The organism is Micromonospora sp. NPDC049051 (assembly GCF_043197575.1).
GTDB lineage: Bacteria > Actinomycetota > Actinomycetes > Mycobacteriales > Micromonosporaceae > Micromonospora.
In genome coordinates this window covers 392,958-449,452 of the sequence record NZ_JBICTL010000004.1, presented here as the reverse complement: position 1 = coordinate 449,452, position 56,495 = coordinate 392,958, and the positions used below count along the sequence as shown (strand labels likewise).

54 protein-coding genes (2 of these 54 cut by a window edge) are annotated in these 56,495 nt (G+C 73.8%); 21 read left to right on the top strand and 33 right to left on the bottom strand.

What is annotated here, in order from left to right; genetic code table 11:
• Positions 1 to 382, top strand: the 3' portion of a protein-coding gene (locus ACGFIR_RS18885; RefSeq protein WP_334607541.1) for a DUF5319 domain-containing protein. The gene continues 29 nt to the left of window position 1, outside the view; 382 of the gene's 411 nt are visible here — the last part of the coding sequence; its start codon lies off the left edge, out of view; the stop codon is at positions 380 to 382.
• 236 nt (positions 383 to 618) lie between these two features.
• Here ACGFIR_RS18885 and ACGFIR_RS18880 read toward each other — a convergent pair whose 3' ends face one another.
• Positions 619 to 876, bottom strand: coding sequence for a hypothetical protein (locus ACGFIR_RS18880; RefSeq protein ID WP_393146234.1), 258 nt, complete (start codon positions 874 to 876; stop codon positions 619 to 621).
• 208 nt (positions 877 to 1,084) lie between these two features.
• Complete coding sequence (locus ACGFIR_RS18875; RefSeq protein ID WP_392998548.1) at positions 1,085 to 1,903, bottom strand: LuxR C-terminal-related transcriptional regulator; 819 nt, start codon at positions 1,901 to 1,903, stop codon at positions 1,085 to 1,087.
• 252 nt (positions 1,904 to 2,155) lie between these two features.
• On the opposite strand from ACGFIR_RS18875, the gene ACGFIR_RS18870 reads away from it, so the two are divergent.
• Entirely contained in the window at positions 2,156 to 2,539 is a 384-nt protein-coding gene (locus tag ACGFIR_RS18870; protein ID WP_089003203.1) for a WhiB family transcriptional regulator, read from the top strand.
• Between the two features lie 295 nt (positions 2,540 to 2,834).
• On the opposite strand, the gene groL is transcribed toward ACGFIR_RS18870, so the two are convergent.
• Together groL and groES are read right to left on the bottom strand one after the other, a co-directional pair.
• Positions 2,835 to 4,481, bottom strand: coding sequence for a chaperonin GroEL (groL, locus tag ACGFIR_RS18865; RefSeq protein WP_392998546.1), 1,647 nt, complete (start codon positions 4,479 to 4,481; stop codon positions 2,835 to 2,837).
• Between the two features lie 70 nt (positions 4,482 to 4,551).
• A complete protein-coding gene (gene groES, locus ACGFIR_RS18860; protein ID WP_088998427.1) occupies positions 4,552 to 4,866 on the bottom strand; it encodes a co-chaperone GroES in 315 nt (104 codons plus the stop codon).
• A gap of 249 nt (positions 4,867 to 5,115) precedes the next feature.
• On the opposite strand from groES, the gene ACGFIR_RS18855 reads away from it, so the two are divergent.
• From ACGFIR_RS18855 to ACGFIR_RS18825, 7 genes are all read left to right on the top strand, one after another.
• A complete protein-coding gene (locus ACGFIR_RS18855) occupies positions 5,116 to 6,324 on the top strand; it encodes a methyltransferase domain-containing protein (RefSeq protein ID WP_393146232.1) in 1,209 nt (402 codons plus the stop codon).
• A gap of 49 nt (positions 6,325 to 6,373) precedes the next feature.
• Positions 6,374 to 6,853 carry a Cys-tRNA(Pro) deacylase gene (gene ybaK / locus ACGFIR_RS18850; protein WP_392998542.1) on the top strand — a complete coding sequence of 160 codons (480 nt, stop codon included), beginning with the start codon at positions 6,374 to 6,376 and terminating at the stop codon, positions 6,851 to 6,853.
• 194 nt (positions 6,854 to 7,047) lie between these two features.
• A complete protein-coding gene (locus tag ACGFIR_RS18845) occupies positions 7,048 to 8,145 on the top strand; it encodes a sugar ABC transporter substrate-binding protein (RefSeq protein ID WP_393146230.1) in 1,098 nt (365 codons plus the stop codon).
• A gap of 104 nt (positions 8,146 to 8,249) precedes the next feature.
• Complete coding sequence (locus ACGFIR_RS18840; RefSeq protein WP_393146228.1) at positions 8,250 to 9,074, top strand: ATP-binding cassette domain-containing protein; 825 nt, start codon at positions 8,250 to 8,252, stop codon at positions 9,072 to 9,074.
• Positions 9,071 to 10,330 (top strand): sugar ABC transporter permease, encoded by a 1,260-nt coding sequence (locus tag ACGFIR_RS18835; protein WP_393146226.1) that lies wholly within the window; start codon positions 9,071 to 9,073, stop codon positions 10,328 to 10,330. Before ACGFIR_RS18840 ends, ACGFIR_RS18835 begins: the two co-directional genes overlap by 4 nt.
• Before the next feature lie 28 nt (positions 10,331 to 10,358).
• Positions 10,359 to 11,540, top strand: a complete 1,182-nt coding sequence (locus ACGFIR_RS18830; protein ID WP_393146224.1) for an ROK family protein — start codon at positions 10,359 to 10,361, stop codon at positions 11,538 to 11,540.
• A 287-nt stretch (positions 11,541 to 11,827) separates the two neighbouring features.
• Positions 11,828 to 12,565: a DUF4142 domain-containing protein gene (locus ACGFIR_RS18825; protein WP_393146222.1), complete on the top strand. Its 738-nt coding sequence runs from the start codon at positions 11,828 to 11,830 to the stop codon at positions 12,563 to 12,565.
• Positions 12,566 to 13,030: 465 nt separating this feature from the next.
• Here the strand turns inward: ACGFIR_RS18825 and ACGFIR_RS18820 are convergent, their stop codons facing one another.
• From ACGFIR_RS18820 to ung, 9 genes are all read right to left on the bottom strand, one after another.
• Positions 13,031 to 14,608, bottom strand: a complete 1,578-nt coding sequence (locus ACGFIR_RS18820) for a Na+/H+ antiporter (RefSeq protein WP_392998530.1) — start codon at positions 14,606 to 14,608, stop codon at positions 13,031 to 13,033.
• A gap of 174 nt (positions 14,609 to 14,782) precedes the next feature.
• Complete coding sequence (locus ACGFIR_RS18815; protein ID WP_393146220.1) at positions 14,783 to 16,585, bottom strand: ABC transporter ATP-binding protein; 1,803 nt, start codon at positions 16,583 to 16,585, stop codon at positions 14,783 to 14,785.
• Positions 16,585 to 18,285 carry an ABC transporter transmembrane domain-containing protein gene (locus ACGFIR_RS18810; RefSeq protein WP_392998526.1) on the bottom strand — a complete coding sequence of 567 codons (1,701 nt, stop codon included), beginning with the start codon at positions 18,283 to 18,285 and terminating at the stop codon, positions 16,585 to 16,587. Before ACGFIR_RS18810 ends, ACGFIR_RS18815 begins: the two co-directional genes overlap by 1 nt.
• A gap of 104 nt (positions 18,286 to 18,389) precedes the next feature.
• Positions 18,390 to 18,644, bottom strand: coding sequence for a hypothetical protein (locus tag ACGFIR_RS18805; RefSeq protein ID WP_392998524.1), 255 nt, complete (start codon positions 18,642 to 18,644; stop codon positions 18,390 to 18,392).
• 18 nt (positions 18,645 to 18,662) lie between these two features.
• Complete coding sequence (gene tsaD / locus ACGFIR_RS18800) at positions 18,663 to 19,709, bottom strand: tRNA (adenosine(37)-N6)-threonylcarbamoyltransferase complex transferase subunit TsaD (protein WP_392998522.1); 1,047 nt, start codon at positions 19,707 to 19,709, stop codon at positions 18,663 to 18,665.
• Entirely contained in the window at positions 19,702 to 20,163 is a 462-nt protein-coding gene (gene rimI, locus ACGFIR_RS18795; RefSeq protein WP_393146218.1) for a ribosomal protein S18-alanine N-acetyltransferase, read from the bottom strand. Before rimI ends, tsaD begins: the two co-directional genes overlap by 8 nt.
• 114 nt (positions 20,164 to 20,277) lie before the next feature.
• Entirely contained in the window at positions 20,278 to 20,955 is a 678-nt protein-coding gene (gene tsaB, locus ACGFIR_RS18790) for a tRNA (adenosine(37)-N6)-threonylcarbamoyltransferase complex dimerization subunit type 1 TsaB (protein WP_393146216.1), read from the bottom strand.
• A gap of 70 nt (positions 20,956 to 21,025) precedes the next feature.
• Complete coding sequence (locus tag ACGFIR_RS18785) at positions 21,026 to 21,919, bottom strand: hypothetical protein (RefSeq protein WP_393146214.1); 894 nt, start codon at positions 21,917 to 21,919, stop codon at positions 21,026 to 21,028.
• Between the two features lie 86 nt (positions 21,920 to 22,005).
• The gene (gene ung / locus ACGFIR_RS18780) at positions 22,006 to 22,707 is read right to left on the bottom strand and encodes a uracil-DNA glycosylase (protein ID WP_393146598.1); all 702 of its coding nucleotides are present in this window, start codon (positions 22,705 to 22,707) and stop codon (positions 22,006 to 22,008) included.
• Between the two features lie 317 nt (positions 22,708 to 23,024).
• Here ung and ACGFIR_RS18775 point away from each other — a divergent pair, with 317 nt between their 5' ends.
• Positions 23,025 to 24,425: a lipase family protein gene (locus tag ACGFIR_RS18775; RefSeq protein ID WP_392998514.1), complete on the top strand. Its 1,401-nt coding sequence runs from the start codon at positions 23,025 to 23,027 to the stop codon at positions 24,423 to 24,425.
• Between the two features lie 52 nt (positions 24,426 to 24,477).
• Here the strand turns inward: ACGFIR_RS18775 and tsaE are convergent, their stop codons facing one another.
• The 5 genes from tsaE to ACGFIR_RS18750 all read right to left on the bottom strand — a co-directional run bounded on the left by tsaE (position 24,478) and on the right by ACGFIR_RS18750 (position 29,212).
• Complete coding sequence (gene tsaE, locus ACGFIR_RS18770) at positions 24,478 to 24,960, bottom strand: tRNA (adenosine(37)-N6)-threonylcarbamoyltransferase complex ATPase subunit type 1 TsaE (RefSeq protein ID WP_393146212.1); 483 nt, start codon at positions 24,958 to 24,960, stop codon at positions 24,478 to 24,480.
• 21 nt (positions 24,961 to 24,981) lie between these two features.
• A complete protein-coding gene (locus ACGFIR_RS18765) occupies positions 24,982 to 26,073 on the bottom strand; it encodes an alpha/beta fold hydrolase (protein WP_393146209.1) in 1,092 nt (363 codons plus the stop codon).
• Positions 26,070 to 27,188, bottom strand: a complete 1,119-nt coding sequence (alr, locus tag ACGFIR_RS18760; RefSeq protein ID WP_392998508.1) for an alanine racemase — start codon at positions 27,186 to 27,188, stop codon at positions 26,070 to 26,072. The genes ACGFIR_RS18765 and alr overlap by 4 nt, the downstream gene beginning before the upstream one ends.
• A gap of 134 nt (positions 27,189 to 27,322) precedes the next feature.
• On the bottom strand, positions 27,323 to 28,792 hold the full coding sequence (locus ACGFIR_RS18755; RefSeq protein WP_393146207.1) for an NAD(P)H-hydrate dehydratase: 1,470 nt from the start codon (positions 28,790 to 28,792) through the stop codon (positions 27,323 to 27,325).
• A gap of 51 nt (positions 28,793 to 28,843) precedes the next feature.
• Entirely contained in the window at positions 28,844 to 29,212 is a 369-nt protein-coding gene (locus ACGFIR_RS18750; RefSeq protein WP_088998407.1) for a holo-ACP synthase, read from the bottom strand.
• Positions 29,213 to 29,387: 175 nt separating this feature from the next.
• On the opposite strand from ACGFIR_RS18750, the gene ACGFIR_RS18745 reads away from it, so the two are divergent.
• Positions 29,388 to 29,684, top strand: coding sequence for a type VII secretion target (locus ACGFIR_RS18745; RefSeq protein ID WP_393146205.1), 297 nt, complete (start codon positions 29,388 to 29,390; stop codon positions 29,682 to 29,684).
• Complete coding sequence (locus tag ACGFIR_RS18740) at positions 29,681 to 31,516, top strand: alpha/beta hydrolase (RefSeq protein ID WP_393146203.1); 1,836 nt, start codon at positions 29,681 to 29,683, stop codon at positions 31,514 to 31,516. Before ACGFIR_RS18745 ends, ACGFIR_RS18740 begins: the two co-directional genes overlap by 4 nt.
• A gap of 68 nt (positions 31,517 to 31,584) precedes the next feature.
• On the opposite strand, the gene glmS is transcribed toward ACGFIR_RS18740, so the two are convergent.
• Complete coding sequence (gene glmS / locus ACGFIR_RS18735; protein WP_393146201.1) at positions 31,585 to 33,498, bottom strand: glutamine--fructose-6-phosphate transaminase (isomerizing); 1,914 nt, start codon at positions 33,496 to 33,498, stop codon at positions 31,585 to 31,587.
• 226 nt (positions 33,499 to 33,724) lie between these two features.
• Here glmS and ACGFIR_RS18730 point away from each other — a divergent pair, with 226 nt between their 5' ends.
• The gene (locus ACGFIR_RS18730) at positions 33,725 to 34,171 is read left to right on the top strand and encodes an MmpS family transport accessory protein (RefSeq protein WP_393146199.1); all 447 of its coding nucleotides are present in this window, start codon (positions 33,725 to 33,727) and stop codon (positions 34,169 to 34,171) included.
• A 72-nt stretch (positions 34,172 to 34,243) separates the two neighbouring features.
• Positions 34,244 to 35,437, top strand: a complete 1,194-nt coding sequence (locus ACGFIR_RS18725; protein WP_393146197.1) for a pyridoxal phosphate-dependent aminotransferase — start codon at positions 34,244 to 34,246, stop codon at positions 35,435 to 35,437.
• Between the two features lie 56 nt (positions 35,438 to 35,493).
• Here ACGFIR_RS18725 and ACGFIR_RS18720 read toward each other — a convergent pair whose 3' ends face one another.
• The 9 genes from ACGFIR_RS18720 to ACGFIR_RS18680 form a co-directional block, all read right to left on the bottom strand.
• On the bottom strand, positions 35,494 to 37,008 hold the full coding sequence (locus tag ACGFIR_RS18720) for a WD40 repeat domain-containing protein (RefSeq protein WP_393146195.1): 1,515 nt from the start codon (positions 37,006 to 37,008) through the stop codon (positions 35,494 to 35,496).
• Between the two features lie 3 nt (positions 37,009 to 37,011).
• Positions 37,012 to 39,972 (bottom strand): DUF4407 domain-containing protein, encoded by a 2,961-nt coding sequence (locus ACGFIR_RS18715; protein WP_393146193.1) that lies wholly within the window; start codon positions 39,970 to 39,972, stop codon positions 37,012 to 37,014.
• A gap of 34 nt (positions 39,973 to 40,006) precedes the next feature.
• On the bottom strand, positions 40,007 to 40,582 hold the full coding sequence (locus tag ACGFIR_RS18710; RefSeq protein ID WP_392998491.1) for a hypothetical protein: 576 nt from the start codon (positions 40,580 to 40,582) through the stop codon (positions 40,007 to 40,009).
• Between the two features lie 234 nt (positions 40,583 to 40,816).
• The gene (glmM, locus tag ACGFIR_RS18705; RefSeq protein WP_392998489.1) at positions 40,817 to 42,169 is read right to left on the bottom strand and encodes a phosphoglucosamine mutase; all 1,353 of its coding nucleotides are present in this window, start codon (positions 42,167 to 42,169) and stop codon (positions 40,817 to 40,819) included.
• A gap of 109 nt (positions 42,170 to 42,278) precedes the next feature.
• Positions 42,279 to 42,743: a 30S ribosomal protein S9 gene (gene rpsI / locus ACGFIR_RS18700; RefSeq protein WP_088647409.1), complete on the bottom strand. Its 465-nt coding sequence runs from the start codon at positions 42,741 to 42,743 to the stop codon at positions 42,279 to 42,281.
• A gap of 20 nt (positions 42,744 to 42,763) precedes the next feature.
• Complete coding sequence (gene rplM, locus ACGFIR_RS18695) at positions 42,764 to 43,207, bottom strand: 50S ribosomal protein L13 (RefSeq protein WP_154941857.1); 444 nt, start codon at positions 43,205 to 43,207, stop codon at positions 42,764 to 42,766.
• A 192-nt stretch (positions 43,208 to 43,399) separates the two neighbouring features.
• Entirely contained in the window at positions 43,400 to 44,785 is a 1,386-nt protein-coding gene (locus tag ACGFIR_RS18690; protein ID WP_393146191.1) for an MFS transporter, read from the bottom strand.
• A gap of 125 nt (positions 44,786 to 44,910) precedes the next feature.
• Entirely contained in the window at positions 44,911 to 45,204 is a 294-nt protein-coding gene (locus ACGFIR_RS18685; RefSeq protein ID WP_392998485.1) for a hypothetical protein, read from the bottom strand.
• Entirely contained in the window at positions 45,194 to 45,451 is a 258-nt protein-coding gene (locus ACGFIR_RS18680; protein WP_088998395.1) for a DUF6364 family protein, read from the bottom strand. Before ACGFIR_RS18680 ends, ACGFIR_RS18685 begins: the two co-directional genes overlap by 11 nt.
• Positions 45,452 to 45,682: 231 nt before the next feature.
• Between ACGFIR_RS18680 and ACGFIR_RS18675 the strand changes: the two genes are divergently transcribed.
• On the top strand, positions 45,683 to 46,117 hold the full coding sequence (locus tag ACGFIR_RS18675) for a helix-turn-helix domain-containing protein (RefSeq protein WP_392998483.1): 435 nt from the start codon (positions 45,683 to 45,685) through the stop codon (positions 46,115 to 46,117).
• A gap of 36 nt (positions 46,118 to 46,153) precedes the next feature.
• Positions 46,154 to 46,447 (top strand): hypothetical protein, encoded by a 294-nt coding sequence (locus tag ACGFIR_RS18670; protein ID WP_392998481.1) that lies wholly within the window; start codon positions 46,154 to 46,156, stop codon positions 46,445 to 46,447.
• A 58-nt stretch (positions 46,448 to 46,505) separates the two neighbouring features.
• Here the strand turns inward: ACGFIR_RS18670 and ACGFIR_RS18665 are convergent, their stop codons facing one another.
• Positions 46,506 to 47,201, bottom strand: a complete 696-nt coding sequence (locus tag ACGFIR_RS18665; protein WP_393146189.1) for a class I SAM-dependent methyltransferase — start codon at positions 47,199 to 47,201, stop codon at positions 46,506 to 46,508.
• 146 nt (positions 47,202 to 47,347) lie between these two features.
• Between ACGFIR_RS18665 and ACGFIR_RS18660 the strand changes: the two genes are divergently transcribed.
• From ACGFIR_RS18660 to ACGFIR_RS18640, 5 genes are all read left to right on the top strand, one after another.
• Entirely contained in the window at positions 47,348 to 49,465 is a 2,118-nt protein-coding gene (locus ACGFIR_RS18660; RefSeq protein WP_393146187.1) for a molybdopterin oxidoreductase family protein, read from the top strand.
• On the top strand, positions 49,462 to 50,898 hold the full coding sequence (locus ACGFIR_RS18655; protein WP_393146185.1) for an FAD-dependent oxidoreductase: 1,437 nt from the start codon (positions 49,462 to 49,464) through the stop codon (positions 50,896 to 50,898). Before ACGFIR_RS18660 ends, ACGFIR_RS18655 begins: the two co-directional genes overlap by 4 nt.
• Positions 50,899 to 50,965: 67 nt before the next feature.
• Complete coding sequence (gene nirB / locus ACGFIR_RS18650; protein ID WP_393146183.1) at positions 50,966 to 53,512, top strand: nitrite reductase large subunit NirB; 2,547 nt, start codon at positions 50,966 to 50,968, stop codon at positions 53,510 to 53,512.
• An 11-nt stretch (positions 53,513 to 53,523) separates the two neighbouring features.
• Positions 53,524 to 53,868 carry a nitrite reductase small subunit NirD gene (nirD, locus tag ACGFIR_RS18645; protein ID WP_392999398.1) on the top strand — a complete coding sequence of 115 codons (345 nt, stop codon included), beginning with the start codon at positions 53,524 to 53,526 and terminating at the stop codon, positions 53,866 to 53,868.
• A complete protein-coding gene (locus tag ACGFIR_RS18640) occupies positions 53,869 to 54,957 on the top strand; it encodes a uroporphyrinogen-III synthase (RefSeq protein ID WP_392998471.1) in 1,089 nt (362 codons plus the stop codon).
• Positions 54,958 to 54,987: 30 nt separating this feature from the next.
• Here ACGFIR_RS18640 and ACGFIR_RS18635 read toward each other — a convergent pair whose 3' ends face one another.
• From ACGFIR_RS18635 to ACGFIR_RS18620, 4 genes are all read right to left on the bottom strand, one after another.
• Complete coding sequence (locus ACGFIR_RS18635) at positions 54,988 to 55,611, bottom strand: ATP/GTP-binding protein (protein WP_334607644.1); 624 nt, start codon at positions 55,609 to 55,611, stop codon at positions 54,988 to 54,990.
• On the bottom strand, positions 55,592 to 55,957 hold the full coding sequence (locus ACGFIR_RS18630; RefSeq protein WP_088998388.1) for a DUF742 domain-containing protein: 366 nt from the start codon (positions 55,955 to 55,957) through the stop codon (positions 55,592 to 55,594). Before ACGFIR_RS18630 ends, ACGFIR_RS18635 begins: the two co-directional genes overlap by 20 nt.
• 91 nt (positions 55,958 to 56,048) lie before the next feature.
• The gene (locus ACGFIR_RS18625) at positions 56,049 to 56,456 is read right to left on the bottom strand and encodes a roadblock/LC7 domain-containing protein (protein WP_392998469.1); all 408 of its coding nucleotides are present in this window, start codon (positions 56,454 to 56,456) and stop codon (positions 56,049 to 56,051) included.
• Positions 56,453 to 56,495 carry the 3' portion of a nitrate- and nitrite sensing domain-containing protein gene (locus ACGFIR_RS18620; protein ID WP_393146181.1) on the bottom strand. 3,080 nt of this gene lie beyond the right edge of the window, so the window shows 43 of its 3,123 coding nt (coding positions 3,081-3,123); its start codon lies off the right edge, out of view; it ends in the stop codon at positions 56,453 to 56,455. The genes ACGFIR_RS18625 and ACGFIR_RS18620 overlap by 4 nt, the downstream gene beginning before the upstream one ends.

Genomic DNA, 56,495 nt, shown 5'->3' with positions numbered 1-56,495 from the left:
CGGCGACCCGGCCGATCCGGCCGCCGGCCTGCATGACCCGGGCGACGACGCCCCGCTCGACCCGCTGACCGACGTCGAGCGGCAGGACGTGCTGGAGGACCTGGCCGACCTGGAGATCTACCAGGCGCTGCTGGCGCCGATCGGGGTACGCGGGCTCGTCATAGAGTGCGAGGACTGCCGGGAGCCGCACTACTTCGACTGGGACCTGCTGCGGGGCAACCTGCGGCACCTGCTCAGCTCGGGGCGCCCCCGGGTGCACGAGCCGGCCTACGACCCCGACCCGGACCACTACGTCACGTGGGACTACGCCCGTGGCTACGCCGACGGGGTGCACGACACGCTGACCGAGGGCACCGACGAGGAGCCCGAGCCCGGACGCTGAGCGGGCGGCGGGCCAGCACCCGTCAACATCACCGAACGCCTCGTCCTCGATCTCGTCGTTCCGGAGGACGGGCTGGATCTTCAGGGCCGGGTAGGAGGCTGGGGTTACACGTTCGGCGAAGGAACCGCGTTCACCAATGCCCGCTCGTACGACTACCCGGTGATCGGCTACAACAGGCCCGACTCCGACTACACGGAGGGCGAATACAGATGTTCTGCGAGGGGAACATCGTCGAGCTAGTCCTTCGTGATCACCGGCACTGGGGCAGACAGCTCGGCGTCCTCGATGCGTTCCGGCGTCCAGACCTCGCGGATGTCATGCGGAGAATCATCCACCTTGTGCACGCTGACCCCTCCCCCGGCGCCCGGATAGGCTCCGGCGACAGCGATTCCGGCAGTCAGCAGCCCCGCGACAGCGATCGATGCTCCCACGAGTTTCTTCGTGCGCGAGACCTTTCCACGTCCGCTATCATCCAAAAAGCTGCGGCCAGCCATTCGCACTCTGCTTCTGCAAGAGGTGGGGCGCCTCCGCGGCATTTCTCGACGGCCCACCATACCCCGGGCGCCGTTTGCGAAGAGGCGCCTCGGCTCGGCGTGTAAATGATGGCCTTGAATTGCTCGTCGCCTAGGCAGGTACGCGCCGTCACCGCTGAGACCCGAGGATCCTGTCCGCGGGCGGCTCGCCGCACCGTCAAGGGCGCGACTAGGCCACCAGGCCGGCGCGGAAACCGGCCGCCACCGCGTGCGCGCGGTCCCGGGCGCCCAACTTGCGGAACAGCCGGCGGGCGTGGGTCTTCACGGTGTCCTCCGAGACGAACAGCTCCCGGCCGATCTCGGCGTTGCTCTTGCCCTCCGCCATGCCCAGCAGCACCTGGAGCTCGCGTTCGGTCAGGCCGACCTGGGACCGGCCGCCGCGCGGGCCGGACCCGTTCCGCCGCCCGGCGGGCACGGCGTCGGCCGGCTCGTCGGTCGGCTCGGCCGGGTCGTCGCCGCGCTGCGACGGTACGACCGTCGGGGCCGCGCCGTCCGGGGACGTTCCCGACCAGGTGGGGCCGGGCTCGGCGGGCACCCGGCCGGCCGGACCGGTACGGGCGGGACCGCCGACGGCGGCGGTGTCCCGGGCCGGATCGGTGGCCGGGCGGCGGGCGGCCCGGCCGGGCGCGGAGAGCAGCAGCAGGGCCTTCGCCACCGCGCTGGTCAGGTCGTGGTCGACGCCCTGGATGAGCCCTCGGGCACCCGCGCTGATGGTGGCCGCCGCCGCCTCCGACTCCTCGGTGCCGAGCAGCAGCACGGAGGCCTGCGGCGCGCGGGCGAGCACCCGCCGCACGAAGCCCGCGCTGTCCGGCCGGGTGAGGGCCGTGTCGGCCAGCACCACGTCGGCCGGGCGCTCGGCCAGCCGCAGCATCACCTCGGGATCGGAGACGGCCGTCCGCACCGCGGCGGACAAGCCGAGTCGTGCCGCCGCCGACGCGAGATGCTGCGCCGCGAGCGGTGTCCGAACGCACACGAGAACCGTACGCACAGTGGTCTCCTCTCCGCCCAAGAGCAGACCATGACGGGGTCGGGTCGCGAGGGGGTTCCGGCAATCCTCCGAACTTTTCCGACAAGTGGGGCATATGCCACCGCTTGCCGGAAGTTTTCGATCACAGGCGTGTGAGCCGGCGGCCGCCCGGGTACCAAGCCCCCAGGCCGGAAACGGCGCGCCTGCGCGGACCGTCGCCCGGACGCCGATTCACCAGGATCTGCGCGGTGCCGCGCGGGAGGAGGGGTGCTGATGTCGAACGTACGCAGACTGCCCGGACCCATCGTCGACCTCTGGGACTGGCAGCGGCTCGGTGCCTGCCGGGGCCGGGACAGCGCACAGTTCTTCCACCCGGACGGCGAGCGCGGCTCGTCCCGCCTGCGTCGGGAGTCCGGCGCCAAGGCCGTCTGCCGCGCCTGCCCCGTCCGGGCCGAGTGCGCCGCCCACGCCCTCGCCGTCCGCGAGCCGTACGGCGTGTGGGGCGGCTTCAGCGAGTCGGAGCGGCTGCGGCTGCTCGCCGTCGGCTGGGAGGACCTGGCCGACCGCCGCCAGAGCCGCGTCGACGTCGCCCGGCTGGAGGCCCGCCTGGGCCAGCCGCACCGGTCGACCGTCCCCGCCCAGCGCAAGATCGCCTGAACCGGCCGCCCGCGAAGACCACCCGACGCCGCGTCCCACCCGGGGACGCGGCGTCACGGCGTTCCCGGCTGTCAACGGACCACCGTTCCCGACGCGCGCGTGCCCGGCCGTCACGTCGCGGGCGGATGGTCGCGCAGACGGGCGGCGGTCACGCCAACGGGCTGGTCGCACCGGTGGGCGGTGGTCACACCAGCGGGCAGTCGCATCGGCCGGCGGTGGTCACGTCGCGCGGGTGGAAAGGCGTCGGGGCGCACCGTCACACGGACGGTGCGCCCCGACTAGGCGTACGGCTGGGTCAGAAGCCCGGGCCGTGCTGGTGGCCGTGGCCGTGGCTGTGGCCGTGACCGCCGGCGGCGGCCGGCTCGGCCTTCTCCGGCTTCTCCACCACGAGGCTCTCCGTGGTGAGCAGCAGACCGGCGATCGACGCGGCGTTGGTGACCGCGTTGCGGGTCACCTTCACCGGGTCGACGATGCCGGACTTCGCCAGGTCGACGTACTCGCCGGTGGCGGCGTCGAGGCCGTGGCCCCAGTCCTTGCCGGCGACCTTCTGCACCACGACGTAGCCGTCGTGGCCGGCGTTCTGGGCGATCCAGCGCAGCGGCTCGACCAGCGCCTTGCGCACGATCGAGACACCGACCTTCTCGTCACCGGTGAAGCCGAGGTCGTCGTCGAGCGCCGGCAGGATCTGCACCAGGGCGGCGCCACCGCCGGGGACGGTGCCCTCCTCGACCGCGGCCTTGGTGGCGGCGATCGCGTCCTCGATGCGGTGCTTGCGCTCCTTCATCTCGACCTCGGTCGCGGCGCCGACCTTGATGACCGCGATGCCGCCGGACAGCTTGGCCAGCCGCTCGGCGAGCTTCTCCCGGTCCCAGTCGGAGTCCGAGGCCTCGATCTCCTTGCGGATCTGCGCGACCCGGTCGGCGACCTCGCTCGCCTTGCCGCCGCCGTCGACGACCGTGGTGTTCTCCTTGTCGACCACCACGCGCCGGGCGGTGCCGAGCACCTCCAGGCCCACCTGGTCGAGCTTGTAGCCCAGCTCGGGGGCGACCAGCTCGGCGCCGGTGAGGATCGCCATGTCCTGGAGCATCGCCTTGCGCCGGTCGCCGAAGCCGGGGGCCTTCACCGCGCAGACCTTGAGGGTCTTGCGGATCGAGTTGACCACCAGCGTCGACAGCGCCTGGCCGTCGACGTCCTCGGCGATGATCAGCAGCGGCTTGCTGTTCTGGAGGACCTTCTCCAGCAGCGGCAGCAGCTCCTCGATCGCCGAGATCTTCTGGGTCGTGATCAGGATGTACGGGTCCTCCAGGACCGACTCCTGCGACTCCATGTCGGTGACGAAGTTCGGCGAGATGAAGCCCTTGTCGAACTGGAGACCCTCGGTCACGTCCAGCTCGGTGTGCAGGGCGGAGCCCTCCTCGACGGTGATGACGCCGTCGCGGCCGACCCGCTCCATCGCCTCGGCGATCAGCTCGCCGATCGTCGCGTCCTGCGCGGAGATCGTCGCGACGTGCGCGATCGACTCCTTGTCGGCGACGTCGACCGCGCGGCCGAGCAGCGCCTCGGAGACCTTGGCGGCCGCCGCGTCGATGCCCCGCTTGAGGCCGGCCGGGTTGGCGCCGGCCGTGACGTTGCGCAGGCCCTCGCGGACCATCGCCTGGGCCAGCACGGTGGCGGTCGTGGTCCCGTCGCCGGCGACGTCGTTGGTCTTGGTCGCCACCTCCTTGACCAGCTGCGCACCGAGGTTCTCGTAGGGGTTGGTGAGCTCGATCTCCTTGGCGATGGTCACGCCGTCGTTGGTGATCGTGGGCACACCGAATTTCTTGTCCAGGACGACGTTGCGCCCGCGCGGGCCGAGGGTGACCTTGACCGCGTCCGCGAGGGCGTTGACACCGTGCTCGAGCAGGTGCCGGGCGTCGTCCGAGAAGCTCAGGATCTTCGCCATGAATGTCCCTTCGAAGCGTCGTCGCCCCGGCCCGGCGAGCCGGACCGGGGCGACGACACTGATCGGTTGCTTACTTCTCGATGACCGCGAGGACGTCGCGGGCGGAGAGCACCAGGTACTCCTCGCCGGCGTACTTGACCTCGGTGCCGCCGTACTTCGAGTAGAGGACGGTGTCGCCGACCTTCACGTCGACCGGCACGCGGTTGCCCTTGTCGTCGATCCGGCCCGGGCCGACAGCGAGGACGGTGCCCTCCTGCGGCTTCTCCTTGGCGGTGTCGGGGATCACGATGCCGGAGGCGGTGGTGGTCTCGGCCTCGTTCGCCTGGACCACGATGCGGTCCTCGAGCGGCTTGATCGCAACCTTGGTCGCGGTAGTCACGGGCATACCCTCCCGGGTACTTGGTTTCGTTACCGGCCGGCATGCCGACCAGCGTCAATCTGCCACATGCCACCGGGCGGGGCCGTCGTCGCGGGTGCCGGTCCGCCTGGCGTTCAGCGCCCGGGTCACGGGACCCGGAAGCTGGCACCCTCGGGGTGAGAGTGCTAATCGCAGGTTATTCCTCGGCTAGCACTCCGTCAAGGAGAGTGCCAACCCGCCGGCCGGCGCGTCGCGTCCGCCGACCACAATGAGCGGGTGGACCTCGACCAGTTCGCCGCTCTGCGTACGCCCGTGGGGTCGGCCGCGCTCGACGCCGCCGCGCGGGTGGCCGGCGGCGATCCGCTGACCGCGGCGGCCGCGCTCCGCTCGGCCGGACTGCCGGCCGGGCTGGCGGCGGCCGCGCTCACCCAGGCCGAGCTGCGCCGCCGGGCGGTCGGCAAGTTCGGGCCGACGGCGGCCGGGATGTTCCTCACCCGCGCCGGTCTGGAGCAGGCCACCCGCGGTGTCGTCGCGGCGCGGCGGGCCGCCCGGCTGCGGGCCGCCGGGGTGCGCACCCTGGCCGACCTCGGCTGCGGCCTCGGCGCGGACGCGCTCGCCGCCGCCCGCGCCGGCATCCGGGTGTACGGCGTGGAGGCCGACCCGGTGACCGCCGCGATGGCCGCCGCGAACGCCGAGGCGGCCGGGCTGGCCGGGTTGTTCACGGTGGAGTGCGGCGACGCCACGGCGTTCGACGTGGGCCGCGTCGACGGGGTGTTCTGCGACCCGGCGCGCCGGAAGGCGGGCACCGGGCGGCGGATCTTCGACCCGAACGCGTACTCCCCGGCCTGGGACTTCGTGGTCGGGCTGGCCGAGCGGGTGCCGTACACCGTCGTGAAGGTGGCGCCCGGCATCGACCACGCGCTGATCCCGCCGGGCGCGGAGGCGGAGTGGGTCAGCGTCGACGGAGACCTGGTCGAGGCGGCGCTGTGGTGCGGCCGGCTCGCCGAGACCCCTCGCCGAGCCACCCTGCTGCGGGGCAGGGAAGGATCCTCTGTCGACGCTGCCGGCAACCGTCAGTTGACCGGCACCGGCGACGTCGAGGCCACCGTCGGCCCGGCGCGCCGCTTCCTGTACGACCCGGATCCGGCGGTGGTCCGCGCGCACCTGGTCGCGGAGCTGGCGGACACGCTGAGCGCGACGCTGGCCGACCCGAGCATCGCCTACCTCTACGCGGACGCGCCGACGCCGACGCCGTTCGCCCGCTGCCTGGAGGTCACCGACGTGCTGCCGTTCTCGCTCAAGCGGCTGCGGGCGCTGCTGCGGGAGCGCCGGGTCGGGCGGGTGGAGATCCTCAAGCGCGGGTCCGCACTTGAGCCGGAGAAGCTGCGGCGGGACCTGCGGCTGGCCGGGGGCGAGGCGGCCAGCCTGGTGCTGACCCGGGTGGCCGGCGCGCCGACGGTGCTGGTCTGCCGGCCGGTCGGGTGACGCGCATTTCGGCTCGCGGGTCGCGCCGCCCGGGGTTAGCTTGTCGGTCATGGCGGGACAGGGCACTCCGGCGACCGCGCTGCTGACGAAGCGGAAGATCGCCCACACCACCCATCCGTACGACGTCTCCCCCGCCGCGCCGAACTACGGCGCGCTGGTCGCGGCGGCGTTGGGGGTGGCCCCGGAGCGGGTGTTCAAGTCGCTGGTCGCCGAGGTCGACGGCGCGCTGACCGTGGCGGTCGTGCCGGTGACCGGGGAGCTGGACCTCAAGGCGCTCGCCGCGGCGGTCGGCGGCAAGCGGGCCGCCATGGCCGACCGCGCGACCGCCGAGCGGGCCACCGGCTACGTGCGCGGCGGCATCAGCCCGCTCGGCCAGCGCCGACGCCTGCCCACGGTGCTCGACTCGTCGGCGCTCGACCATCCCACCGTGTACGTCTCGGCGGGCCGGCGCGGCCTCCAACTCCAGCTCGCCCCGCAGGATCTGGTGGCGCTCACCGGCGCGGCCACGGCGCCGCTGTCCACCCGCTGAGCTGCGCCACCGCCGCCGTTCCCCGGGAGCGCTCCCGGGTCCGGCGACGGCCGGGTGTCAGGGACGTTGCTGAATTGTTACTGCCGACAACAAACTCGTCACCTCGGCACTCTTGTGCCCACAGCGTGACGCGGAATACGTTGCCGGACACAACAAACCAACATCATCCCCCACCCCCCGAAAGGACCCTGCAGATGCGCAAGGGCTTCCTCACCTTCGCCGCCGTGGGCCTGCTGGCCGCCGGCAGCCTGGCCGCGTGCGGCGACGACTCCGGTTCCGACGCTGGCGGCTCCACCGAGAAGAAGCCGAAGATCGGCGTGATCCTGCCGGACAGCAAGTCCTCCGCCCGCTGGGAGGGCGCGGACCGCAAGTTCCTGGAGGAGGCGTTCAAGGCCGCCGGCGTCGACTACACCATCCAGAACGCGCAGGGCGACAAGACCGCGTTCCAGACCATCGCCGACCAGATGATCACCAGCGGCGTCACCGCCCTGATGATCGTCAACCTGGACTCCGGCACCGGCAAGGCGGTACTCGACAAGGCCAAGTCGCAGGGCGTCGCGACGATCGACTACGACCGGCTCACGCTGGGCGGCTCGGCCACCTACTACGTCAGCTTCGACAACGAGGTCGTCGGCAAGCTCCAGGGCGAGGGCCTGAGCAAGTGCCTGACCGACAAGGGCGCCAAGAACCCCGTCGTGGCCTACCTCAACGGCTCGCCGACCGACAACAACGCCACCCTGTTCAAGAACGGGTACGACTCGGTGCTCAAGCCGAAGTTCGACTCGAAGGAGTACACCAAGGGCCCGGACCAGAACGTCCCGGAGTGGGACAACGCCCAGGCCGCCACCATCTTCGAGCAGATGCTCACCCAGACCGGCGGCAAGATCGACGGTGTGCTCGCCGCCAACGACGGCCTCGGCAACGCGGCCATCTCGGTGCTGAAGAAGAACAAGCTCAACGGCAAGGTCCCGGTCACCGGCCAGGACGCCACCCCGCAGGGCCTGCAGAACATCCTCGCAGGCGACCAGTGCATGACCGTCTACAAGGCGATCCGGGACGAGGCGAAGGCCGCCTCGGACCTGGCCATCGCGGTGGCCAAGGGTGACAAGAAGGAGACCGGCCAGGTCGTCAAGGACCCGGAGGGTGGCCGGGACGTCCCGGCGGTCCTGCTGACCCCGAAGCTGATCTTCAAGGAGAACGTCAAGGACGTCATCGCCGACGGCTTCGTCACCAAGGACGAGGTCTGCGCCGGGGCGTACGCCAAGCTCTGCGCCGACGCCGGCATCAGCTGACCCGTACCCGATCCACGCGCACGCCGCCCGGCACGGACCCTGTGCCGGGCGGCGGTTCGCGCCGGACGGGATCCGAGACCTCCCGCCACCTGAAGGAGACCCCCGTGTCCGCAACCCCCCTGCTGGAACTACGCGGGATCGACAAGAGCTTCGGTCCCGTCCAGGTCCTGCGCGACGTCGCCTTCACCGCCCACCCGGGTGAGGTGACCGCGCTGGTCGGCGACAACGGCGCCGGCAAGTCGACCCTCGTCAAGTGCATCAGCGGCATCCACCCCACCGACGCCGGTGAGTTCCACTTCGACGGCCGGCCGGTGACCATCAACAGCCCCCGCGACGCCGCCGCGCTCGGCATCGAGGTCGTCTACCAGGACCTCGCGCTCTGCGACAACCTCGACATCGTGCAGAACATGTTCCTCGGCCGGGAGAAGCGCAGCGGCATCGTGCTCGACGAGCCGACCATGGAGCAGATGGCCGCCGACACCCTCGCCGGGCTGAGCGTACGGACCGTGAAGTCGCTGCGGCAGCACGTCTCCAGCCTCTCCGGGGGCCAGCGGCAGACCGTGGCGATCGCCAAGGCCGTGCTCTGGAACAGCAGGCTCGTCATCCTCGACGAGCCGACCGCCGCGCTCGGCGTCGCGCAGACCGCCCAGGTGCTGGAACTGGTCCGCCGGCTCGCCGACAACGGGCTGGCCGTGGTGCTCATCTCGCACAACATGAACGACGTCTTCGCCGTCTCCGACCGGATCGCCGCGCTCTACCTCGGCCAGATGGTCGCCCAGGTGAAGACCACCGACATCACCCACTCGCAGGTGGTCGAGCTGATCACCGCCGGCCGTTCCGGCGGGCTCGGGCTCGCCGCCGAGCCGGGCAACGGCGGCAACGGGCACGGCGCGGAGCCGGCCGGCAGCAACCCAGGAGGCGTCCGATGAGCACCAGCGTCGTACGGAAGGAGGGCCCGGCGGCCGTCACACCGCCGCCCACCCTCGGCGGCCACGTCCGCAACTACGTCAGCCGGGTCCGGGGCGGCGACATCGGCGCGCTGCCCGCCGTCCTCGGCCTGGTCGCGCTCTGCACGATGTTCTCGATCATGCGGCCGTCGTTCCTCACCGCCGGCAACTTCGCCAACCTCTTCACCCAGGGCGCCGCGGTCACGCTGATCGCGATGGGGCTGGTCTTCGTCCTGCTGCTCGGCGAGATCGACCTCTCCGCCGGCTTCGCCAGCGGGGTCTGCGCCGCCATCCTCGCCAACGTCGTCACCGTGCTCGGCTACCCGTGGTACGTGGCCGTGCTCGCCGCGATCGTCACCGGCGTGGCCATCGGCACCGCCCTCGGCTTCCTGGTGGCGAAGATCGGCATCCCGTCCTTCGTGGTGACCCTCGCCGGGTTCCTCGCCTTCCAGGGCATCGTGCTGATGCTCATGGAGGAGGGCACCAACATCTCGGTCCGCGACGAGGTGCTGGTAGCCATCGCCAACCGCAACCTCCCGCCCGTACTCGGGTGGATCCTGGCCGCCGTGGCGGTCGCCGGCTACGCGGCCGTGCAACTGCTCCGGCACCGTACGCGGGCCGCCCGCGGGCTGACGACCGACCCGGTAGCGGTCGTGTTCGCCCGGATCGGCGGGCTGGCGCTCATCCTCGGCGCGGCGGTCTTCATCCTCAACCTGGAGCGCAGCCGCAACGTCGTGATCAGCTCGCTCAAGGGCGTGCCGATCGTGGTGCCGATCATCGCGCTGCTGCTGGTCTTCTGGACCTTCGTGCTCCAGCGCACCAGCTACGGCCGGCACGTCTACGCGGTGGGCGGCAACAAGGAGGCGGCGCGCCGGGCGGGCATCAACGTGGACCGGATCCGGATCTCGGTCTTCGTGATCTGCTCCTCGATGGCGGCCGTCGGCGGCATCGTGGCCGCCAGCCGGGCCAACTCGGTGGACCCCAACACGGGTGGCAGTAACGTACTGCTCTACGCGGTCGGCGCGGCGGTCATCGGAGGCACCAGCCTCTTCGGCGGCAAGGGCCGGGTGCTCGACGCCGTACTCGGCGGCGCGGTCGTCGCAGTCATCGACAACGGGATGGGCCTGATGGGATACAGCTCGGGGGTGAAGTACGTGGTCACCGGCGTGGTGCTGCTGCTCGCCGCGAGCGTGGACGCGTTCTCCCGCCGGCGCTCCGCCGCCACCGGCAACCGCTGAACAGCCGACACCGGAAGTGACGACGGCGATGCGCGCGGGACCCAGCCAGGACGAGATCCGCCGGCAGAACCTGGGCGCGTTGCTGCGGTACGTGCACGTGCACGGAGCCACCACCCGTGCCGAGCTCACCACCACCCTGGGGCTCAACCGCAGCACCATCGGCGCGCTGACCGCCGACCTGGCCGGCGCCGGGCTGGTCAGCGAGGCGACGCCGAAGGAGACCGGCCGGGCCGGGCGACCGTCGCTGGTCGTCCGGCCCGAGTCGGACCGGGTGCACGCGTACGCGTACAGCATCGAGGTCGACCGGCTGCGGGCCGCGCGGGTCGGTCTCGGCGGCGCGGTGCTCGACCGCCGGGAGCTGGACCGCCCCCGGGGCCTGACCGCCGCGGAGGCCGCCCCGCTGCTGGCGGGGGCCGTCAAGGAGATGCGGCAGAGCGCGCCGGCCGACGCCGTCTGCGTCGGCGCCGGCGTCGCGGTCTGCGGGATGGTCCGCCGCGACGACGGGCTGGTCCGGTTGGGCCCGACCACCGGCTGGGTGGACGAGCCGATCGGTGCGGCGCTCGGCGCCGAGCTGGGCTGCGACGTGCCGGTCACGGTCGGCAACGTGGCCGACGTGGCGGCCTTCGCCGAGCACGCCCGGGGCGCGGCGGCCGGCTGCGACAACGTCATCTACCTGTACGGGGACGTCGGCGTCGGCGCCGGCATCATCGCCGGCGGGCGGCGGCTGACCGGGCACGGCGGTTACGGCGGCGAGGTCGGCCACATGGTGGTCGTCCGCGACGGCGCGCCCTGCGAGTGCGGCTCCCGGGGCTGCTGGGAGACCGAGATCGGCGAGTACGCGCTGCTGCGCGCCGCCGGCCGCTCCGATGCCCGGGGCCGCGACGCGCTGCTGGCCGTCTTCGACGCCGCCGACCGGGGCGACCTGCGGGCACAGACGGCGGTACGCCAGGCTGGCGACTGGCTCGGCTTCGGGGTGGCCAACCTGGTCAACATCTTCAACCCGGAGATGGTCATCTTCGGCGGCAGCATGCGCGACCTCTACCTCGCGTCGGCCGCCCAGGTACGCAGCCGGCTCAACTCGGTCGCCCTGCCGGCCTGCCTGGAGCACGTCCGGCTACGCACCCCGAAACTCGGCGACGACGCGGCGCTGATCGGCGCCGCCGAGCTGGCCTTCGAACGCCTGCTCGCCGACCCCCTCGACGCCGGCTGACCGCCCCCCTGCGATGCCCGCGACCGGCGAGCCCTCGACGCGACTCGGCGGCGAGCCGGCGACCGCCCCGGCCCGCCCCGGCCCACCCGGCCCGCCTCGGCCCGGCGCACCGGAACAGCGGAGTGCCACCGGCGAGAGCGGCCGGGCCGGGCGCGGCGCGGGCGGCGGCGGCAGCGGGCCGGTGAACCGAACGCTCGGCCTGTCCGTACCAGAGCGCGGGCGGGCGAGGGCGCAGGCGCTGCCCGCCCCGGACCCGTTCGCCACCGGACCGAGGAGGCACCACGGACATGGCACCGCTCAGATCCGCCCGTCGCCCACGGGGACACCGCGGTCCCCGCCTGGCGGTGCTGCTCGTCGCCGTCGCCGCCGGGCTCGGAACACTGCCCGGCGTGGCCGCCGCCGCGCCGGGCGGCCAGCAGCTCAACGCGGCCGACGCCGCACTGCTCAACGGGGTGCGCCTGGCCGGACTCTGGGAGATGCCGGCCGGGCAGATGGCCGCCGAGAAGGGCCAGAGCGCGAAGGTGCGCGAGATCGGCGCCGGCATCGCCACCGAACACGAGGAGTTGGACCGGCTCACGGTCGCGGCGGCCAACAAGCTCGGGGCGAGCATCCCCAGCGAGCCGACGGCCGAGCAGAAGGGCTGGCTGACGGAGATGCAGAACGCCTCCGGCGCCCGCTTCGACCAGGTCTTCGTCACCCGGCTCCGGGTCGCCCACGGCAAGATCTTCCCGGTCATCGGGGCGGTCCGCGCCAGCACCCGCGACCCGGTGATCCGCAAGCTCGCCGACGACGCCAACCGGTTCGTCCTGCACCACATGCAGATGCTGGAGAGCACAGGCCTCGTACGCTGGCCGGAGCTGCCGCCGGCCGCCCTGCCCGCGCCCGGCGACGACAGCCTGCTCGCCGCCGCCTCCGCCAACTCCGGCCCGCCGATCGGGGTCAGCAGCACGGTGGTGTGGTTGGTCTTCCTCGCCGCCCTCGGCACGGGCGGCATCGCCACGTACCGCATCCTGCGCCGCACCTGACCGCCGCCGTCCTTCGGCGGGCCGGTCCCGCTGCTGTCTCGGCGGCCCTGCTGGTGCCGGCGCTGCTCGCTGCCCTGGCGACTCACGGCGGGCAACCTGACCACTGACATGACTTCAAGTAGTCATCGCGGGCGTTTCCGCGTCGCCGCCGGCCACCTGCCTCGCCCCCTTTGCTCTGCAGCCATCCACGCACCGGCTACAGCCGGTGGCTGGTGCGTCGGCGGCTGCAGAGCAAAGGGGGCGCGGGGTGAGTCGACCCGCCCGACGGCTCCGCGAAGAAACCGCTGGTCAGGAGGCACGGTGCCGAAAACGGCGTCGCTCGCGCTCCAGGGTCCGGCGAAAGTGACTACCGTGCGTGAGAACAAGGCCCTCTCCTCGGCCTCGTTGCGGTGAGTAATCACCCGGGCCGCCCGTCCGGGGCGGCGACCACCACCACCGTTCCGGCCCCGCTCGGCGGTCGCACCGCTAGTCGTTGGCCTCCGGGCCCAGCAGGCGGATCTCCTCGACGTCGAGGACCGCCTGCAACTCGCGCAGGACGATGTCGTCGATCTCGTTGGTGTCCCGCAGCCTGGTGATCTCGCGCCGCTTGTGTTCGAGCACGGCGAGCCGCAGCCGCCGGTCGAGTTCCCGGGCCCGCTCGGCCGAATGGTCGTCGTCGGTGGAGCGGGCGTCGTCGAGGTGCTGCTCGTAGTCCGCCCGGAGCCGGTCCACCGCCTCCGGTCCCGCGCCGATCCGGTCGGCGACCTCGGGCAGCACCGCCAGCGCGGCCTCGGCGGCCCGCCTCCGGGCCAGCCGCAGCTCACCGAGCCGGCGGGTGTCGCCGACCAGCCCCGCCCACCCGACGACTGCGGGCAGCGTGGTGCCCTGGACCAGCATCGTCAGCAGGATGACCACCGCGGTGGTGAAGATGATCAGGTCACGCCCGTGCACGGGCGTGCCGGTGGGCGTGGTCACCGGCACCGCGAGGGCGGCCGCGAGGGAGACCGCGCCCCGGAACCCGGCCCACCCGGCCGCCGTACGCACCCGCCAGTTGACCCGCTCGTCCTGCTGCGCCGCCCGGCGGTCGACGACGAGGAAGGCGAAGGCCGCCAGGTGGATCCACAGCATCCGGGTCAGCACGACCACGCCGGTCACCACCACCGCGATGGTCAGGGCCCGCGTCACCGACAGGCCGGTCACACTGCGCAGGGCGCGCGGGATCTGCATCCCGAGGAGTACGAAGAGCCCACCGTTGATCAGGAACGTGGTGAGGTCCCAGAAGCCGAGCGCCAGCACCCGGGATCGGGCCCGGATGACCCGGGGAGCGGCGTACGACAGCATGAGGCCCGCGACCACCACCGCCAGGACGCCGCTGGCCTGCACGAACTCGGCGAGGAGGAACGCGACGAACGGCGTGAGCACGCTCAGCGCGCCCTCACGCAGCGGGTCGTCGAGGCGCCGCCGGAGCAGGATCACCAGCCCACCGACCAGCAGGCCCGCGGCGACGCCACCGACCGACGCGAGGACGAACCGCTCGGTCAGCCCGAGCAGCCCCGGCTCGGTGCCGCCCACGATCAGGCCCAGCCCGACGGAGAAGAGCACCAGGGCCGTACCGTCGTTGATCAGGCTCTCGGCGTGCAGGGTGGTCAGGATCCGGCGCGGCATCCGCTTGGCCAGGCCGGCGACCGCCGCCGCGTCGGTCGGCGCGAGCACCGCGCCCAGCACCCAGGCGGCGGCCGGGTCGACGCCGAACCGCTGCGACACGAGCGACACCGCGACCATCGTCGCCACGACCAGCCCCACGGCGAGCAACGTGATCGCGAGGAGGTTCGTGCGGATCTCGCGGAGGCTGGTGGTGATGCTCTCCTTGTAGAGGATCGCCGGCAGGAACAGCAGCAGCACCACGTCGGGCTCCAGCACCACGTGCGACAGCGGCGGCAGGAGCGCGAGCAACGCGCCCATCGTGATGAGCAGGACCGGAGGCGCGACGCTGTACCGCCCGCCGAGGGTCGTGCCGACCAGCACCGTGACGCCCAGCACCACGATCAGTTCGAGACCACCCACGTCGCACCCCCGTCACCGGCCGACGCCGTGGTGACGGGAGCGCGCCGGTCGCCTGCCGCTTCACCATCGTGGTACGGCGGTCCGGCGCGGCACCCTCGAACCCGGAAACAGGCACCCCGTCCGCCGGCAGCAACCGCGACGGCCCGGACACGACGCGCCGCGCCGCGCCGCGCGTCAGGAGGCGGTGCCGTGCCAGGAACGCCAGAGGGCCGCGTAGGAGCCGTCGGCCGCGACCAGCTCGTCGTGCGAGCCGATCTCGGCGATCCGGCCGTCCTCCACCACCGCGACCCGGTCGGCGTCGTGCGCCGAGAAGAGGCGGTGCGCGATGGCCACGACCGTACGGCCCGCGAGGACGGCCGCGAGGGAACGCTCCAGGTGACGGGCGGCACGGGGGTCGATCAACGAGGTGGCCTCGTCCAGCACCAGGGTGTGCGGGTCGGCCAGCACCAGCCGGGCCAGCGCCAACTGCTGCGCCTGCGCGGGCGACAGCGGATGACCGCCGGCGCCCACCGTCGTGTCCAGCCCGTCGGGCAGCCCGTCGGCCCAGTCGAGCGCGTCGACGGCGGCCAGTGCCGACCTCACGGCCGCCTCGTCGGCACCCGGTCGCACCATCGCCACGTTCTCCCTGAGCGTGCCGATGAAGACGTGGTGTTCCTGGGTGACCAGGGCGACGTGCGTACGCAGTTCGGCCAGGGGCAACTCGTCGAGCCGCCGACCGGCCACGGTGACCGAGCCGGTACGGGGCGCGTGCACCCCGGCGAGCAGCCGCCCGAGGGTGGACTTGCCGGCGCCCGAGGGACCCACCATGGCCAGCTTCTCCCCCGGCTCCGGCACCAGGGTCACGCCGTGCAGCACGTCCCGGCCCTCCCGGTACGCGTACCGGACGTCCCGGGCGGCGAGGCGCCGGTCCCCCGCTGGCGGAGGACCGGCCGGGCCCGGGGAACCACCAGCGGGCGGGGCCGGTGCGCCGACAGGCGGGGCCGGTGCCCCGGGCGGCGGGTCGGCGTCGGCCACCCCGAGCAGGCGGGCCATCGAGGCGCCGCCGACCTGCAACTCGTCCAGCCAGGAGAGCAGCCGGTCGACCGGGTCGATCAGTTGCTGCACGTAGAGCGTGGCGGCGGTGACCTCGCCGAGGCTCACCCAGCCCTTCAGGTAGAACCAGCCGCCGATGATCAGCGTGGCCACCACCGGCAGCACATAGCCGATCTCGGCGATCGGGAAGAACACCGTACGCAGCCGCAGGGTGTAGCGCTCGGCCGCGTACGACCGACGGATGTCGGCGTCGGTGCGGGCCCGGCGGCGCGCCTGCTGCCGCAGCGCCTCCGTGGTCCGCGAACCCTCGAACGTCTCGCTGATGCCGTCGGTGATGTCGGAGTAGGCGGCGTTCTCCCGCAGGTAGCCGTCCGGGGCGCGGCGCAGGTACCAGCGGGTGCCGGCCCACAGCAGCGGCACCGCGAGCAGGCAGGGCAGCGCGAACAGCGGATCGACCAGGAGCAGCGCGCCGACGATGAAGCAGCCGGTGACGACCGCGATCAGCGTCTCCGGCACCGCCAGCCGGACCGTCCTCGACAGGGCGGAGACGTCCCGGGACGTCCGGGTGAGCAGGTCGCCCGTGCCGGCCCGTTCCACGGTGGCCAGCGGCAGCGTCAGGATCCGGTCGACGAACTCCTCGCGCAGCTCGGCCAGCACCCGCTCGCCGAGCCGGGCCGACGCCAGGTGGGCGAAGCGGACCAGCACCGACTGCACCAGCACGAAGCCGGCGATCAGCAGGGCGACCCGGTCGACGGTGACGCCCGACGTGCCCCGGGAGATCCCCTCGACCAGGTCGCCGAGCAGCCACGGCGCGACCAGGCCGGCCGCGGCGGCCAGTGCGTGCAGGCCGAGCGCGACCCCGAGCGCCCTCGGGTGCCGGCGGACGAGCGTGTGGGCGTAGCGGCGCACCTGGCGCGCGTCGGCGACGGGCAGCTCGGCGGCCATCAGTCCTCCCCCCGGCTGACCGTCGCCCGGTAGCGCGGCTCGCCGTCGAGCAGTGCGGAGTGCGGGCCCTCGGCCACCACCTTGCCGTCCTCCACGAAGATCACGTGGTCGGCGCGGTGCAGCACGAGCGGGCTGGTGGTGCAGACCAGGGTGGTCCGGCCCGCCCGGGCCGCGCCGAGCCGGTCGGCGATGCGGGCCTCGGTGTGCGCGTCCACGGCGCTCGTGGGCTCCACCAGCAGCAGGGTCTCCGGGTCGGCGACCAGCGCCCGGGCCAGCCGCAGCCGCTGCTGCTGGCCGCCGGAGAACTCCCGGCCGCGCTCGGCGACCGCGCTGTCCAGCCCGTCGGGCAGCGCCTCGACGATGTCGGTCGCGCTCGCCGCCGCCAGCGCCGCCGCGATCGCCGCGTCGTCGGCCCGGTCCCGCGGGTCCAGCTCCGCGCGGAGCGGGCCGGTGAACAGGTGCGCGTCGTTGTCGGCCACCAGGATCCGCTCCCGCACCGTCGCCAGCGCCACCTCCCGCAGCGGTACGCCGTGCAGCGTCGCGTCCGAGTCGGCGTACCGGCCGAGGCGGTCCACGATCGCCACCGCGTCCTCGGGTGCACTCGCGGCGAGCGCGGTGAACCGGCCCGGTCGTACGGTCACGCCGGAGGCCACGTCGACCAGCTCGCCTGGGCCGTCCGGCAGGGTGGCCGGGTCGGTCGGGTCGGTCAGCTCCGGGGTGAGTCGCAGCAGCCGCACCACCCGCCGGGCGGCGACGTGCCCCCGGGTCAGCTTGTCCACCGCCTCGGTGAGCTGCCGCAGCGGGCTGACCAGGAACGCGGTGTAGCCGTAGAACGCCACGAGCTGACCGGCGCTGATGTCGCCGCGCAGCGCGAACCGGGCGCCGAGCCAGGTCACCAGCACCAGGAACGCCCCCGGGAGCAGCACCTGGGCGGCCTCCAGCAGCGACTCGATGCGGGCCACCCGCAGGCCGTCGGCGCGCAGCGCCTGCGACCGTGCCCGGTAGCGGCCGGAGAGCACCGGCTCGCCGCCGACGCCGCGCAGCACGCGCAGCCCGGAGACGATGTCGCCGGCCCGGGCGGTCAGCGCCCCCTCCGAGTCCCGGTACGCCTGCTGCTGCCGGTGCAGCGGGCGGATGAGCAGTCCGACGACCGCCATCAGCAGCGGCACCCCGAGCACCACGACCAGCCCGAGCGGCACGGAGGCGCTGAGCAGGATCACCCCCACGGTGACGATGGCCACGATCGCGCCGGTGCCCCGGGCGGTGATGTCGATGGCCGAACCGATCTGGCTGATGTCGGCCGTACCGATGCTCACCACCTCGCCGGCGGAGACCCGGCGGGGCAGCGCGGCACCGAGCCGGTTCGCCGCGTCCACGGTCAACTGCACCGTCCGGTACGCCCCGGCGAGGAAGTTGTACACCGCGCAGCGGTGTCGCAGGATCCCCGCGACCGTCTGGAGCGCGCCCAGCCCGAGCAGCACCAGTCCCCAGGTGAGCAGCACGCCCTCGTCCCGGCGGGTGAGCCCGTCGACGGCCCGGCCGATGGCCGCCGGCACCAGCGCCTGGGCGACCATCCAGACGACGCCCAGCAGGATCCCGACGGTGAGCAGCACCTTGTGCCGCCCGGCCAGCCACCAGAGGTAGCGGGTCGCCGAGCGGATGTCGGGTACGCCGGGGTCCCCGGCCGGTGAGGAGCGCATGGGCCACCGACGCTAGGTGCCGGGCCGACCGTCCCGCCAACCATTTACCGCGTACGCCGTGCCGTGGCTCACGTTCCGGTCTCGTCCCGCCCGGCCGGACCGATTCAGCGGTCGACCTGGGTGAAGTCCCACGAGTGCGCCGGGCGGGCCAGCAACGTCGGCGGCGGCTCCGGCAGCGGGCGCGGGTTGCTGCGCCACTTGGAGATCACCACCACGCGGTGGTCGGTGGAGGAGAACACCTCGCTGGACAGGTGCATCGGGTCGTGCTCGAACTCCGGCAGCGCGGTGTCGCAGACCCAGGTGATCAGGTCCGCGACGCCGTACGGCTCCGCCCGCGCCTCCCACATCCGCACGATCACGTCAGCCGTCCTCGGGGTTCACACGCTGACCGTGGTCAGCGGCATGGCGGAATCGGCGGGCAGGTCCAGTCGGCTCGGCGCGACACCCGCGGCGACCAGGTGCGAGCCGAGGGCGGCGACCATCGCGCCGTTGTCGGTGCAGAGCCCGGGTCGGGGCACCCGGACCCGGATGCCGTCCCTGGCGGCGCGGTGCTCGGCCATCGCCCGCAGCCGGGAGTTGGCCGCCACGCCCCCGCCGATCACCAGCGTCTCGACGCCGTTGGCCCGGCAGGCATCCAACGCCTTGCGCACCAGCACGTCGCAGACCGCCTCCTGGAACGACGCGGCCACGTCGGCGACCGGCACCGGCTCGCCGGCCCGCTGCCGCGCCTCGACCCAGCGGGCCACCGCCGTCTTCAAGCCCGAGAAGGAGAAGTCGTAGCGGTGGGCGGCCAGATCCTTGGCGGCCGTCAGGCCGCGCGGGAAGCCGATGGCGGCCGGGTCGCCGGCCCGGGCCTCCCGGTCGATGTACGGGCCGCCGGGGAACGGCAGCCCGAGCAGCCGGGCCACCTTGTCGAACGCCTCGCCGGCCGCGTCGTCGATGGTGGCGCCGAGCGGGGTGACGCCCCGGGCCAGGTCGTCGACGAGCAGCAGGGAGGAGTGCCCACCGGAGACCAGCAGGGCGATCGCCGGCTCGGGCAGCGGGCCGTGTTCCAGGGTGTCCACGGCGACGTGCGCGGCGAGATGGTTGACGCCGTAGACCGGCTTCTCGGCGGCGATCGCGTAGCCCTTCGCGGCGGCCACCCCGACCAGCAGCGCGCCGGCCAGCCCCGGCCCGGAGGTGACCGCGATCGCGTCGATGTCGGCGAGGGTCACCCCCGCCTCCTTCAACGCCCGGTCCATGGTCGGCACGATGGCCTCCAGGTGGGCCCGGCTGGCCACCTCCGGCACGACGCCGCCGAAGCGGGCGTGCTGCTCGACGCTGGAGGCGAGCGCGTCGGCCAGCAGGGTGTGCCCGCGTACGATGCCGACCCCGGTCTCGTCGCAGGAGGTCTCGATGCCGAGGATCAGGGGTTCGTCAGTCATCGCTCACATCCTGCCGGCGCTGCATGACCAGCGCGTCGGTGTTGCTCGGTTGGTAGTAGCCGCGCCGTACGCCGATGGGCTCGAAGCCGTACGTCGCGTAGAGCTTCTGGGCGGGGGCGTTGTCCGCCGCGACCTCCAGCAGGACGCTGCGGACGCCGAGCCGGGCGGCCTCGGCGAGCAGCGCCTCCAGCAGGAGCCGGCCGACACCGCGCCGCTGGGCGTCCCGGCGCACCGCGATGTTCTGCACCCACGCCTCCTCGGGCGGGGTCGCGGTCAGCCCGGCGTAGCCGAGCACGGTGCCGTCGTCGCCCGTGGCGACCAGGTAGAAGTGCCCGTTGGCCAGCTCGTTCCAGAACATCGCCGCCGACCACTGCTCGGCGCCGAACAGGTCCGCCTCCATCGGCAGCACGTCGTTGACGTGCCACCACCGGAACCGCTCCAACCGGACCGTCACGGCAGGCCCTCGGCCCGCGACTGCGGGGCTCGCAAAACCCGCTCACTCCTCGCGCTCACGGCGCCACCTCGGCCCGCGACTGCGGGGCTCGCAAAACCCGCTCACTCCTCGCGCTCACGGTAGGACGGGCTTTCGGGCCGTCGCCGCCACCGCGTCCGGACGGCGCAGGTAGAGCGGGGTGAGCGCTTCGGAGGGGGCGCCGGCCCGGATGCGCTCGGCGGCCAGGGTCGCCAGCACGTCGGCGTCCGGGTAGCGGGGCTCGTCCCGCACGGGCAGGCCGAGCGTGTCCGCGTACCGGTGCGCGCCGTCACCCACCGCGACCGTCACGGCCAGGTCGCGGGCGCGCTCGGCGGCGACCGTCGGCGTGGAGACCTCCGGCCCGACGATCCGCTGGCCGGCGCCGTCGTAGACCGCCCAGTAGATCTCCCGGCGGCGCGCGTCGCTCGCCGCCAGCACCGGCTCGCCGGCGGCTGCCGGGTGGCCGATGGCGTCCAGCGAGCAGACGCCGTACGTCGGGACGCCCAGCACCTGGCCGATGGTGGCGGCGGTGACCAGTCCCACCCGCAGCCCGGTGAACGGGCCGGGGCCGAGCCCGGCGACGATCGCGCCCAGGTCGGCGGGGCGGGCGCCGGCCTCGGCGAGCACGGCGTCGACCTGCGGCGCGAGCAGTTCACCGTGGGCGCGGGCGTCGACCGTGCGACGGTGCGCACGGGTCGCCACGCCCTCCGCCGTGACCTCCGCCAGCGCCGCGGTCACCGCGGGGGTCGAGCTGTCCACCACCAGTACGAGCACGGTGAGCCAGCCTAGTCGCCCCCGTCGTCCCCCCCGGTCACGCCCCGGCCGGCGGGGCGGGCCGGCGGAGTCAGCTCGGGGTGCGGAACTTGCGCAGGAAACCTGGCAGCAGCCAGGGACGCCGGCCGCTGACGCGTACCTTGCCGGTGAGCACCGCCCGGGCTCGGCTGACCCGGCCGAACATCATCAGGTTGAGCGTGCCGGGGTCGTGGTCGATCCGGGCGTCCGCCGGGGCGTCGGGGTCGGCGAACGTCATCCGCCCCCGGTGCAGCATGAGCCGGACCGGGTCCGCGTACGCCGAACGGAACTCGACCACGACCGGGCGCTCGCTCGGCGGCGCACCGCCGTCGATGAGCCGCCCGTAGCCGTGCCGGACCACCCCGGCCAGGAACAGCTCCATGAACAGCGCGGCGTCCCGGCCGGGCAGCGACCACGGCCGCCGGGCGACGCGAGCCACGTCGTGACCGTGGATGAGCAGCTCGTTGACCAGGTGCGCGCAGAGGCCGGCCAGGGGTACCCGGGCGCCACCGAGCCAGGGCACCGTCTCGTCGGGGCGCCGGTGGTCGCAGGCGGCGAGGAGCTGCCCGACGTCGGCCCGCAGCCGGTCGGCCAGAGCCTGCGGCTCGCGCTCGGTGAGGTGCCGCAGCAGCACGTCGTTGAAGTCCGCCACCGTGTCGACGGTGATGTCGGGCAACTGCCGGTGCAGGCCCGGCACCGGCAGGGGCGGATGCCCGGGGTCCACCAGGCAGACGTAGTACCAGGCGAGGGAGCCCACGTGGGCCAGCGTGTCGGTCACCGACCAGTGGGCGGTGGCCATCGCCTGCGGCGGGGTGGCGCGGACCAGGTCGAGGAAGCGGTCCGTCTGCTCCGCCAACGCCGTCCGCGCCACCCGCCACCGCTGTTCGCTGACCGTCGCCGCCATCGCCGCCTCCCGGCTCGCGTCGCTGCTCGGCGAGGTCGGCACCGCCACGGCGTACGCGCCGACCGACCGCTCGCAGCACAGGCTACAACGGACGGTCAGCGCGCCGTCACCGCGAAAGTGCCCTGTTGTCAGCCGGCGGAACGCTCCCAGTCGACCGTGGGCAGGCCGGCGTCGGCGAGCGCCTTGTTGGCCGCGCTGAACGGGCGGCTGCCCAGGAAGCCGCGCGGGTTCATCGGGCTGGGGTGCCCGGCCTCCAGCACCACGTGCTGCGGGTTGGTGACCAGGGCGGCCTTCTTGCGCGCGTAGCCGCCCCAGAGCAGGAAGACCACGCGGGAGTCCATGGCGTCGAGCGCCCGGATGGTGGCGTCGGTGAACTCCTCCCAGCCACGGTTGGCGTGCGAGCCGGGCGTCGCCTCGCGGACGGTGAGCACGGAGTTGAGCAGCAGCACGCCCTGCGCCGCCCAGCCACTGAGGTTGCCGCCGCGCGGCTTCGGCACGCCGAGGTCCTCGCCCAGTTCCTTGAAGACGTTGCGCAGCGAGGGCGGCACGCTCACGCCCTCGCGCACGCTGAAGCTGAGCCCGTGCGCCTGCCCCGCCTTGTGGTAGGGATCCTGCCCGAGGATCAGCACCCGGCAGTCGGCCGGCGCGCAGAGCCGGTAGGCCGAGAAGAGGTCCTCGACCGGCGGAAAGACGGTGCGGGTCGCGTACTCCCCCGCGACGAACGCGGCCAACTCGGCGGTGCGGGCCGAGCCGAGGTGCGGGGTGAGCACGGCACGCCAGTCCTCCGGCAGCAGCGCCAGCAGGTCCAGGGTGGGGGCGGCGTCGGGCATCGGCAACCTTTCGTAGTCGATCGCCACCTTCATACCAGTGGCAACCGACATCCCTTGACACCGCGCGGTCAGGCGCTGGGCCGGATCGTCCGCACGCGTGGGCCACCCGGGCCGCAACGCGGTCGGCGGGCGGGGGCGGCACGGTCGGCAGGCGATGGCGACGCGGTCGGCGGGCGGGGGCGGCGCGTCGCTTGGCGGGCGTCGACGCGGGATCGACCCGCAATAGTTACCGTAGCGTAACTTACTGGCGGGTCACCTGCGGCTCGGGGCGCTGCTAGCTTGCATCCACCTCCATCCATGCTCATGAGGAGCGATCTGTGAGCCGCAGGATCCCCCGTCCCTGTTCCACCCCCGACCCCACGCACCCCACGGCCCCCGGCACCCGACTGCGGGCGACCAGCATGCGCACCCTGGCCGTCGCGGCGGCAACGGCAGTCTGCCTGGGCGTCTCCGGCGTACCGGCCGCCGCCGACGCGTCGGCACCCGTGGTCTCCCGCGGCGTGACGATCCCCGTCTTCTACAACCCGCCCGCCGAACTGCCCGCCACCAACGGCGCACTGATCCGCAGCGAGCCGCTGCCGCTCGGCCTGAGCATCCCCGGCCTGGACGGTCGCCCGATGCCGGGCACGGCGACCCGACTGATGTACCGGTCCACCGACTCCAACGGCCAGGCTGTCGGCGTGACCGGTGCCTACATCGAACCGTGGGCGTCGTGGCGGGGCACCGGCCCGCGCCCGCTCGTGGCCGTCGCCTCCGGCACCGTGGGGCAGGGCGACCAGTGCGCGCCCTCGATGGCGTTGCAGTACCCGCTGACCCTGCGCGGCGACACCGTGTCGGTCGGCTACGAGGCCCTGGCCATCTACCGCCTCCTCTCGACCGGCGCGGCGGTCGTCGTCACCGACTACGTCGGTCTGGGCGCCACCGACCGGCTGCACACCTACGTCAACCGCCTCGACCAGGGGCACGCCCTGCTGGATGCGGCCCGCGCCGCACGTGCCGTGCCGGGGGCATCGGTCACCCGTGACTCACGCGTCGGCCTGTACGGCTACAGCCAGGGGGGCGGCGCCAGCGCGGCGGCCGCGGAACTGCAGCCCACGTACGCACCGGACGTGCCGCTGGCCGGCACCTACGTCGGCGCCCCGCCCGCCGACCTGACCGCGGTCCTCAAGGGCATCGACGGCAGCGCCCTCGCCGGTGCGCTGGGCTGGTCGATGAACGGCTTCGCCCAGTCCGACCCGGCCCTGCGCGACGTCGTCGAGGCGAACATCAACACCACCGGCAGGGCGGCGCTGAAGGACATGTCGACCATGTGCGTCGGCGACGCGCTCTTCGGCTACGGCTTCACGAAGAGCAACAAGTGGACCATCAGCGGCAGGTCCCTCGGCGAGGTCATCGCGGCCTCCCCCCAGGCGCAGGCGGCCCTCGACAGGCAGCGCATCGGCACGCTGAAGCCCGCCGGCCCGGTACGCCTGGCGGCCGGCGTCCAGGACGACATCGTTCCCTACCGGCAGTCCCGCCAGCTGGCCGTCGACTGGTGCCGCAAGGGCGCCAACGTCACCTACGAGGCCATCAGCCTGCCGAACCTCGGGGACAAGATCCTCACCAACCACCTGGTGCCGCTCATCACCGACCAGGGCAATGCCGTGTCCTGGATGGCCGACCGCCTCGGGGGCAGGACGGCCCACTCCAACTGCTGGACGATGCCCCTCCAGCCCTAGGTGTTCCCGCCGGCCGGCTCGGCGGCGCTCGTCGACCGGAGCCCCGCCTCGGTCAGCGCAGCGTCGCCAGCCGCCGCGCCCAGTCGCCGCCGACCGGCTCCAGCTCGATTACCCGGGTGTCGTCGTCGCGCCGGTCGAGGCGTACCCGCAGGTGGGCGTCGACCAACTGCTCGACCAGGCCCTCGCCCCACTCCACGACGGTCACCGAGTCGTCCACCGAGGCGTCCAGGTCGAGGTCGTCGATCTCGGCACGCGGGTCGGCGGCGTCCCCCAGCCGGTACGCGTCGGCGTGCACCAGCGCCACCGTGCCGCCCCGGGCCGGGTCGGGCCGGTGCACCCGGGCGATCACGAAGGTGGGCGAGGTGACGTCCCCGAGCACCCCGAGCCCGGCCCCGATGCCCCGGGTCAGCGCGGTCTTGCCGGCGCCGAGCGGCCCGGTCAGCAGCAGCAGGTCGCCGGCACGCAGCAGCCCGGCCAACCGCCGCCCGAACTCGTGGGTGTCGTCGACCGTCGGCAGCTTCACGACGTGACTCACAGCGCCTCGTCCCCCCCCGGCTCACAGCGCCTCCAGGAACCGCAGCAGTGCCGCGTTGACCTCGTCGGCGTGCTCCAGCATCACCACGTGCCCGCTGTCGGAGATCTTGACGAACTCGGCGTGCGGCAGCCGCCGGACGATCTCCTCGGAGTGCGTCACGGGGGTGATCATGTCCTTGTCGCCGACGACCACCAGCACGGGGGTGTCCGCCAGCGCGGCGAGGGCCGGGAACCGCGAGTGCGTGGCCAGCGTGCGCAGGTAGCGGGTCACCGTGTCGGCCGACGTGCGGGAGTTCATCGTCTCGACGTACGACACCAGGGCCGAGCTGGGGTGGCGGGTGCCGAAGCCGTACCTGCGGGTGAGCAGCCAGGCCACGTTGGTGGTGGACCTGCGGGCCCGGTCGATCACCGGGCCGCCGTAGCGGGTGACGTTGCCGACCATGTAGAGCACCGGCGTGCCGACGCGGCCGAGCAGGGCGGGCGCCACCAGCTTGGTCTCGGCGAGCAGACCGCCCGAGGTGGCCATCAGCACGGTGCCCACGACCCGGTCGCCGAACAGCTCCGGAAAGAGCTCGGCGAAGGCCATGATGGTCATCCCGCCCATCGAGTGGCCGACCAGCACCAGCGGCCCCTCCGGGGCGGCGCGGTCGATCACCTCGCGCAGCGTCCGGCCGAGCGCGGTGAGGTCGTACTCACCGGTCTCCAGCCGCCCCGACCGGCCGTGCCCCGGCTGGTCGTACGCGACGATCCGGTGCTCGCCCCGCTCGGCGAGCAGCTTGCGCTGGAAGTGGAAGGTGCCCATGTCCAGGCAGAAGCCGTGCACCAGCACCACGGTCGGGTTGCCGGGGCGGGGGCGGGTCGGCTCCACCACCTCGACGTGGATGTCGGTGCCGTCGGGCATCTCCAGCCGGAAGGACTCGTCGTACCGCTGTTCGTCGAAGACCTCGCCCGCGTACGGGTCGGTGGGGTCCGCCTTGAGCTTGCGGATCAGGGCGCGTTCGGTGGCGACGCCGGCCGCGAGCCCGGCGGCGGCGACCCCGACGGCGGCCAGCGCGCCGACGGCCGCCCTGGCGTGCCCGGTACGCGGCAGCGGGATGCGGGAGCGGGCTGTCACGGGCGCTCGCCGTCGTAGACGCGTGGCACCCGGCTGCCGCCGAACCGGGTGACGATCTCGTAGTTGATGGTGCCGGCCGCCTCGGCCCAGTCGTCGGCGGTGGGCCCGCCGTCGGCGCCGGTGCCGAAGAGGGTGACCACGTCACCGGCGGCCACCGGGTCGTCGCCGCAGTCGAGCACGAACTGGTCCATGCAGACCCGGCCCGAGATCGTGCGGCGCTTGCCGCCGAGCTGCACGGGGCCGCTGTTCGAGGCGTGCCGGGGCACCCCGTCGGCGTAGCCGAGCGGCACCACCGCGAGGTTGGCCTCCCGCTCGGTGGTGTAGGTGTGCGCGTACGACACGCCGGAGCCGGCCGGGACGCGCTTGGCGAGCATCACCCGGGCGCGGGCGGTCATCGCCGGGCGCAGGTCGTAGCGCTCGCCGGCCACCGGGGAGAGGCCGTAGACGGCCAGCCCGGGGCGGACCAGGTCGAAGTGGGTGTCGGGCCGGGTCAGCGTGGCGGCCGAGTTGGCCAGGTGCCGGTAGCGCGGCCGCAGGCCGGCCTGCTCGGCCATGCCGATCCCCTCGTGGAAGACGGCGATCTGGCGGTCGATGGTCGGGTGGCCGGGCGAGTCCGCGTAGACGAAGTGGCTCCACACCCCGACCACCTCGACCAGGCCGTCGGCCTGCGCCTTGGCGGCGGCGTCGAGCAGGGCCGGCCAGTCGGCGACGGTCGCGCCGCCCCGGGCCAACCCGGTGTCGATCTTGAGGTGCAGCCGGGCCGGCCGGCCGGCGGCGCGGCCCGCCTGGACCATCTCGTCGAGCTGGGGCAGGCTGGCGACGCCGAGGTCGATCCCGGCGGCGACGCCCTCGTGCAGCGGCAGCCCCGGCGCGAGGAGCCAGGCCAGCACCGGCACGCCGATCCCGGCCCGGCGCAGCGTGAGCGCCTCGTCCAGGGTGCAGACCCCCAGCCAGTCGGCCCCGCCGTCGAGGGCGGCGCGGGCGGCCGGGATCATGCCGTGGCCGTAGCCGTCGGCCTTCACCACCGCCATCAGCTCGGCGCTGGTGCCGGCCCTCAGCCGGCTCACGTTCTCGCGGATCGCGTCCAGGTCCACGCGCACCTCGGCCTGCCACATGCCCCCAGCCTACTTTCACCGCCGATCGCCCCGGCCGAGGCCAGCGCAGTCGACGCGGCCGAGGCAGGAGGCGGATCCGCTGAGCGGTGCCGACAGTGGCAGGAGGTGCCGCCGGTTCTGCCGGGGCCAGCGGGTCAGCCGAGACGGGCGATGACCGGGCGGAGCGCGTCGGCCACGTCCGGGGCCGTCACCGGCCCGCTCCGGGCCGCCTCCCGGCCGGCCAGCCCGTGCAGGTACGCGGCGGCGGTCGCCGCCCACTCCGCAGGCAGACCGGCCGCGAGCAACGAGCCGAGCAACCCGGCCAGCACGTCGCCGGTGCCCCCGGTGGCCAGCACGGGGGTGCCGGTCGGGTTCACGTACGCCCGGCCGTCCGGCGTGCCGATCACCGTACGGTCGCCCTTGAGCAGCACCACCGCGTTCATCCAGGCGGCCAGCCGCAGCGTGGCGGCGACCCGGTCGGCGCCCGGCTCCTCCCCGCAGAGCCGGGCGAACTCCCGGTCGTGCGGGGTGACCACGATCGGGGCGTCCCGCTTGCGCAGCCGGTCGGCGAGCGAGCCGTCGACCAGCAGGGTCAGCGCGTCGGCGTCGAGCACCACGGGCACCGGGGCGGCGAGCACCGCCCGCAGCTCCCCGGCCGCCTCCTCGCCGGTGCCCAGACCGGAGCCGCAGACCCACGCCTGCACCCGCCCGGCGTCGGCGACCCGACCGGTCGCGATCACCGACGGGTGCCGACGCAGCACGTCGGCCCGGGCCGAGCCGGCGTAGCGGACCAGGCCGGTCGGGCCGGCCAGCGCCCCGGCCACGGAGAGCACGGCCGCGCCGGGGTAGGTCGCCGAGCCGGTCGCGACGCCCACCACGCCCCGGGTGTACTTCTCGGAGGCCGGGCCGAGCCGGGGCCACCAGTCGGCGACGTCCGACCACTCGGTCACGCCCAGCGCCGGACTGCCCCGCAGCCACGGCTCCAGCCCGATGTCGACCAGCTCCACCTCGCCGGCCAGCGCGGCGGCCGGACCCACCACCAGGGCGGGCTTCAGCCCACCGAAGGTCACCGTCACGTCGGCCCGTACCGCGCTCGGGCGACCGGAGGCGGTCAGCGGCACGTGCCCGGTGTCGACCGCTACCCCGCTGGGCACGTCCACGGCGACCACGGCGGCCGGTTCGCCGTCGCGCCCGTGGTGCCGCACGAGGCTGGCGGCGAGCTGGTCGGCGGTGTCCCGCAGCCCGCCGCGCCCGCCGATACCGACGATGCCGTCCAGCACCAGGTCGACGGTCCCCGGCGGCCGGTCGACGATCCGCCCGCCCGCGGCCCGCAGCGCGGCCAGCCCCTCCGCGTGCGCCCGGCCGGGGGTCAGCAGCAGCGCCGACACGGTCGCGCCCCGCCGGGCCAGGTGCGCGCCGGCGTAGAGCGTGTCGCCGCCGTTGTCGCCGGAGCCGACCAGCAACAGCACCGGCGCCGCGTAGACGCCGCCCCGGTCGGCGAGCAGCAGCGCGCAGCGGCGGGCCAGCCCGGCCGCCGCGCGCTTCATGAGGGTCCCGGCGGGCAGCGTGGCCATCAGGCCCGCCTCCGCCGCGCGTACGTCCGCGACCCGCCACACCGATCTCATGCCACCCCGTTTCGTCCGATCCCCGGCGTGCCGCGAGCCGGCACGCCCCGGTCACCGTTCCGCGACCACCATCGCCGAGGCGATCCCGCCGTCGTGGGACAACGAGAGATGCCAGCGGTTGACCCCGCGCTCGGTGGCCGCCGCCGCGACCGTGCCGGAGACGGTCAGCCAGGGGCGACCGTCCGGGTCCGGCACGATCTCGCAGTCGTGCCAGCTCAGGCCGGCCGGGGCGCCGAGCGCCTTGGCGACCGCCTCCTTGGCCGCGAAGCGGGCGGCCAGCGACTCGGGCGAGCGCGGGTTGCCGGAGCGGGTGCGGCGCTCGGCCTCCGTGAAGAGCCGGTCGGCGAGCAGCGGTGTCCGTGCCAGGGCCTTGGCGAACCGCTCGACGAGGACGACGTCGATGCCGACAGCGACGATCACCCGCTCACCCTACCGGCGCGGGCGGCCGCAGATTAGCCGTCGGTTCGGCGCCGGGCAACGCCTGTGGACGACCGGACGTACGCCGGAAGGGCCGTCGTCCACAGGCCGCGCGCGGGGATGTGGACGACGCCTAACGTCGCGCCCGTCGATGTTTCCGCGAGGCGGGGGGCCGAGGATGACCGAGGAGCCGTTGACCGTACGACCCGACGCGCTGCGCCGGGCCGCGCGTGGGCTCGACGACGACGCGTACCGGCTGGCGCACGGGCTGGCCGGGGTGTCGGGGCTGGTGGTGTCCGCTGCGCAGTGGTCGACCGGGGCGGCGCTGACGGGGTTGGAGTCGGCCGTGCACGCCTGGTTCGGCGGGCTCGGTGCCCGGGTGGCCGGTACGGCCGGGGCGGTCCGGGCCGCCGCCGAGGCGTACGAGGCGGTGGACGACCGGGCGGCCGGACGGCTCACCGTACTGCCCCGGTGACCACGCCCCCGGCGACGGGCCGCCCGGCGCGGCCGGCGGGCCGGACAGCTCCGACGCGGCCGGCCGGACGTCCGGCGCACCCCGCCGAGCGTGCGACGGACGTCGGCTACCGGCAACTGTGGGCGGCCGACCCCGGCGCGTGGCGGGCCGCCGGGGTCGCCTGGCGGGGGCTCACCGGCCCGGCGGCGCGCCGGGCCGACGAGTTGGCCGCCGGCGCCGCGCTGCTGCGGGGCGGCTGGTCGGGCGGGGCGGCCGACGCCGCCGGCACCCGGCTCGCGGCGCTGCGTGCCGAACTGGCCGCCCTCTCCCCCGCCCTGATCGAGGCCGACCAGGTGCTGGCCGAGTTCGCCGGCCGGCTGGGTGCCGCCAAGGCCCGGCTCGCCGCCGCCGTGGCCCGCGCCGAGGCGGCCGGGCTGGGGGTCGACCGGCAGGGCCGGGTCACCGCCGGCCCCGCCCGCGCCCCGGCGACCGCCCTGGCCGGGACGGGCAGCACCGGGACGAACGCGCCCGGCACGGGTGGCACCGGCGCGGGCGGATCGGGGGCGGGCGGAGCTGGCGGGTCCGGATCGGGCGCGCACGGGTCCGGGGCGGGCGGCGCAGGCGCGGCCGGGGCGGGCGTGGCCGGGGCGGGCGTGGGCGAGGCGGGCGCGGCGATCCGGGCGGCCCTGGTGCTGGCCACGGCGGCCGACCGGGAAGCTGCGGCGCGGCTGGACGCGCTGGCCGACGCCGCCCGCGTGGGCTGGGCCGACGCGCCACCGCCCGGCCGCCCGGGGCCCGGCGCCGACCCGGGCGCGGTGCGGGCGTGGTGGGCCCGGCTCACCTCCGCGCAGCGCCGGTGGCTGGTCGCGCACGAGCCGGAACTGGTCGGCCGCCTCGACGGGGTGCCGGTGGCCGCCCGCGACCAGGCCAACCGGCTGCTGCTCGAAGCGCGGCGGGAGGAACTGCTGGCCGCGCGGCGACGCCTGCTGGAGCGGGTGCCGCGCGGGCCGGTCGAGCTGGCCGGGCTGGCGCGGGTCGGGAAGTCCCTGGCGGGGCTGGACGCGCTGACCGCCCGCCTGACCGGCGACGAGCAGCCCCGGGCCTACCTGCTGGGGCTGGGCACGGCGGGCGAGGGGCGGGCGGTGGTGGCACTGGGCAACCCGGACCGCTCGGCCCGGGTGCTGACCTACGTGCCCGGGATGACCTCCGGCCTGCACGACGTGCCCGACGAGCTGGGGCGGGCGGCCCGGGTGCTGTCCCGTTGCGCCACGCTCGCCCCCGAGCAGGAGGCCGCCGCGGTGCTCTGGCTGGACTACGACGCCCCCGACTTCCTGCACGAGGCGGCCTGGCCCGGCCAGGCCCGGGACGCCGGCCCCGCGCTGCACCGGTTCCAGGAGGGGCTGCGGACGACCCACGACGACCCACCGGGCCGGCAGACCGTACTCGGGCACAGCTACGGCTCGCTGGTGGTCGGCACGGCCGCCCGCGACCACGGGCTGGCTGCCGACGCCCTGGTCTTCGTCGGCTCGCCGGGGGTGGGCGTCACGCACGCGGGCGAGCTGGGCCTGCCGCCCGGGCAGGTCTGGGCGAGCACCGCGCCGGACGACGTGATCCGATGGGCCCGGTCACCGGACGAGTTGGCCCGCCGTGCCCTGCTGGGCGCGTCGCCGGTCGGTCCGGCGATCGGGGCGCTGCTCGGCGCGCCGGAGCGCGAGCTGTGGTTCGGGCAGGACCCGTCGCACCCGGGCTTCGGCGGGCGTACGTTCCCCAGCGGCCGGCACGGGCACACCGGCTACTGGGCGGCCGACAACCCGGCCCTCGACGGGATGGCCCGGGTGGTGCTCGGCCGGTGACCCGCGTACGCGGCGGGCCCCCGCCCACGGGTGCGGTGGACGGGGGTCCGGTGGCGGGGCGGCCGGACCTACTCGACCGTGACCGACTTCGCCAGGTTGCGGGGCTGGTCCACGTCGTGCCCCCGGGCGGCGGCGATCTCGGCCGCCATGACCTGCAACGGCACGGTGGTGACCAGCGGCGCGAGCAGCGTCGGCGTACGCGGCACGTAGATCAGGTGGTCGGCGTAGCGGACGACCGCCTCGTCGCCCTCCTCCGCGATCACGATCGTCCGGGCGCCGCGCGCCCGCACCTCCTGGATGTTGGAGACGACCTTGTCGTGCAGCATCCCCCGGCCGACCGGGGACGGCACGATGCAGATCACCGGGGTGCCCTTGTCGATCAGCGCGATCGGGCCGTGCTTCAGCTCACCGGCGGCGAAGCCCTCGGCGTGCATGTACGCCAGCTCCTTGAGCTTGAGCGCGCCCTCCAGGGCCACCGGGTAGCCCACGTGCCGGCCGATGAAGAGCACCGTCGGCTCGGACTTCAGGTCGCGGGCGAGCTCGCGGACGGGCTCGATCCGGTCCAGCAGCTCACGCAGCTTGCCCGGCATCTGGTGGAGCTGTTCCACCACGGCGGCCACCTCGTCGGCGAACTTGATGCCGCGCACCTGGGCCAGGTGCAGGCCGATCAGGTAGCAGGCGACGAGCTGGGTGAGGAACGCCTTGGTGGACGCGACGGCGATCTCGGGCCCGCCGTGGGTGTAGAGGACCGCGTCGGACTCGCGGGGGATGGTGGAGCCGTTCGTGTTGCAGATGGCCAGTACGCGGGCCTTCTGCTCCTTCGCGTGCCGCAGCGCCATCAGGGTGTCCATCGTCTCGCCGGACTGCGAGATCACCACGATCAGCGTGGACCGGTCGAGCACCGGGTCACGGTAGCGGAACTCGCTGGCCAGCTCCACCTCGCACGGGATCCGGGTCCAGTGCTCGATGGCGTACTTGGCGACGAGACCGGAGTGGTACGCGGTGCCGCAGGCGACGATGAAGATCTTGTCGACGTCGCGCAGGTCCTGGTCGCTGAGGCGGACCTCGTCGAGCATGATCTCGCCGGTCTCGGTGAGCCGGCCGAGCAGCGTGTCGGCGATGGCCTGCGGCTGCTCCTCGATCTCCTTGAGCATGAACCAGTCGTAGCCGCCCTTCTCGGCGGCCGAGGAGTCCCAGTCGATGTGGAAGTCCTTGCCGCTGGCGGGCTGGCCGGCGAAGTCGGTGATCTCGATGGTGTCGCCGGTGATGAGGACGATCTGGTCCTGGCCGAGTTCCACCGCCTCCCGGGTGTGCTCGATGAACGCGGCCACGTCGCTGGCGAGGTAGTTCTCCCCGTCGCCGCGCCCGACCACCAGCGGCGAGTTGCGCCGGGCGCCGACCACCGCGCCGGGCACCGCGGCATCGACGGCGAGCAGCGTGAACGCGCCCTCCAGCCGCTGGCAGACCACGCGCATGCCGGCGGCGAGCAGCTGCGGCCCGTCGGGGTGGCCGGCGGCGCGCAGGTCGGCGAGCGCGGCGGAGAGCAGGTGCGCCGCGCACTCGGTGTCGGTGTCGCTGGTGAACTGCACGCCGTCGGCCTCCAGCTCGGCGCGCAGCTTCGCGAAGTTCTCGATGATGCCGTTGTGGATCACGGCGACGCGGCCGTCGGGGGCCAGGTGCGGGTGGGCGTTGCGGTCGGTCGGGCCGCCGTGGGTGGCCCAGCGGGTGTGCCCGATGCCGGTGGTGCCGTCCCCGATGCCGATCGGGCTGGCCGCGCAGGACGTGGGATCCTCGGCGGCCCGTTCGGAGAGCACCTTCTCCAGGTTGGCCAGCTTGCCGGCCTTCTTCTCGGTCAGCAGTGCGCCGTCGCAGACGATGGCGACGCCGGCCGAGTCGTAGCCGCGGTATTCCAGCCGCCGCAGTCCGTCGAGCACGATGCCGAGCGCCGGGCGCGTGCCGGCGTAACCCACGATTCCACACATGTCCCGCAGCCTAACCCAGTTTCACTCATCACGCCTGCGCGAAAGCCGGGCATACGATCACTGAATTTGAGCGAACAGGGCGTACCCGGGCATCGTCCACGGCCTCGGACGCCGGTCGCGACGGCGGCTTCGGCGGGCTGAACCGCCGGATCGGAACGCGGTTGCGTAGAGGGGACACACCCGCCAGACTCTGACCGCCTGACCGCCCCCCACCGCCAGGGAACCGATGTCGACGCCGTCCACGACACCGCATCCGCACGCCCGCCGGCTGCTGCGGACCGCCCGTTCGCTCGCCCTGCTCGCCGCCCTGGCGACGTCGGCCTCCTGCACGGCCGAGGTGCCGCAGGCCGCGCCCCCGGCCTCCGCGCCACCCGCCACCGCGAGCGCCACCCCCGGCCCGACCTGGCCGGCGACCGTCGTCTACGAGGCCACCGGCACCGGGCTGGCCGACATCGAGTACTTCGACGCCGCCGGGCAGTTCCGCCAGCTCAGCGGGAGGAAGCTGCCGTGGCGGCTGAGCTTCGTCAGCGACGGCTCGACGCAGCGGACGGTGGTCGTCACCCAGCGCACCGACGACGCGCCCACGATGGGCTGCCGGGTCACCATCGGCGGCGTGGAGACCGGCCCGCCGAACATCTCGAACGGCGGATGGCGGGCCACCTGCACCGGTTGACGGCCACCCTCTCCTCCGGGCCGCGCCATCCGCGCGGTGCGTCCCGGCGACGGCGGCCCCTAGGCTGACCGAATGACGACGACCGACGATGTCGACCCGCTGGTGGCCCGGATGCGCCCGTTCGGGACGACCATCTTCGCCGAGATGTCCGCCCTCGCCGTGCGCACCGGCGCGGTCAACCTCGGGCAGGGCTTCCCCGACACCGACGGGCCGCCGGAGATGCTCGCCGCCGCGGCGGAGGCGCTGCGCTCGGGGCAGAACCAGTACCCGCCTGGTCCGGGCGTCCCGGCGCTGCGCGCGGCGGTGGCCGCGCACCAGCGCCGATTCTGGGGCCTGGAGTACGACCCGGACGGCGAGATCGTGGTGACGGCGGGCGCCACCGAGGCGATCGCCGCCGCCATCCTCGGGCTCTGCGAGCCGGGCGACGAGGTCGTCTGCTTCGAGCCCTACTACGACTCGTACGCCGCCTCGATCGCGCTGGCCGGCGCGGTCCGGCGCCCGGTCACGCTGCGCCCCGCCGCCGACGGCCGGTACGCCTTCGACCCGGCCGCCCTGCGCGCCGCGTTCGGCCCGCGTACCCGGCTGGTGCTCCTGAACTCGCCGCACAACCCGACCGGCAAGGTGTTCACCCCCGACGAGCTGACGCTGATCGCCGAGCTGTGCCAGGAGCACGGCGCGTACGCCGTCACCGACGAGGTGTACGAACACCTGGTCTTCACCGACGCGTCCAGCCCGCACGTCCCGCTGGCCACGCTGCCCGGCATGCGCGAGCGCACCCTGCGCATCTCCTCGGCCGGCAAGACGTTCTCCTGCACCGGCTGGAAGGTCGGCTGGGTGAGCGGCCCGGCGGCACTGGTGTCGGCGGTGCTGCGGGTGAAGCAGTTCCTCACCTTCGTCAACGCCGCGCCGCTCCAGCCGGCGGTCGCGGTGGCCCTGGCCCTGCCGGACGACTACTTCACGGGTTTCCGCGACGGCATGCAGGCCCGCCGCGACCAGCTCGTCGGCGGGCTGACCGACGCCGGGTTCGGGGTGCTCGCGCCGGAGGGCACCTACTTCGTCACCGCCGACGTCACCGGGCTCGGCGGCCGGGACGGGGTGGAGTTCTGCCGGTCGCTGCCCGAGCGGTGCGGCGTGGTGGCCGTCCCGACGCAGGTCTTCTACGACGACGTGGAGGCCGGCCGGCACCTGATCCGCTTCGCCTTCTGCAAGCGCCCGGAGGTGCTGACCGAGGCGGTCGACCGGCTGCGCCGCCTGGCAACCGGCTGACCCGGAGCACGGGCGTCGCGGCGCCTCCCGGGGTCGGCACCCCGGCGTCGGCCGGTTCAGCTGAGCAGACGGGTGAGAAACTCCCACAGGGCGCCCGCCCCCACGGCGGCGACGATCGCGGGCAGCGCACACCCGAGGCTGCGGCGGGGCGGTGGCTCCGCTGGTTCGACAGCGGAGGCGAGACTCCTTCTCGGCCGGCCGCTCGGACCCGGCGCGATGTCCGTGCGGGGCCGCGCGTCGGCTTCGCCACGTCGGGCCTGGGGCTCGCCGCGGACCACCAGTTGTCCCCGCTCATCCGTGAGGGCGATGCCCAGACCGTCCAGGCATACCGCATGCACCCGCTGCCAGTCCAGATCGGTCAGCACGCTCTCGCCGCGACGCCCCGGCAGCAGGACGCCCTCGACCATCGTCACCGGGCGGCCGAACCCGTCCCGGAACGGATGGCGTCCGACCGGCCCGTCGTTGTGGCTGCCGGTCACCATCAGGCGGCCGTCGGCCGAGCAGCCGGCCACGTCGATCCAGCCGGCGTCTCCGGCGAGCACCCTGGTCCTGTCCGGCCGGTCGGCGTGCCGCTCGACGATGCGACCGTGCTCGCCGGTAACCAGCAGCCGGCCGGTGCCGGGCACCGCCGCGCACGCCCGCAGCGGCCCCACCTCCTGTAGCAGCACCTCGGACCGCGGGTACCAGCGCCGCAGCGCGCCGTCCCACCCGGCCGAGACGAGCAGGTGCCGCTCGGGCCACGCGCAGCCGGTCACCCAGTCCCGGTGGCCGGTCAGGGTGGCCTGCTCCCGTCCGGTGTCGAGGTCCCACACCCGGACGGTCCCGTCGCGGCTGGCGCTGGCCAACCGCCTTCCCTCCGGGGCCAGCGCGCAGGCGGTGACCCTGTCCCCGTGACCGCGCAGCGCCGCAAGCTGTTCGCCGGTACGCAGCCTGACCGCCCGGATGGTGTGGTCAGCGGCTGCCACGAAGAGCACCCGCCCGACATGGTTGATCTCCACCGCCCCCGTGAGCACGGCTGCCACCCGGCTGACGGAGATCCGGTCGCCGGACGCCACGTCGAACGTCGTGATCGTGCCGTCGATGGTGGCCGTGACCACCGAACGCCCCTCCGGCGAGAACCGGCATCCCACCACCCAGGAGTCGTGGTCCAGGAGAGCGACCGACTGGGCCGAGCGGACGTCCCAGACACGCACCGTGTGGTCCCAGCTGGCTGTGGCAACCAGGGCTCCGTCACGGGAGAACGTCACGTCGGTGACCCGGGCGACGTGTCCGACCAGGCTGGCGATCCGCCGCTGACGGGACAGGTCCCACAGGTGCGCGGTGCCGTCGCTGGCCGCCCGGGCGCGTCGGAACACCGCGGTGAGGTGTCCGTGCCGGTGGGTGTTGAGCTCCCGCACCTGGACCACACCGTCGGCGGCGCCGTGGACGAGGGCCTGTAACCGCTGGCCGGGGTCGTGGCCGAGGTCCAGGTCGGGGAGGATGATGGGCCGGTTGCCGCCCCGGCCCGCCGGGCTGATGAGGAACGGCCACATCGGTCCGTCCGGACGACGGGCAACCGCGTTCGCACTCACCGCTCACTCCCCCACGGTCGTGTCGCGCAGACCCCGGCCGGGAAACTCCCGGTCGAAGCGGGCCAAGCGACGGGTGAAGCACTCCAGTACGCGCAACTTGGCCCGCAGCGACCAGTCGGCCCGCCTGCGCAGCTCCTGGGCGTTGCCCACGAGCTCGGCGTCGCGGGCGATGTCACGGCGCAGGGTGACCAGGCGCTCCTCCAGCACGCCCGAGGCCAGCCAACCCGCACTGGGATCCGTGGCGGCCTGGTGCTGCCAGCCCAGCGAGGCGAAGCCCACGTCGAGTTGCAGCGTGAGTCCGCGCAACAGCTGCTTCGCACCGGTCAACGCGGTCGTCACGCGGTAACGGATCCGGCGGCGGCGGGCGATGCGGAGTCGACGTTTGAGTGCGCCGTGCCCCATGCCGTCGAGCACCTGGAGCAGTCGGTCGGGCAGCAGTCCGGCGAACGGCACATCCACGTTGATCGGGGTACCCGGACCGACCTTCTCCATCAGCGGATAGCCGGGACCCGACCGCTCCCGCACCGCGCCGCTGCCCACGACCGAAACCGGGATCACCCGCAGGCCGGGACTGCCGCCGCCACCGCCAGCCAGCCTCTGGCGGCGGCCTGCCAGCCGACGCATCGCGGGGTAGCGCTCCAGCGCGAGCACCAGCCGTTCCCGGTCCCACGGCCGGCCGGCCGAGTCCGGGGCGTCCTCCAGGCAATCCCACTTGGTCACCACCACCTGGACCGGGCAGTCCGCCCCCTCGGTCCACTGCACGCAGGTCTTGAGCAGGTGGTCGAAGTCGTTGCGCTGCCGCGGATCGTCCTCGCAGTCGCGCAGTCGGACGCCGTCCACGATCAACAGGACGGCATCCGCGGCTCCGACCCGTCGCGCCAACTCCGCCCGGTCGGCCGGACCGATTCCCGTACCGCGTTCGATGAACTCGCCGGCGTAGTCGAAATAGCGCAGCCGCAGGACAGGAAACTCCTCGTGGTCCACCCGCACCAGGCAGTCGAACTCGTACTCCTGGACCGTGTCCGTGCTGGTGTGTTCGGGCCAGTCGATGCCCGGTGCCCGCACCGCCATCGCATGTCGCGACAGCGCGTCCCGTTGCTCGACGTCCGGGCAGATGATCCGGTAGCCCCGGCCGGGCCGATGCTCGTCGTCCTCCAGCTCAGCGAACATGACCGCCATCAACGTCGTCTTGCCGACCCCCACACCCCCGAGGGTGACCACGTTCATCCGTGGCAGCGAACGGATCGCCCGGCGGACGTGGGTTTCGCGCGGTGTCAGCTCCTCGTCATCGACCGGCCCACCGGAGGCCGCGCCGAACTCCTCCTCCCCCTCCATCCGGTCGGGCGGATCCTCGTGGGGGAGGGTCTCCTCGGCTGCGTACGAGTACGCCGACTCCGACATCGGGAAACCGCGGTCCGACTGGCCGAGTCCGCCCGGCGGATGGGGCAGGTCGGAGGCGGCCCGGGCCCAGTGCCGTTCCAGCTCGTCAACGATGGTGTCGTACTCGGCCGCCCGTCCGGCGGCCGACCTGGCTCGCTCGACGTCGAGGTTTTCCTTCTGGTCCTCCGCCCACCGGTGCGCCCGTGCGGTCTCCTCCAGCGCCAACGCCGAGTACCGCATCTCGCCGAGGTTGAGGCTACGTTGCGTCAACCGTTCGTACGTGGTCGTGCCGGAGTTGAACTTGACCAGAGCCGGAGCCAGGTCCACCAGGATGAACAGCGCCCGTACCGCCCAGATCCCCAACGCCAGGGCGGCGTGCTCAGCCGCCAGCCGGTGCAGCGCCTCGATGCGCTCCAACAGGCCGACAGGCCCGAAATTGTCCTTCTTCTCCTGCACCTCGGCGTCGATGTGCGTCCGTCGCGTCTCGATCCATTTGACGCTCTCGTCGTGGATCTTCCCGGTCAGCTCCTGGAGCTGGCCCGTCAGCGTCGCGGCGCTCTTCGTCAGTTCGTCGAGCCGGTTGAGCTCGGCATAGCGCTCCGCGTCCCCGGTCAGGCGCTTGCAGACGGGCCCGTCACCGTATCGCCCGGTCTGCCCGACGCCGGGCTTGCCCAGGCACTCGTCCTGGGACTTCCTGACGAGGGCATCGTGGTGTTGGCGCAGCGGGGCGAGCGTGGTCCGCAGGTCGACGAGCTGCTGCTGCTTCGAGCTGTACTCGTTCTGCAACGCCGTGATGACCTCGGGCGTCGGCACGACACGCTCGGCGCATTCCTCGCCGTCCCGGCGCGAGGACGTTCCGGGTCGGGTCCCGGCAGTGCCGGGCGTCGCCGCTGGAGCCGGGACGGCACCGCCGGCGGGAACCGTGGCCGCCCCCGTCTGGTTTCCGCCTTGCGGAGTCGCGACGGCCAACGGGTTGCAGTGCTCCCATTGCGCCCGCAACTCGTTGACCTCCATACGGCGCAGATCGTGCACCTTCTCGGTCACGGCACTGTGGAACACCACCAACACCAACGGCTCGGCGACGACGACGCCGAAGATCAGAGCCATGCCCATCCGGATCAGGACCGTCCACAGCTTCCGCAGCCCGCTGCTCGACAGGGGGGTGGCGACCAGCCAGCGGTCGAAGTTCAGGATCAGCAGGAACCACAGCCCCGCCGCAGGCAGTACGGCTCCCGCGCCGGCCTCGGGGAAGGCGATGAAGAGGGCCACCGACATGGAACCGAACGCCATGAGCGCGGTGAAGAGCACGGCACCACCCATGCCGGTGTACCGGGCGCGTTCCTGCGGCACCCAGGCGAGCAGCGTCTCATCGACCCCACAGAAGCCACGAAGGAGACGTCCGGCGTCCCACCGGCCCGGTAGCGCAGCGGGTGCCGGCCGGCCGGCGATGCCGGCCAGGGTGGCCCGGTCGTCCACCTCCGGGGCACTGACGCCGCCGGCTGCGGCCGGATCGTCGCGAGGTGCCCCCGGGCCTGGTGCTGCCGGGCCGTCGGAGGAACTGCCCGGCTGGTCGTCTGCGGTCATCGTCCGTCCTTCGGGGCGAGGCCTGGCCTGACGGCTACACGATCGTGACGTGCACGGACACGAGTCGGATCTGCATCCCGGGGACGTCCGGAGGGTTGGCGTGGCACTGCGCTATCAGCCGCTGGTGGATGCGGAAGTACGCCTCGTCCAGGCGGTCCAGGCTCGTGCCCGTCACCAACCAGCGCAACCGCTGGCTCTGGTTGATGAATGCGTCCAACTCGGGAAAGAGGTTCGTGATCCGGAGCCGGGCGACGGTCGCGGCGTCGACGACCCGCGCTCGGAAGCCGACCTTGAGGACACACCTGTCCGCACCTGTCGGCGGCCGGAGCAGCACCTCCACGAAGAGGGTCCGGGGCCGCAGGTCGACCAGGGCGACGCTGCCGGCGTCCACCGGGGCGACAGGATCCGACGTGACACCGATCGGCTCCACGACGTGCCGCCCAGCCACCTCGAACACCCGGACGGTGCCCGGGCGACGGGCCGGCAGCTCGGCCTCGGCACGGCGGCGCAGCCCGTGCCACGACCGCCCGGCGCGACGCAGGTTGCGTTCGACGAGCACGGGGAACAGGTCCCGTCGCTCCCCGCCCGCATCCCTTCCGGTAGCGATCACGTCGCTGACAGTATGGATGGCGCCCGCGGCGGACAACCTTCCAATGTCGTCGGTCGAGCGGTCGTTCGGTGCGGAGCGCTGACGCCTGGGAGACGGCGGATGACCGAACGAGTCCCGTCACGAACCGTTGCGGCTGCGCCGAGGGACCGTTCGCCAGGTACGGGTCCGACGTTACTCACGCCGACCCGTCACACCCGCCCCGACGACCGGACGGCCGCCGGAGCGGGAGGGTGCTCAGGCGGGGCTGGCGACGCGAACCGCGTCGGCGATGCGCTCGGCCGTCTCGCGGGCGGTGTGCTCGGTGGCCGCCTCGACCATGACCCGGACCAGCGGCTCGGTGCCGGAGGGGCGCAGCAGCACCCGGCCGGTCTCGCCCAGCTCCGCCTCGGCCCGCTCGACCTCGGCCCGGACGGCGGGCGCGGCGGCGCCGACCGTACGGTCCCCGACCGGCACGTTGATCAGCACCTGCGGCAGCTTGGTGACCACGGCGGCCAACTCCGCGAGGGACTTCCCGGTGGCGGCGATCCGGGACATCAGGTGCAGCCCCGTCAGCACGCCGTCGCCCGTGGTGGCGTACGCGGGCATCACGATGTGCCCGCTCTGCTCGCCGCCCAGCGCCAGGCCGGACGCGCGCAGTTCCTCCAGCACGTACCGGTCGCCGACCTTGGTCTCGAGCAGTCGGATGCCCTGCGCGGACATGGCCAGCCGCAGGCCGAGGTTGCTCATCACGGTGGCGACCAGGGTGTCGTCGGTGAGGGTGCCGGCCTCCCGCATGGCGAGCGCGAGGATCGCCATCACCTGGTCGCCGTCGACCTCGTCGCCGTCGGCGGTGACCGCCACGCAGCGGTCGGCGTCGCCGTCGTGGGCGATACCCAGGTGCGCGCCGTGCTCGACCACGGCGGCCCGCAGGGCCTCGATGTGGTTGGAGCCGCACTCGTCGTTGATGTTGAGGCCGTCCGGCTCCGCGTAGATGGCGACGACCTCGGCCCCCGCCTCCCGGTACACCACGGGCGCCACCTCGGCCGCCGCGCCGTTGGCGCAGTCGACCACGACCTTGAGCCCGTCGAGGCGGTGCGGCACCGTGCCGATCAGGTGCTGCACGTAGTGGTCGGCGCCGTCGAGCAGGTCGTGCACCCGGCCGACGCCAGCGCCGACCGGCCGCTTCCAGGCGGTGGTGGCGTTGGCTTCCACCGCCGACTCGATCCGCAGCTCGATCTCGTCCGGCAGCTTGTGCCCGCCGGCGGCGAAGAGCTTGATCCCGTTGTCGGGCATCGGGTTGTGCGAGGCGGAGAGCATCACGCCCAGGTCGGCCTTGGTCTCGGCGGTGAGGAACGCCACAGCCGGGGTCGGCAGCACGCCCACCCGGACCACGTTGGCGCCGGCACTCGTGAGCCCGGCCACCACGGCGGCCTCCAGCATCTCGCCGCTGGCCCGGGTGTCCCGCCCGACCACGGCCAACGGGGGATGGCTCCGGTCCGACTCGGCGAGCGTGTGCGCGGCGGCGACCGCCACCGCCAGCGCCAACTCAGGCGTGAGATCCGCGTTCGCCCGCCCGCGTACGCCGTCCGTGCCGAACAACCGGCCCATACCCGCCAACCTCCGATGAAACGGTCCAGGAAAGGCGAACGGCCGGGCCGCCTCCCATCGAGGGGAGGCGACCCGGCCGTTCGTCAGAAGTACAACGCGCAGCTGTTGATCAGCGCTTCGAGTACTGGGGAGCCTTACGGGCCTTCTTGAGGCCGTACTTCTTGCTTTCCTTGACCCGGGCGTCCCGGGTGAGGAAGCCGGCCTTCTTCAGCGCCGGGCGGTCGTCCGGCTCGCTGACGATCAGGGCCCGGGCGATGGCCAGCCGGAGCGCGCCGGCCTGACCGGTGGTGCCGCCGCCACGCAGGTTGGCGATGACGTCGAACGCCTCCGGCTTCTCGGCGGTGACCAGCGGGTCCTTGATGAGCTGCTGGTGCACCTTGCTCGGGAAGTAGGCCTCGAGGTCCCGGCCGTTGCAGGTGATCTTGCCGCTGCCCGGGACGATGCGCACCCGGACGATGGCCTCCTTGCGCCGACCCACGGTCTGGATCGGGCGGTCACCACGCGGCGCGCGGGCGACGGGCGCCGGCGCCTCGGTGGCCTCGGGGGCGACCTCGGTCTCGGTGATGTCGGTCATGCTGTTTCCTTCGCCCGCGCTCACTGCGCGATCTGCTTGATCTCGAACGGCACCGGCTGCTGCGCGCCGTGCGGGTGCTCGGCACCGGCGTAGACCTTCAGCTTCTTGATGAGCTGACGGCCGAGCTTGTTGTGCGGGAGCATGCCCTTGACGGCCAGCTCGATGGCCCGCTCGGGACGCTTGGTCAGCAGCTCGTCGTAGCCGACCTGCTTGAGACCACCCGGGTAACCGGAGTGGCGGTAGGCGATCTTGGTCTGGCGCTTGTTGCCGGTCAGCGCGACCTTGCCCGCGTTCACGATGACGACGAAGTCGCCCGTGTCGACGTGCGGCGCGAAAGTCGGCTTGTGCTTGCCGCGCAGCAGCGTGGCGGCGTGGGTGGCCAGGCGGCCCAGCACGACATCAGAGGCGTCGATGACGTGCCACTGACGCTCGATCTCACCCGGCTTCGGGCTGTACGTACGCACAGGTATACCTTGTCTCGTCGTCGGTCTGGGGTCGCGCGCCGAGGTTACCGGGCGCGCACGAACGACCAAGCGTACCTCAGGCGGCACGCCTCTGGATGTCGTACAACAGCAGGCAACGATACCCGCCGCCCCATCGGCAGGTCAAAACGGGGGTACGCCCCCGCCTGGCCCCCGAAGGATACCCGGCGGTGCTCACACCCCGACCGCCCGGCGTACGCCCGGGCGCAGGTAGACCAGCCAGGTCACCCCGAAGCAGACCGCGTACGCGACGACGAAGGCGACGTACGCCGCGTCCGCGCTGCCCCGGGCCAGGAACGACTGCCGGAAGGCGACGTTCACCAGCAGTCCGCCGCAGGCCCCGACCGCCCCGGCGATACCGATCAGCGAACCGGTCATCCGCCCGGCCCAGCGCCGCGCCGTGGCCTCGTCCCGCCGGCCGGCGGCCACGTCGGCCGCCGCGCGGGCCCGGAAGATCGCCGGGATCATCTTGTACGTCGAGCCGTTGCCGATCCCGCAGAAGACGAAGAGCGACAGGAAGCCGAGCAGGTAGAGCCAGAACGAGCGGTCCCGGGCCGCGAGGAGCACCACGGCGGCGCCGGCCGCCATCGCGACGAAGTTCCAGAAGGTCACCCGGGCCCCGCCGAGGCGGTCCGCGAGGTGGCCGCCGACCGGCCGGACCAGCGACCCGATCAGCGGGCCGAGAAACGTCAGCCAGACGGCGTCGACCGGGGTCGGGAAGCGCTCGGCGAACTGGAGCTGGAGCACCTGGCCGAAGGCGAAGCCGAAACCGATGAAGGAGCCGAAGGTGCCGACGTAGAGCAGCGACACGACCCAGGTGTGCGGGTCGCGGGCGGCCTCGCGCAGCGCGCCGGGCTCGTTGCGCGCCTCCGGGACGTCGTCCAGCCAGCGTGCGGCGGCGAGAGCGGCCAGCACGATCAGCGGCAGGTAGAGGGCGGGCACCAGGCGGGGGTACGCGGCGCCCGCCGTCGCCAGCACCGCCAGGCCGACCAGTTGCACCGCCGGCACGCCGAGGTTGCCACCGCCGGCGTTGAGCCCGAGCGCCCGGCCCTTGAGCCGCTGCGGGTAGAAGAGGTTGATGTTCGCCATCGAGGAGGCGAAGTTGCCCCCGCCCACGCCGGTCAGGCAGGCCAGCACCATCAGGGTGGAGTAGGAGACGCCGGGTTCCAGCAGCACCGTCATCGGCACGGCCGGGACGAGCAGCAGCAGCGCGCTGACGATCGTCCACCTACGCCCGCCGAAGCGCGCCACGGCCAGCGTGTAGGGCAGCCGCAGCGCCGCCCCGAGGGCGGCCGGCACCGCGGTGAGCAGGAACTTCCCCGCCGGGTCGATGCCGTACCCGGGGCCGAGGAAGAGCACCGTCACCGACCAGAGGCTCCACACGGAGAAGCCCACGTGCTCGGCGAAGATCGAGACCCAGAGGTTGCGGCGGGCGATCCGCGCCCCCGTCGTACGCCAGAACTCGGGATCCTCGGGGCGCCAGTCGTCGATGCGGCGCCGGCGGCCGGCGGCCGGCCGGGCGACCGGGGCCAGGGGTGTGGTGGGGGCGAGTGCGCTCACGGGCGGCTCCTCCTCGTCGGTGCGACCTGGAGGAACGCTAGGAATCCGGGATTACCCCGCCGTGCCCGTCGCGGGTCGGGACGGCAACGGAGACCGCACCACGGGCGGACGCCGCCGGTGAGATGTCAGAGCTCTTGCAGGATGCGTAGCGCCCGGCCGACCCGGTGCATGGTCTCGGTGTCGGCGACGTCCACGCACTCGGTGAACCACTTCTTCATCGGCGAGGAGAGCCGGTCGGGCATCACCACGTACGCGCCCATCGGCACCGCCAGGGGCGAGTCGCGCAGCAGCGCCTCCTCGACCACCTCGGCCACGATCACGATCGGCACGTCGGTGGAGTTGTAGACGTCGGAGCTGATGACCAGTCCGAGCCGTTCCCGGGCGCCGTCGATGCGCCAGACCTCGCCCCTACGCAGCACGCGGGCGCCCGCCGAAGAGCACGTCGTCGACCATGCCCACCTCGCGGGCGTCGGCGAGGGCGGCGGCTTCGAGGTCGAGACCGGCCCGGCCGACGGCGGCGGCGTGCGCGGTGAAGACCTCGCGCAGCGCCTTCTCGCGGGCCGCCTGGTCCATCCACGCCGACAGGGAGAGCCCCTCGCGCTTCGCGAACCGCCGGGCCTCCTCGATCGTCTCGTCTGAGAACGACAGGGTCACCTTGGCAGTCATGCCGAGCAGACTACCCATCGGTATGACCGGCAGTCATCCCGTCGACCCCACCTATTCGCGCCGACCGCCGAACACGGCAAACCGCCACTGCCACATAACTGAAATATTCGATTGCGCTTGCGGTTGTTGCGCTTGCAGGAGACGATGTCCGAAGCGTCAGGACAGCTTCTGGAACGGCCTGCCGCACGAGGGGGGACGCCCGTGAGCCCGACCGCCAGGACGACGTCCGTCATGCCCAGCGCGGGAGCCGAGCGCAGCCAGGTCGCCGCGGTCGACAGACTCCTCAGGCGCCATCCGGACGAGGCCCCTACAGCGAAGGCTCGCCTCGTCTCGCCGAACGGCGAGGAGGTCGAACTCCCCGCCCAACTGCTCGACGTCCTGCGGCACGCATCGGCACTGCTCGCCCGTGGCGACGGAGTCGCCGTGAGCGCCGTTGCCCGGGAGTTGTCGACGACCGAGGCGGCCAAGCTCCTCGGCATGTCCCGCCCGACGCTGGTCCGCCTTCTGGAGACCGCTGCCATCCCCTGCCATCGGGTGGGCAGCCACCGGCGGCTGCTCCTCTCCGACGTCCTGGCGTTCCGGCAGCGCCAGATGCGGGAGCGCCGGAAGTCGTACGAGGCCTTGATGCTGGAATCCGACGCGCTCGGGCTCAACGTCGACGAATAGCGCGGTCACCCTCCGGCGCTGGATACGGTGTCCACTGTGACGCTCGGCGCCCCCTTGGTGTTCCTGGACGCCAACATCCTGTACTCACGGACCCTGCGCGACTGGATCAGCCTGCTCTCGCTGGAGAGCGACTGCCTCGCCTACGTCGCCGACACGTCGATGGGACTGGTCCAGCGCGTCGTCCTGAAACAGGTCTCCTACTACCGACGCAGCCTGGTCACCGAGGATCGCGATGAGCAGGATCTGATCGCCCACCTGCGCAAGGCCGGGGCGCACCGGTTCGCCCAACGCCTTGAAGGCCACCTCGACGGGCGCACCGACCGGCCGTAGCCGGGGCAGGTGCGCCGGCTACGGCCACGTCGGTGTCAGTTCGGCATCCGTGCGTCATTCACCCGCGCCGACCGCCGAACACGGCGAACCGCCACTGTTTGAAGTGGCAGTCGACGTCGACCAGGCCGGCCTCTGCCAGCCAGCGACACTGCGCGCTGACCGGCGCGGGCCGGTCGTACGCCATCCGGCCCTCGGCGGCGGCGATCTCGTCGGCGTCGGATCCCCGTGCGGCGACCTGCGCCAGCCACACCTCGTGGTAGCGCCGGTCCAGCGCCTCGGTGGGGCCGGCGACCTGCTCGGCGTTGACGAACACGCCGCCGGGCGCCAGCGCCGCCGGCACCCGCCGGTAGAGCTCGCGCTTGCCGGCGTCGTCGAGGTGGTGCACGGCCAGCGCGCTGACCACCGCGTCGTAGCGCCCGGCGGGCAGCGGGTGGGCCAGGTCGGCCAGCACCGTCCGATGGGCCACCCCACGGGTGCGCAGGTGGTCGGCGGCGACGGCGAGCATGGCCGGCGCGGCGTCGACCAGGGTCAGCCGGATCCCCGGCACGGCGGCGGCGAGCAGCAACGACAGCAGCCCGGTGCCCGCGCCCAGGTCCAGCACCTCGGGCGTACGCCCTGCGGCGAGCGCGGCACGCAGCGGCGGCGCGGCTACCTCGACGGCGGTGCCGTAGAAGGCGTCGAAGCAGGGCACGAGGCGCCGGCGGGCCTCGTCGTAGCTGCCGGCCACCGCGTCGAAGGCCTCGGCCACGTCCATCGCGCCTCCCAAAATATAGGAACAAGCTCCCACATTGTAAACGCTGCGAACCTGCCCGCTGCCAGCGTGCGGTGTGAGCCGCTCTTGACAGGACCGAAACAAACGGGACCCGGACCGGAAACCGCTCACCGGCACGCTTTGCCGACATGACAGACGGTGCACACGCGGCGACCGGACCGGGCCGGACGCCCCGCCAGGTGGCCACGCACTGCCCGTACTGCGCCCTCCAGTGTGGGATGACGCTGCGCGAGGAGCCCGGCCGGGTGAGCGTGCTGCCCCGGCAGTTCCCCACCAACCGGGGCGGCCTCTGCCAGAAGGGTTGGACCGCCGCCGAGCTGCTCGACCACCCCGAGCGGCTGACCACCCCGCTGCTGCGGGACCCGGCCGACGGCGAGCTGCACCCGGCGACCTGGGACGCCGCCCTCGACCGGATCGTCACCGGCCTGCGCACCGTCCAGGAGGGCCACGGACCCGACGCGGTCGCCGTCTTCGGCGGCGGCGGACTCACCAACGAGAAGGCGTACGCGCTGGGCAGGTTCGCCCGAGTGGCGCTGCGTACGAGGCACATCGACTACAACGGACGGTTCTGCATGTCCTCGGCGGCGGCCGCCGGCATGCGCGCCTTCGGCATCGACCGGGGCCTGCCGTTCCCGCTGGCCGACCTGGGCCGGGCCGACACGCTGCTGCTGGTCGGCGCGAACCCGGCGGAGACCATGCCCCCGCTGGTGCGCTGGCTGACCGAGCAGCGCGAACGCGGCGGCCGGCTGATCGTGGTCGACCCCCGGGTCACCGCCACCGCCCGCCAGGCCGACCTGCACCTGCAACCCCTGCCGGGCACCGACCTGGCGGTGGCGAACGCACTGCTGCACATCGCGCTCACCGAGGGCTGGATCGACCGGGAGTACGTGGCCGGGCGCACCATCGGCTTCGAAGCGGTCCGCCGCGTGGCGGCCGGCTGGTGGCCGGCCCGCGCCGAGGCGCTCTCCGGGGTGCCGGTGGCCGACCTGGAGGCGACCGCCCGGGCCCTCGGCACCGCCGAGCGCGTGATCATCCTGACCGCGCGCGGCGCCGAGCAGCACGCCAAGGGCGTCGACACGGTCACCGGCTTCGTCAACCTGGCGCTCGCCCTCGGCCTGCCCGGCCGCCCCGGCTCCGGGTACGGCTGCCTCACCGGGCAGGGCAACGGGCAGGGCGGACGGGAGCACGGGCAGAAGGCCGACCAGCTCCCCGGCTACCGCAGGATCGACGACCCGGCCGCCCGGGAACACGTCGCCGGGGTCTGGGGCGTGCCGGCCGAGGATCTGCCCGGGCCGGGCGTGCCGGCGTACGAGCTGCTGGACTCGCTGGGCACGCCCGCCGGGCCGAAGGCGCTGCTGGTCTTCGGCTCGAATCCGGTGGTCTCCGCGCCCCGGGCCGCCCGGATCGAGGGCCGGCTGCGCGATCTCGATCTGCTGGTGGTCGCCGACTTCCTGCTCTCCGAGACGGCCGCGCTGGCCGACGTGGTGCTGCCCACCGCCCAGTGGGCCGAGGAGGACGGCACGATGACCAACCTGGAGGGCCGGGTGCTGCGCCGCCGCGCCCTGCGTACGCCGCCGCCGGGTGTCCGTACCGACCTGGGGATCCTCGCCGACCTCACCGCCCGGCTCCGGGGTGGCGCCGGCGGGGAGGACGCCGCCGATCCGCGGGTCGTGTTCGCGGAGCTACGGCGGGCCTCGGCCGGCGGGATCGCCGACTACGCCGGGGTGAGCTGGGAACGGATCGACGAGCACGACGGCGTCTTCTGGCCCTGCCCCGCCGAGGACGGCCCGGACACCCCCCGGCTCTTCGCCGACCGCTTCCCCACCCCGGACGGGCGGGCCCGGTTCCACGCGGTGGAGCACCGGCCGGCGGCCGAGGAGGTCTGCGCCGAGTACCCGCTGCACTTCACCACCGGCCGGGTCCTCGCGCAGTACCAGTCCGGCACCCAGACCCGCCGGGTCGCCGCGCTGCGCCGGGCCGCCCCGGACGCGTTCGTCGAGCTGCACCCCGACCTGGCCGGGCGGCTCGGCATCGGCGACGGCGAACCGGTGCGGGTGGTCTCCCGCCGGGGCGAACTGCGCGCGCCGGCCCGGCTCAGCACCGCCATCCGGCCGGACACCGTCTTCGCGCCGTTCCACTGGGGCGGCGCCGCGCGCGCCAACTCGGTCACCAACGACGCCGTCGACCCGGTCTCCGGAATGCCGGAGTTCAAGATCTGCGCCGTCCGGCTGGAGAGGGTGCCATGACCGAGCGCATCGTGATCATCGGCAACGGGATGGCGGGCTCCCGGCTGGCCGGCGAGCTGCACGCCCGGGGCGGGGACCGGAAGGTCACCGTGCTCGGCGCGGAGCCGCACCGGGCGTACAACCGGATCATGCTCTCCACCCTGCTGGCGGGCAAGGTCGGCGAGCCGGACGTGGAGCTGGCCGAGGCCGCCGGGCAGGGCGTCGACCTGCGTACCGGGGTGAGCGTCACCGCCGTCGACCGCGCCAGCGGCACGGTCCGCACCGACGACGGCGACCGCGTCGCGTACGACCATCTGGTGCTCGCCACCGGCAGCCGGGCCGTGGTGCCCCCGCTGCCCGGGCTGGACGGGCCCCGGCTGCCGGAGCGGGTGGTGCCGTTCCGCACCCTGGACGACTGCCGACGGATCCTCGCCGTGGCCGCCGGCGCGCGCCGCGCCCTGGTGCTCGGCGGCGGGCTGCTCGGGCTGGAGGCGGCCCGCGCGCTCGCCGCCCGGGGCCTCGACGTCGCGGTGGTGCACCCGGTGCCGTACCTGATGGAACGGCAGCTCGACCCGGCCGGCGCGGCCGTGCTGGCCGACACGCTCGCCGGCCTCGGGGTGCGCACCCACCTGGCCGTGGCGGCGGCCGGGGTGGTCGCGGACGCCGACGGGGTCCACCTCGACCTGGCCGACGGCCGCTCGCTCGCCGCCGACCTGCTGGTCCTCTCCTGCGGGGTACGCCCCGACACCGCCCTCGCCGCCGCCGCGGGGCTGGCCGTGGATCGGGGCGTGCTGGTCGACGACCGGCTGCGCACCAGCGACCCGCGGATCTCGGCGATCGGCGACTGCGCCCAGCACGACGGCGCCCTCACCGGGCTGGTCGCCCCGGCGTGGGCGCAGGCCCGGGTGGTGGCGCAGGTGCTCACCGGGGAGGACGCCGGGGCCCGCTACCGGCCCCGCCCGGCGGTGACCCGGCTCAAGGCGACCGGCATCGACCTCGCCGCCATGGGTGACCCGGGCGACGGCGGGACCGGCGAGGAGCTGACCTTCGCCGACCCGGCCCGGGGCACGTACGCCCGGCTGCGCATCCGCGACGAGCGGCTGACCGGCGCGATCCTGCTCGGCGACAACCCGGCGGTCGGCACCGTCATCCAGCTCTTCGACCGGGGCCAGCCGGTGCCGGCCGACCGGCGCGGCCTGCTGCTCGGCCGGTCGTTCGGCGCGGCGGCCACGCCCGCCGCGACCCCGGCGCTGATGCCGGACGCGGCGACCGTCTGCCGGTGCAACGACGTCAGCAAGGGAGCGCTGGTGAGCTGCTGGCGTTCCGGGGCCCGGACGGTCGACGCCGTGGTCGCCGCGACCCGGGCCGGCACGGGATGCGGGAGCTGCCGGGACGCGGTCGCCGGCATCGTCGGCTGGTTGTCGGAAGTGGAATCGGTGGAGGTGACGCAATGAGCGAGCGAATCAGCAGGCTCGGTGCGACGGAGCCTCATGACGGCACGCAGCGCAGCGGAGTGCCGTCATGAGCGGTGGTCGGTTGGTCGTCGTCGGCAACGGGATGGTCGGGCAACGCCTCGTGGACGCGCTGCGCGCCCGCGACCCCGACGGACGGTGGCGGGTCACCGTCCTCGCCGAGGAGACCCGCCCCGCGTACGACCGGGTGCGGCTCTCGGCCTTCTTCGACGGGGTCGGCGCCGAGGAGCTGAACCTGCACACCCCCGACGACGGGGTGGACCTGCGCCTGGGCGAGCCGGCCACGGAGATCGACCGGGAGCGGCGGCTGGTGCGCACGGCGGCCGGCGAGCACCCGTACGACGCCCTGGTGCTGGCCACCGGCTCGTCCGCGTTCGTGCCGCCGGTGGAGGGCGCGACCCTGCCGGGGGTGTTCGTCTACCGGACCCTGGACGACCTGGCGGCGATCCGGGAGCACGCGCGCGGCCGGCGTACCGGGGCGGTGATCGGCGGTGGGCTGCTCGGGCTGGAGGCGGCGAACGCGCTGCGGCTGCTCGGGCTGGCGACCAGCGTGGTGGAGTTCGCGCCCCGGCTGATGCCGGTGCAGGTGGATCCGGCCGGCGGCGCGATGCTCCGCCGGTACGTCGACGAGCTGGGCGTACGCACCCACCTGGGCGTGGCCACCACCGCCGTCCGGCCCGGCCCCGACGGCGCGGTCGCCGGGCTGGAACTGGCCGACGGGACCGTGGTCGACGCCGACCTGGTGGTGGTCGCGGCCGGCGTCCGGCCCCGCGACGAGCTGGCCCGGGCGGCCGGTCTCGCCCTGGGCCCGCACGGCGGGGTGCTGGTCGACGGCACCTGCCGGACGGCCGACGAGCGGATCTGGGCGGTCGGCGAGTGCGCGGCGGTCGACGGCACCTGTCACGGCCTGGTCGCCCCCGGGTACGCGATGGCCGAGGTGGTCGCCGACCGGTTGGTGGGCGGGGCGGCCACCTTCCCCGGCGCGGACACCGCCACGAAGCTGAAGCTGCTCGGCGTGGACGTGGCCTCGTTCGGCGACGCGCACGGCACCACGCCGGGCTGCCTCGACGTCACGTTCACCGACCCGGCCACCCGCGTCTACGCCAAACTGGTTCTCTCCGACGACGCGCAGACCCTGCTGGGCGGGGTGCTGGTCGGCGACGCGAGCGCGTACCCGGCGCTGCGGGCCAGTGTCGGCGGTCCCCTGCCCGCTCCCCCGCTGGCGCTGCTCGCCCCGGCCGGCGCGGCGGGCGCGGGGGCCGGCGCCCTGCCCGCTGCCGCGCAGGTCTGTTCCTGCAACGCGGTGACCCGCGCCGACATCGACACGGCGATCGCCGGCGGCTGCACGGACGTGCCGGCGCTGAAGGCGTGCACCCGGGCGGGGACGAGCTGCGGCTCCTGCGTGCCGATGCTGAAGCAGCTGCTCGACGCGGCCGGGGTGCGGCAGTCCACGGCGCTCTGCGAGCACTTCGACGCCAGTCGGCAGGAACTGTTCGACATCGTGCGGGTACGCGGCATCCGCACCTTCTCGCGGCTCGTCGCCGAGCACGGCCGGGGTCGCGGCTGCGACATCTGCAAGCCGGTGGTCGCCTCGATCCTCGCCTCCCTCGGCGCCGGCCACGTGCTGGACGGGGAGCAGGCGTCGTTGCAGGACACCAACGACCACTTCCTGGCCAACCTGCAACGCGACGGCAGCTACTCGGTGGTGCCCCGGATCCCCGGTGGGGAGATCACCCCGGAGAAGCTCATCGTGATCGGCGAGGTGGCCCGGGACTTCCGGCTCTACACGAAGATCACGGGCGGGCAGCGGATCGACCTGTTCGGGGCCCGGGTCGAGCAGTTGCCGCAGATCTGGCGCCGGCTGGTCGACGCCGGCTTCGAGTCCGGCCACGCGTACGGCAAGGCGCTGCGCACGGTGAAGTCCTGCGTCGGCGAGACCTGGTGCCGGTACGGGGTGCAGGACTCGGTCGGGCTGGCCATCGCCCTGGAGCTGCGCTACCGGGGACTGCGCGCCCCACACAAGATCAAGTCGGCGGTGTCGGGGTGCGCCCGCGAGTGCGCCGAGGCGCGCAGCAAGGACTTCGGCGTCATCGCCACCGACACCGGCTGGAACCTCTACGTCGGCGGCAACGGCGGCTTCCGGCCCCGGCACGCCGACCTCTTCGCCACCGACCTGTCCACCGAGGCGCTCGTCCGGCTGGTCGACAGGTTCCTGATGTACTACGTCCGCACCGCCGACCGGCTGCAACGTACCGCCGCCTGGATCGAGGCGATGGAGGGCGGGCTCGACCACCTCCGCGCGGTCATCGTGGACGACTCGCTCGGCCTCTGCGCCGAACTCGACGCCGCGATGGCCCGGCACGTCGAGTCGTACTCCGACGAGTGGCGCGACGTGCTGGAGGACCCGGTACGGCTGCGCCGGTTCGCCTCCTTCGTCAACGCCCCGGAGGTTCCCGACCCGTCCATCACGTTCGCCCTCGAACGGGGCCAACCCGTCCCGGCCCGCCGGCCGGCGGGCACCGGGGATCCCCGACCAGAACGCCCACGTGCGGGCCGGCAGCCGGTCGCGCTGGGCATGCCGGAGGTACGGCCGTGACCACCACGACACTGCCCACCGCCACGCGCGCCTGGACGCCGGTCTGCCCCCTTGACCGGCTGGAGCCCGAGCGGGGCGTCGCCGCGCTCGTCGACGGCGTGCAGGTGGCCCTCTTCCGCACCGTCGACGGGCTGTTCGCCCTCGACAACCGCGACCCGGTCGCCGGGGCGTACGTCCTGTCGCGCGGGCTCGTCGGTAGCCGGGGCGAGGTGCCGACGGTCGCCTCGCCGCTGCACAAGCAGGTGTACGACCTGCGCACCGGAGTCTGCCTGGACCTGCCCGGCGTCGCCGTGCCCCGGCACGACGTGCGCTGCCGGGACGGCCTGGTCGAGGTGCGGCTGCGACGGGAGGGGTGAATGCGCGACGAACTGGCCGGCTTCACCATCGGGGTGACCGCCGACCGCCGGCGGGACGAACTCGCCGCGCTGCTGCAGCGGCGCGGCGCCCGGGTGGTGATCGCCCCGGCGCTGCGGATCGTGCCGCTGGCCGACGACACCGACCTGCGCGCGGCCACCCGGGCCTGCCTGGAACGGCCGCCCGACGTCCTCATGGCCAACACCGGCATCGGGATGCGCGGTTGGCTGGAGGCGGCCGAGGGCTGGGGGCTGGCCGAGCCGCTGCGCGGCGTGCTCGCCGACGCGTACGTGGTCGCCCGGGGTCCCAAGGCGCGCGGAGCCATCCGGGCCGCGGGCCTGCACGACCAGTGGTCACCGGACTCGGAGAGCTGCGAGGAGGTGGTCGAGCACCTGTGCCGGCGCGGCGTGGCCGGGCAGGTGGTCGCCATGCAGCTGCACGGCGACCGGCAGCCGGAGTGCACGCTGGCGCTGGAGGCGGCCGGGGCGACCGTGATCGAGGTGCCCGTCTACCGCTGGGCGCCGCCGACCGACCCGGCCCCGCTGCACCGGCTGATCGACCTGGTCGCCGGCCGGCTGGTCGACGCGGTCACCTTCACCTCGGCCCCGGCGACGGAGGCGCTGCTGCACGCCGCCGGGGACCGCTGCGAGGCGGTGCTCGACGCGTTCCGGGGAGACGTGCTCGCCAGTTGCGTGGGCGCGGTCACCGCCGGGCCGCTGCTGCGGCGCGGGGTGCCGGTCAGCGCGCCGGCGCGGGCCCGCCTGGGTGCCCTGGTGCGGATGATCGTCGACGAGCTGCCGCGCCGCACGGTCACCCTGAAGGTGGCCGGTCACCTGCTCACGCTGCGGGGGCACGCCGCCGTGGTCGACGGCGAGCTGCGCCCGCTCGCGCCGGCGCCGATGGCGGTGCTGCGGGCACTGTGCGCCTCGCCCGGTCGGGTGCTGTCCCGGACCGCCCTGCTGCGTACGCTGCCCCGCGGCGCCGACGAGCACGCCGTGGAGATGGCGGTGGCCCGGCTGCGCGCCGGGTTGCGCGCGCCCCGGGTGGTGCAGACGGTCGTCAAGCGCGGCTACCGCCTCCGGGTCGACTGAGCGGGGACCCGGAGGCGGTAGCCGGCCCGGTCAGCCGACCGGCGTCGGGTAGCCCCGGCCGTGCTCGGCCTCGAGGCGGAGCATGGCGTGCTCCACAACGGTCACCAGCACCTGCTTGACCGCGTCCCGGTGCCGGGCGTCGGTCAGCACCAGCGGCACGTCCGGCGAGATGGCCAGCGCCTCGCGGACCTCTTCCAGCTCGTACTGCGGCGCGCCGTCGAACCGGTTCAACGCCACCACGTACGGCAGCCTGCGGTTCTCGAAGTAGTCCAGCGGCGCGAAGGCGTCGGTGATCCGGCGGGTGTCCACCAGCACGGCGGCCCCCACCGCGCCCTTGATGATCTCGTCCCACATGAACCAGAAGCGGGTCTGGCCCGGCGTGCCGAAGAGGTACAGGATCAGGTCCTCGGCCATGGTGATCCGGCCGAAGTCCATGGCGACCGTGGTGGTCTGCTTCCCCGGCACCTTGGACGGGTCGTCGATGCCGACACCGGCCGCGGTCATCACCGCCTCGGTTCTCAGCGGGGTGATCTCCGAGATCGCGCCGACCAGCGTCGTCTTGCCCACGCCGAAGCCACCCGCGACCACGATCTTCGCGGAGATGATTCCCCGGTTTCGGCGGGCCCCGGCGGGGTCATAGCCTGCGAAGTCCACTTAGCACCCTTCCAAGGATTTCCATCCGCTCCTCGAACCCCTCGGCGGGAGCGGCAGTGTGTAGCGTCAGCAGGCTCTCGGCCACCATGTCGGCGACCAGCACCCGGGTGACGCCCAGCGGCATCCGGGTGTACGCGGAGATCTCGGCCAGCGACTGTGCCCGGCCCTCGCAGACAGTGGCGATGCGGTGCTTGTCGTGCCCCGCGAAGCGGGCCTCCGCGGCCTGGGTCGCGCTGGCCGTCAGGACCGCCTCCAGGGCGATGTCCATCCGGGCCTCTGTCCGGCCGCGGGTGACCGCGTACGGCCGTACCAGCGCACCACGTGGGTCCACGCGCCGTTGGTCCATCGACGATCACCTCCTTTCCCGGCCGGGGCCCCTGGTCGGGCACCGGATCTTCTCGTCCTGGCGACGTACGGCCCGCACGTCGCGTCCTCCGCTAGGACCGCACCGCGTCCCGGGGCAGCGGCACCAGCGCCGCACCGACCCGCTCGACCAGCAACGCCATCTCGTAACCCACCTGACCGACGTCGCAGCTGCGGGCCGCCAGCACTGCCATGGAGGAGCCGTCGCTGATCGACATCAGGAAGAGATAGCCGCTGTCCATCTCGATGACCGTCTGGAGCACGCCGCCGGCGCTGAACATCCGGGCGGCGCCCTCGGTCAGGCTGACCACGCCCGAGGTGATCGCCGCGAGCTGGTCCGCCCGGTCCGGGGGCAGGTCCCGCGAGGAGGCGAGCAGCAGCCCGTCGGCGGACACCGCCACCACGTGGGCGATTCCCGCCACGCTGTCGGCGAAGTTGGTGAGCAACCAACTCATGTCCTGCATGGCCGCTGGCCTGTTCATCGACTCGTCTCCTTGGTCGAGGTGCTGTCCTGGTCCGTT

Bases quoted from the DNA above. Each gene is read 5' to 3' on its own strand.
- ACGFIR_RS18880 (WP_393146234.1), bottom strand. From the start codon at position 876: ATGGCTGGCCGCAGCTTTTTGGATGATAGCGGACGTGGAAAGGTCTCG.
- ACGFIR_RS18870 (WP_089003203.1), top strand. From the start codon at position 2,156: ATGTCGAACGTACGCAGACTGCCCGGACCCATCGTCGACCTCTGGGAC.
- groL (WP_392998546.1), bottom strand. From the start codon at position 4,481: ATGGCGAAGATCCTGAGCTTCTCGGACGACGCCCGGCACCTGCTCGAG.
- groES (WP_088998427.1), bottom strand. From the start codon at position 4,866: ATGCCCGTGACTACCGCGACCAAGGTTGCGATCAAGCCGCTCGAGGAC.
- ybaK (WP_392998542.1), top strand. From the start codon at position 6,374: ATGGCGGGACAGGGCACTCCGGCGACCGCGCTGCTGACGAAGCGGAAG.
- ACGFIR_RS18845 (WP_393146230.1), top strand. From the start codon at position 7,048: ATGCGCAAGGGCTTCCTCACCTTCGCCGCCGTGGGCCTGCTGGCCGCC.
- ACGFIR_RS18835 (WP_393146226.1), top strand. From the start codon at position 9,071: ATGAGCACCAGCGTCGTACGGAAGGAGGGCCCGGCGGCCGTCACACCG.
- ACGFIR_RS18830 (WP_393146224.1), top strand. From the start codon at position 10,359: ATGCGCGCGGGACCCAGCCAGGACGAGATCCGCCGGCAGAACCTGGGC.
- ACGFIR_RS18825 (WP_393146222.1), top strand. From the start codon at position 11,828: ATGGCACCGCTCAGATCCGCCCGTCGCCCACGGGGACACCGCGGTCCC.
- ACGFIR_RS18815 (WP_393146220.1), bottom strand. From the start codon at position 16,585: ATGGCCGCCGAGCTGCCCGTCGCCGACGCGCGCCAGGTGCGCCGCTAC.
- ACGFIR_RS18810 (WP_392998526.1), bottom strand. From the start codon at position 18,285: ATGCGCTCCTCACCGGCCGGGGACCCCGGCGTACCCGACATCCGCTCG.
- tsaD (WP_392998522.1), bottom strand. From the start codon at position 19,709: ATGACTGACGAACCCCTGATCCTCGGCATCGAGACCTCCTGCGACGAG.
- ung (WP_393146598.1), bottom strand. From the start codon at position 22,707: ATGCCCGACGCCGCCCCCACCCTGGACCTGCTGGCGCTGCTGCCGGAG.
- alr (WP_392998508.1), bottom strand. From the start codon at position 27,188: ATGTGGCAGGCCGAGGTGCGCGTGGACCTGGACGCGATCCGCGAGAAC.
- ACGFIR_RS18755 (WP_393146207.1), bottom strand. From the start codon at position 28,792: ATGAGATCGGTGTGGCGGGTCGCGGACGTACGCGCGGCGGAGGCGGGC.
- ACGFIR_RS18745 (WP_393146205.1), top strand. From the start codon at position 29,388: ATGACCGAGGAGCCGTTGACCGTACGACCCGACGCGCTGCGCCGGGCC.
- glmS (WP_393146201.1), bottom strand. From the start codon at position 33,498: ATGTGTGGAATCGTGGGTTACGCCGGCACGCGCCCGGCGCTCGGCATC.
- ACGFIR_RS18730 (WP_393146199.1), top strand. From the start codon at position 33,725: ATGTCGACGCCGTCCACGACACCGCATCCGCACGCCCGCCGGCTGCTG.
- ACGFIR_RS18725 (WP_393146197.1), top strand. From the start codon at position 34,244: ATGACGACGACCGACGATGTCGACCCGCTGGTGGCCCGGATGCGCCCG.
- ACGFIR_RS18715 (WP_393146193.1), bottom strand. From the start codon at position 39,972: ATGACCGCAGACGACCAGCCGGGCAGTTCCTCCGACGGCCCGGCAGCA.
- glmM (WP_392998489.1), bottom strand. From the start codon at position 42,169: ATGGGCCGGTTGTTCGGCACGGACGGCGTACGCGGGCGGGCGAACGCG.
- rpsI (WP_088647409.1), bottom strand. From the start codon at position 42,743: ATGACCGACATCACCGAGACCGAGGTCGCCCCCGAGGCCACCGAGGCG.
- ACGFIR_RS18680 (WP_088998395.1), bottom strand. From the start codon at position 45,451: ATGACTGCCAAGGTGACCCTGTCGTTCTCAGACGAGACGATCGAGGAG.
- ACGFIR_RS18675 (WP_392998483.1), top strand. From the start codon at position 45,683: ATGCCCAGCGCGGGAGCCGAGCGCAGCCAGGTCGCCGCGGTCGACAGA.
- ACGFIR_RS18665 (WP_393146189.1), bottom strand. From the start codon at position 47,201: ATGGACGTGGCCGAGGCCTTCGACGCGGTGGCCGGCAGCTACGACGAG.
- ACGFIR_RS18660 (WP_393146187.1), top strand. From the start codon at position 47,348: ATGACAGACGGTGCACACGCGGCGACCGGACCGGGCCGGACGCCCCGC.
- ACGFIR_RS18655 (WP_393146185.1), top strand. From the start codon at position 49,462: ATGACCGAGCGCATCGTGATCATCGGCAACGGGATGGCGGGCTCCCGG.
- nirB (WP_393146183.1), top strand. From the start codon at position 50,966: ATGAGCGGTGGTCGGTTGGTCGTCGTCGGCAACGGGATGGTCGGGCAA.
- ACGFIR_RS18640 (WP_392998471.1), top strand. From the start codon at position 53,869: ATGCGCGACGAACTGGCCGGCTTCACCATCGGGGTGACCGCCGACCGC.
- ACGFIR_RS18630 (WP_088998388.1), bottom strand. From the start codon at position 55,957: ATGGACCAACGGCGCGTGGACCCACGTGGTGCGCTGGTACGGCCGTAC.
- ACGFIR_RS18625 (WP_392998469.1), bottom strand. From the start codon at position 56,456: ATGAACAGGCCAGCGGCCATGCAGGACATGAGTTGGTTGCTCACCAAC.